A 51,547-nucleotide genomic window follows, 5' to 3' on the forward strand; every position below is an offset into this window, starting at 1 on the left:
GCTCGAAAGCTACAACCGGCTGCTCGGCGAAACCACCGAACGCATAACCTCCAGAAGCAACAACAGCGCTGACCTGCTGCGCAACGCCATCGATATGCTCACGGTCGCGACCGGTGACACCATGGCTCAGGGCGAAAAAACCGTTGAGAACGTCGCGCAGCGCAGCCAGGAAATGGATGAGGTTCGCAAGGAACTGGACGAATACAAGCGCATCGCCAATACCGACGCGCTGACGCGGCTTTCCAACCGCCGCGCCTTCGAGGATCGCCTGGCCTCCGTCTTCGGCAACCGGCTGACCCGTCCGACGACGGCGCTCGTGCTGGCCGACATCGATCATTTCAAGAAGATCAACGATACCCACGGCCACCCGGTCGGCGACAAGATCCTTGCCACCGTCGCCTCTATTCTCCGCGCCAATGTCCAGCGTGATGTCTTCGTGGCTCGCGTCGGCGGCGAGGAGTTCGCACTGATTCTGGAAGGCACCACGGTGGAAGAGGTCACGGCGATTTCCGAGCGGATCCGCCGCGCCCTGGGAACGACGCCGTTCAAGAATTCACGAACGAAGATCGACTACGGTCCGATCACCATATCGCTCGGCATCTGCATGGGTTCCGAAGCTTCGGAGCCCGGCGAGCTCTACAAGAAGGCCGATCTCGCACTCTATTGCGCCAAGAATGCCGGCCGCAACTGCAGCAATGTCTACCAGGAAAGCATGCAGAAGGATTTCACCAAAAGTTGGCTCATCTACAAGAACTAGAAATGAAGCCAGCCAACCGCCGGCGCTGCCTTCCCAGGCACGCCGGCGGTTTTGTTTGCCGAAGCGGCTCGGCGGCGCGAATCCGGCGCGGCGCATCCCGTTGCTACGATAAGCGCCGTACTGGAGTTCGGTAAAACGACAGCACCGTCCCGTCGCCGTCCTCGTGCGAATTTCCCGTTTTGACCGTCTCCGAAAGAAAGGCACTTATCGCCTCGAGCACCGGAGCGGCGCTGACGATGCGCCGATGCCCGAACCCGTTGGCCCAGAAGAGGCGAACATTCCCGCCCCCGACGGCATAGGCGCGGGCATGGTCGGCACTCACTTCCTTGTCGTCCTCGGCATGGACGACGAGAACCGGCATGCCTGGATTGAGAATGCCGCGCCGTTCGTCATAGGCGGCAAGCGCCCGCCCTGTGACACGCCCGGCCTCCGCCTCCAACGCCATCTGGGTTGCAGGGCCAAGGCCCATCAACTCACCAAAATCCCTGAACAGCCATCCCATGGCACTCGGCGCTCCGATCAATACCAATCTCTCCGTCTGGAGCGGCTCGATCCCAGGCAGAAAGCCCGCGGAGGCAAGCGCCAGCGACGCTCCGCCGAAGGAGTGCCCGATGGCGCCATCCAGGGCACCGAAGCGGGTGGAGGCAGCCGCGATAGCGGAAACCGCAAGGCGCACATTGAGAAAACGTCCGGCCGAGCGGCCGTGGCCTGGAAGGTCGAGCGAGACCACTTCCGCCCCCGTATTCGCCAGAAAAACGGTTAGCTCAGACATATATTCGCTGCTGGAACCCCAACCATGCACAACAAGGTAGCGCTTGCGTGGCCCCTTGGCTCCTCCGTTGAAACGATAGGCCATCGCCCTGCCGCCCGGAAAGGACAGCATGACCTGTTCGGCCGTAACAAGACGTTGTCTGCCCTCCATATGTGCCGCCCTGGCCTTGGAGCCGCGAGGCCGCCGCGACGGCGTCAGGCAGAAAAGCCTGAAAGCTGCCTTGCCGGCGAGCTCCGGAGAAAGCCTGCCGAGACCGGATAATCCCGACCGGGTGACCTTGAGCGCAAAGGATGGCATAGTGGGAATCCAGAAATGTTCAACTATGAACAATAAAGTACAACGATGAACAAAAATCAATCCCTTCCCTGGGACCATCCGCGTTTTCGAAGCTGGATCGCCGTGGCGCGCGCCTGCCAGCTGATGCAGCAATCGCTCGGTCGCGCGCTCGCGCATCTCGACATCAAGCCGCCGCACCTCGACATTCTCATCAATCTGTTTCGCTTCGAGGGCATCTCCCAGCAGGAGCTAGCGCGCAAGCTGCTGGTCGGCCGCTCCAACATGAGCATGCTGCTGCCGCAGATGGAAAACCGCGGCCTGATCGAACGCCGTGGAGATAAGCAGGACAAGCGCGTTCTGCGCCTCTATCTGACAGAGGCGGGCCGACACGTCACGGAAGAGGCCATGACCATTCAAACCGCTCTCATCGACCGCATGCTGTCGCATGCACCTATCGAAGAGTGTGAGAGAATGACTGTGCATATGGAGCGTATCGTCAGCCTGCTGATGCAGGACGAGAGCAAACCTCTGGAGACGGTCGGCGATCAGTGATCGCCGGTCGAGCGCGCCGACGGGACGACCCTTGTTAGGGACGCAAACTCCCAGATCGCCACGACGACGAGCACGGCTGTTGCGAGAATGCCGAGTTGGTAGACCACGACCTCCGGCAAGGTGAAAAGCAACAATCCCAATCCGACGAGGCCTACCAGATGCGACAGTGGCGGCCGGCCGGTCGTCACCCCCTTGAACCAGAGATTTCCGATCAGGAACACGGCCGGGCCGCCGAGAATGGCAGCGGCGGTGTGCATATCGGCCTGGTCGTGCGGATGCGCGAACAGGAATTCGTCGCCAACCACGCTCAGGATGATGCCTGCAAGAATAGGGATATGCGCATAGGTAAAGGCCTGCCGCGCAAGGCTGCCGGGCGTGTCGTCATGCTCAATGCGGTGGGCCGCACGCTCATGCCCGAACTGGAAGTAAATCCACCACAAGGCAACAGTGCCGGCGAAAGCGGTGATGAACACCGCGACGATCAAAGGCGAGACCGGCTGTTCGGCAAAGGTCTTGCCGGCCTGAAGGACAGCTTCGCCGAGGCAGATGATGATGAACAGCGCGCAGCGTTCGGCGATATGCGCGCCGGATACGTCCCAATCCGCAGCCGTCGACTTGCCGAGACCCGGAACCCGGAAGCCGAGCGCAGGCGCTGAATATTCGATCACGAGCGCGGCCAGCCAGAGACCCACCCGCATCTCGCCTTCCATCAACGCGCCAACGATCCAGAAGACGCCGGACAGGACCAGCCAAGAAGTGATGCGAAGGAAATTGCGGTGATTGGCGGGGCTGACATCCCTGAGGGCATAGACCGTAAACACGGAACGGCCAACCTGCATGAAGACATAGGCGCCCGCAAAGAAAATCGCCTTCTCGCCAAAGGCATCGGGAATAGCGGAAGACAGTATAAGCCCGGCGAACATCAGAACGAACAGCATGATGCGCACAGGCATACGGTCGGGATCGAGCCAGTTCGTGACCCAAGCCGTGAAGACCCATACCCACCATACCGCAAAGATCAGTATGACGGATTCCAGGGCTCCCAGCGGCGTGAAGTGCTCCGCCAGGGAATGCGCAAGCTGGGAAATCGAGAAAACGAACACCAGATCGAAAAACAGCTCGACGAAAGAGACCTTGCTCTCGTTCTTGCCGCCCTTGGCGCGAAGCCAGCTTACCCTACCCCCAAGGACCATGCCTACCTACGTCCTTTTCCCATTGATGCGCCAATGCTAATGTGGCCTTGCAGCCGTGTCGCGGCTGAGACCTTTTTCCTTCAGTTCGGCTTCGTAGGCCGCAAAGAGCTCCGCGCCCTTCTCGCCGAGTTCGCGCAGATAGGGCCAGGTGAAAATACCGGTATCGTGCATATCGTCGAAACCGATTCGCACCGCATAATTGCCTGTTGGCGTCATCGACATGATGCCGACATTGCGCTTGCCCGGTACGGTGATCTTCTGCCCCGGTCCATGTCCCTGCACTTCGGCGGAAGGCGATAACACCCGCAGCATCTCGGCAGGCAAATCGAAGCTCCTTCCGTCGTTGAAGCTCACCACAAGGTGATGGCGGTCCTTCGTTACCCTCAATTCGGTCGGCCAGACGTCACTCATCGCTTTTTCCATGCGTTTCAATGCCTGTTCGAGAATTATGCCGCCGTTCGTTCACGCGCAAGTGCAATCAAAATGCATTTTCCTTGACGCAACAATCGCCTATGCACACATTAGCAGTGTAATGGAGGTTTGTGTGAATAGCATTGTTGGTACGATAGGCAATGGATCGCCGCTTGTGGCGGATGCGTCCCCGATGGTTGACCCTTTCGGACGGGCGGTCACCTATCTGCGCGTCTCGGTCACCGACCGCTGCGACTTCCGCTGCACTTACTGCATGGCCGAGCACATGACCTTCCTGCCGAAGAAGGATCTGTTGACGCTCGAAGAGCTCAATCGCCTCTGTTCCGCCTTCATCGCCAAGGGCGTGCGCAAGATCAGGCTCACCGGCGGCGAGCCGCTGGTGCGCAAGAACATCATGTTTCTGGTCCGCGAGCTCGGAAAGCATGTCGGTGACGGTGCGCTCGACGAATTGACCTTGACGACGAACGGTTCGCAGCTCGCCCGCCATGCCGACGAACTCTACGATTGTGGCGTGCGGCGCATCAACGTCTCGCTCGACACGCTCGACCCCGACAAATTCCGCAGCATCACCCGTTGGGGCGATTTCGCCAAGGTGATGGAGGGCATCGACGCGGCACAAAGAGCCGGCCTGAAGATCAAGCTCAATGCCGTTGCTCTCAAGGGCTTCAACGAGGCCGAAATTCCCGAGCTGCTGCGGTTCGCCCACGGCCGGGGCATGGACCTGACCGTCATCGAGACGATGCCGATGGGTGAGATCGATGAGGATCGCACCGATAAATACCTGCCGCTCTCCCAGCTGCGCGCCGACCTGGAGCAACAATTCACGCTGTCCGATATCCCCTACAATACAGGCGGCCCGGCCCGTTATGTCAAGGTGGAGGAAACCGGCGGAAGACTCGGATTCATCACGCCGATGACGCATAATTTCTGCGAGAGCTGCAACCGCGTGCGGCTCACCTGCACGGGCACGCTCTACATGTGTCTCGGACAGAACGACGCCGCCGATTTGCGTACGGCGCTGCGTGCGACGGAAGATGACGCTCTCCTTTATGCCGCGATCGACGAAGCGATCACCCGCAAGCCGAAAGGTCATGACTTCATCATCGACCGTACCCATAACCGGCCGGCTGTCGCGCGCCACATGAGCGTCACCGGCGGCTAGCCGACCTCGAGAAAATCAAAAATGCAGCTTGAGTTCATTCGCAATGCGACGCTGAAGATCAACTATGGCGGCCATCTGCTGTTAATCGACCCCTATTTCGCGCCGCGCCACAGTCTCCCGTCCTTTACCGGCCGCTCCCCCAATCCAATGACGGAATTGCCCCGCGCGATCGACGACATTCTCCAAGGGGTGGAGCTGGTGATTGTGTCGCACCTGCATACCGATCACTTCGATTCCGTGGCGAAGAAACGCGTCCCGAAGGGCCTGCCGCTCCTCTGCCAGCCTGGCGACGAAGGCTCTATCAGGGAAACCGGATTCGCTGATGTTAGACCCCAGAACGAGACTACGGTCTGGCAAGGGATAACGATCACGCCGCGGCAAGGCAGCCACGGTCTCGGCCCGGTCGTGGAGAAAATGGGACATGTTATCGGCTTCACGCTGGAGGCTGCCGGCGAACCCACCGTCTATTGGGCAGGCGATACCGTGCTCTACCCGCCGGTTGCCGAGACGATCCAGCAGGTCTCCCCCGACGTCATCATCACCCATTCCTGCGGCGCGCGCTGGGACGGCGATCTTATCGTCATGGATGCGGAGCAGACGGTCGCGCTCAGCCGCCTCGCCCCGCAAGCAATCGTCGTCGCAACCCATATGGAAGCGCTAGACCATGCGACGATAACGCGACAAGACCTTCGCCAGGCAGCGGATACAGCCGGTATCGATCCATCGCGCCTGCTGATACCTGCCGATGGTGAAACGCTCCATTTGGAGCCGGTGATCCGATCGCGCTTCGCCAAGCACGACTAGCGGGACGCAAAGCGCTTTTTCGCCGCATCGGTCGCCGGCATGTACAGCGAGACTGCGGTTCCCTCCGGGTCGCGGAACTGAAAGGTCTTATTGCCCCAGGGCATCATCTTCAGCTCGTGTACTAGAGGAACCTTGTCCTTCAGGCGCTCGTATTCGGCGTCGATGTCCGCGACCTGGAATTCGATGCAGGCGGTGCGATTGGCGCCGGGCTCGGCGCTTCCCTCTTTCCAAAGAGCAACGGTTTCGACAGCGCCGATGGCCAACGTTGCCGCTGACGTCTGGATCTCGGCAAAGACCGGGGCCAGCCATTCGGCCTGGAGCCCGGTAATCATTTCATAGAAGGCGACCATGGCCCTTATGTCAGCCGCGATGATACGGGTGGAAGCGAACTTCATAGCTGGTCCTTTTGCTTGCATACAAAGCCTTTGCGGCTCTGCAGAACCCCTTGTCGCATAACCCTGCTGCCACCATACTGTCAGCAGGAGTAAGTATGCGATGCGCCGTGCCGACCGACTGTTTCAGATCATCCAGATTCTCCGCCGATCGACCCGACCGGTGACCGCAAACGCGCTGGCTGCAGAGCTGGAGGTCTCGAAGCGCACGGTTTATCGCGACGTGGCCGATCTGATAGGCCAACGGGTTCCAATCGAAGGCGAGGCAGGGCTGGGCTATCTGCTTGCCGCAAGCTACGACATGCCGCCGCTGATGCTGGCGCCCGACGAACTGGAGGCGGTGGTGCTGGGCGCGCAGTGGGTCGCGGGCCATTCCGACAAGGTGCTCGCCAACGCGGCGCGCGATGTGGTCGCGAAGATCGCCGCTGTTGTTCCCGAGCGCCTGCGCCCCTTCATCGTCGAGCCGACCGTCGGCGCAAGACCGACCAGCGGCAAGCCGGAAGAGCGTGTCGATGGGTCGCTGCTCAGATCGGCAATCCGTCACGGCATGAAACTGCGGCTCCGCTACAGCTCCGAGGCAAGCGAGGAGACCGAGCGAACAGTGTGGCCGGTGATCCTCGGCTATGCCGAGACGAGCAGCCTGCTGGTCGCTTGGTGCGAGCTGCGACAGGGTTTCCGCCATTTCCGCACTGACCGGATTGTCGCCGCCGAGATACTTAAAGAACCTATCGGCATGCGATCGGGCGAATTGCGGCGCCGCTGGCAGCGCTGGCGTGAAGAGCAAGTCCGGCTGTCCCCGGGCTTGCTGTGATCACAGCCCTGTTTAGGTTTTAGCCCAATCGAAAAGCGCCGGCTCATTGGCCGGCGCTTTTCAAATAGTTATGATATTCTACTAATGTAATACTTCAGGCCGCACGATAGTGCGTGACCGCTGTGGGACCATGGTGTCCGTAGCCCACATCGCCGTCCCCCGTGCGGAAGCGATCGATCTTTTCGGACAGCGTGTCGACACGCTGGCGCAGACCGTGGATCTCGGCATTGTTCTCCTCGACCATCGCTGCATTCCGCTGCGTGATCAGCTCCACTTCGGCGACGGCTCGGGTCACTTCCTCGATGCTGGTCGACTGTTCGGTGGTGGCCGAAGAAATATCGGCCACCAGCCTCTGCACGCCGGTGACATGGCTGATGATCTCCGTCAATGCCGCACCAGTCTGCTCGACGAGGCGAACGCCATTCTGCACCTGGGAGGAACTGGCCGATATCAGGCCCTTGATTTCCTTTGCCGCATTGGCGCAGCGTTGTGCCAGCTCGCGCACTTCCTGAGCCACCACGGCAAAGCCGCGGCCTGCCTCGCCGGCACGCGCCGCCTCGACGCCTGCGTTCAGCGCCAGAAGATTGGTCTGGAAGGCGATTTCATCGATAACGCCGATGATGGTAGCGATCTTCTCGGACGAACGGTTGATCTCGCTCATCGCGCCGACAGCCTTGGCGACCACTTCACCGGACTGGCTCGCATAGGCCTGCGTCTCGTTGACCGACGTCGCCGTCTGCCGCGCGCGGTCCGCCGTGGAGCGCACGACATCGCTCAGGCGGTGCAGCGCCCGCGAGCTTTCCTCGAGGGCTGCCGCCTGCTGTTCGGTGCGGCGCGCCAGATCGTCGGCCGACGTGGCAAGATTGCCGGTGCCGCCCTTGATCTCTTCCGCCGTGTAACGGACATCCGTCAGGGTTTCGCGCAGGGCTTCGATGGCATGATTGTAGGTGAAGGCCATTTCGACGAAATCAGCGGAAAGGTCTTCGCGCATGCTTTCTTCCAGATTGCCGTCGGCAAGCTTGGCAAGAACATCCGCCAGCGCGTTCAAGGCCTGCTTCTGCTCGGCTTCGATGCGGGCACGCTCGGCGGCACGACGGGTAGCCTCCTCCTCCGAAAGCGCCCGGGCGCTCTCCGCTTCCCGCTCCAACCGGACGTTCTCCAATGCAGCGTCCCGGAAGACGCTGACGGAACGCACCATGTCGCCGATCTCGTCGCCGCGATTGCGTCCGTCGATCGCTACCTCCAGATCGCCGCTCGCAAGCCGTGTCATGATCTCGGTGACGCGCTTCAGCGGTCCGCGCAGGGTTTCCACCAGCATCAGGCCGCCGACGATGGCAAGCAGCGTGCCAAGGATCATCGCGATCACGGAAACATTGGCGGAGCGCTCGCTGTCTTCCTTGCCGAGTTCCTGCGCCTGGGCGACGAAACTGCGAAGCGATGTCATCGCATCGGCCAGCAGCTGGTTGGATTGGACGCGTGTCGTCTTCCAGTCGGCTGCGGTCTGCAGCAGGTCGGCCGATCCGTTCGTCAGGCTGTCGATCAAGGGCTGCATATGGGCCGCAAAATCGCGCATCGTCGCATTGGTCTGGCCGAGCGCCGAAATCTTCTCAGCCGCGACCTGGAGATCCTTGAGATCGGCCATGACAGGCTCGCGCGACGCGGCATCGCGGACATTTTCCATGCGCGATGCGTGCAATGTCAGGCGGTCGGTGATCCCAAGCGCTTCATCGACATGATCCAGAAGCTCCTTCTGACCGTCGATGATCTTGTCGAGGCTGACGAAGCGACCAGCGGCAGTGTCGCTGTTCTTGGCCGACTGCAGCGTCATGTCGCCTTCGATCTTGACGAAGCTCTGCAGGATCGGCCCCATCGCCTCGACCTTCTGATCGGGCGTGTCGGAACTCTTCAATACGGCATCGAGCTTGTCGGCGGCATCGGAGGCGTTATTGACAAGGCCGGCGCCGCGCTTGGAGACCAACGCCTTGGATACCCCCACCTGCTTCAGAATGGCGTCGGCATAGGTGCGCGCATCCGAGACCTCTTCCGTGGAGTCGGCCGCCATCTGCACCTGGATGCGCAGATTGCTCATCTTCTCCGACAACCCCTTATAGGCCGCGGCATCGTAAAGCAGCTCCTTGGCGAAGGTTTCCTTGTCGCTGAAATCCTTGCGGATGATATCGATCTGCTTGGCAGCGGCCTTGCCGGTGGCTTCCACACCCTGCACTGCCTTGCGGATTGCCTCGACATCGCTGTCCTGCTTCTGCCGGATCGCCCAGAGCGTTGCTTCCTGGGTGCGCATCTTAGCCGCAAGATCGCTGACAGGAACGATCTTGGCGCGCTGATCGTCGCTGAGCAGGCCGCTCAGCCGGTGCACGCCCTGCTCCTGCGCATCGATCTTGTCGGCGAGCGCCTGACGCGTGTCGGCGGACGGCGCTCCCGTGAACTCCTGGAGGGCAGCCTGCAAATTCTCGAAATCGCTGATGTTTTCGATCGTCGCACGCGTCACGGTCATGTGGCCGTTCAGAATATTCGCCGTGTGATAGCCGACCAGGCCGACGCCGGCGATGAGGACCACCAGCGGCACCACGAAGATGAGAACCTTGGTCACAATTCGGCGGCTTTGCAGAAGACGGTCAATGAAAAACATGCGGCGCCCCAACTGGATTATCTAAGTCGACGGCGAAGGCGGGATCGTCATTCCTGCTGCGCTGCGGTAGGTGCTTCTGCCTCATGCAAAACCGCTGCGAGCCTCGGGAAATAAGATTGAATAAGAATTAATCGCACGCCTAAAACCCTGCCGTATATGCAAAAAAATACAACCGACGCATCATTTTACGACTGCTGCGCGAAAATACCATTCCTCTCGGCGACAATTGCGCTGCAGCGCACAATCGAATTCCGCCACCATGAAAAGACAAGCGATTACAATTTGCTGAAAACGGCGCTAATCCAGACTGACAATCCGGAGACTCGTTTTTTCATGCGACTGACCAAGAATATGCAGGGCGCACTTTTCATGGCCGCATCCATGGCCGGCTTCTGCAGCAGCGACGCCCTGTCCAAAACGGTTATCGTCTCGATGAACGCCGGCGAAATCATCTTCATCCGCGGCTTGTTTACGGCCTTCCTCGTCTATCTCCTCGCCCGCAGAATGGGTGCGCTACGTTCCTGGAAAGTCATTCTGCAGCCGATGATCGCTCTGCGCATCGCCTGCGAAGCCATTGCCGCGGCAACCTACATCACCGCACTCGGGATGATGCCGATCGCCAATGCCTCGGCCATTCAGCAGGCCGTGCCTCTGGCGGTGACGCTCGGTGCGGTGGTGTTTCTGAAAGAGCCTGTGGGATGGCGGCGATGGGCGGCAATTACGGTCGGCTTCCTCGGCGTCCTGGTCATCATCCGGCCCGGCCCGGAGGGCTTTACCACGGGGGCGCTCCTCGCCATCGCCTGCATGTTTGCGACGGCCGCCCGCGACCTCTCGACACGCTGCATCAGCAAGGACGTGCCGTCGCTGATGGTCACGGTATGTACCGCAATCTCCATTTCCGTCTTCGGTGCCTTCTGCATCGTTCCGCTCGGCGGCTGGCAGCCTGTAAGCATCACGTCTCTCCTCCAGATCCTGCTCGCATCCATTCTCGTGCTGATCGGCTATCAGGCTGTCATCCTCGCGATGCGCACCGGCGAAATCTCCTTCGTCGCGCCCTTCCGCTATCTGAGCCTCATCTGGTCCGCCTTGCTGGGCCTGCTCGTCTTCGGCGAGATGCCTGACAGTTGGGCCATCATCGGTGCCGCGATTGTCATCGCCTCCGGCATCTATACATTCTATCGGGAAAACAAACGGCGGGCCGCCGAGCGCGTCGCGCAGGAATCAGAGCCCCGCGTTCCCGCCTGAGGTCGCAATCATGTCCGGCTTCATCGCCAATGCCGACGATATCCCAGTCGTCCTGCTCGCAGGGGGCCGGTCGAGCCGCATGGGTGTGAACAAGGCGTTTGTCTTATTGGGTGGAGAAAGCCTTCTCGCCCGTATCTCGACACGAATCACGCAGCGACAAAGAAAGCCCGTCGCGCTCAACGCCGATCCTGATTGGCCCGACACGCTGGGGTTGACGCTTGTCCCGGACGGGATTCCCGGCAAGCTCGGGCCGCTGGCAGGCGTGCTCACCGCCATGCGGGATACGGCGCTGCGCTATCCGCAGGTTTCGCATGTTGCCACTGTCCCCATAGACAGCCCCTTCTTCCCGCTCGATCTGATCGCGCGGCTGGCGGATGCCATTCAAGGCCGCGACGACATTGCGATCGCCACATCGTTCGACCGTGACCATCCCACTTTCGGTCTCTGGCCCGTCTCCGCCACCGCCGATCTCGAGACGTGGATCGTCTCGGACCCGAAACGGCGCGTCAGAGATTTTCTCGCACGCCATGACGTCCGAACGGTGAAATTCCCCGCGGTCGAAACGACGATCGGTCCTCTCGACCCCTTCTTCAACGTCAACACTCCAACCGATCTGATCGAAGCGGAGAAATGGCTCGCCGCACTGGAAGGCATCTCATGACAACACTCCGACCGAAGATCTTCGGCATTGCAGGCTGGAAGAATTCCGGCAAGACCGGACTTGCGGTGCGCCTGGTCACCGAATTCACCCGGCGCGGTTACAGGATCTCGACCATCAAGCATGCGCATCATGACTTCGATATCGACAAGGTGGGCGCCGACAGTTTTCGCCATCGCGAGGCCGGAGCGCACGAGGTCACCATCGTCTCAGGCACGCGTTATGCCATCATGCACGAATTGCGCGGCGCGCCTGAACCAAGCTTCGAGGAAATACTGGCGCGTCTCGCTCCCTGCGACCTCGTGCTGATCGAGGGCTACAAGCGCGAGCCCATCCCGAAGATCGAGGCACGCCGCCTCGAGGCCGTCAACCGGGAGCCGCTCGCAGCACACGACCCCCATATCGTCGCCATCGCCGCCGACCATCCTCTGGAGGATGCGGGTTCGCTCGAAGTCTTCGACCTCGACGACACGCTGGCAATCGCCGATTTCATTGCCGCAACGGTCGGCCTTGATGAGCCGGCAAAATAAAAGGCCGCCGGTTTCCCGGCGGCCTCGTAAATTGGCTCGAATCCGACTTAACGGTTGGACGCGACCGGACGCACCAGCGGCGTGATGCGGCGGATGGTGACGCGGCGGTTCTCCTGCGACGGTCCGAGCGTGTTCACCTTGAGATACTGCTCTCCGTAGCCCTGGGTGACCAGGTTCTCAGCCGGGATGCCATAGACATCGCTGAGCACATTGGCGACCGATTCCGCACGGCGGTCAGACAGGATCAGATTGCTTTCTGCCGAGCCGACAGCATCCGTATGGCCTTCGATGAGGAAGGTCTCGGTCGGATCCCGCTTGACGATCTGCGATATCCCGTCGGCAACACCCCGCAGCGAGCTGGCTTGCGACATCGGAATGTCGGCGCTGCCCGTTGCGAAGGTGATCGTGTCGAGATCGATACGACGGATCTTGTCACGGATGCGGGCCGAATACCGCACTTCGTTGACCGAATAGATCCGCTCGACCGGCTCGACCGGCGGTTCGCGCAGGAAGTCGTAGTAATCCGCGTTGCGGTTGGACGCCGTGTCGATGATGTACTGGCTCAGCGGAATGAGCAGGCGCATCGGCGGCAGGTCGTCGCCCGGATCGCGGAAATAGTTGTCGTGGTCGGGCTGCTGCTCGAGCTCAGGCGAGTAGAACAGAACATATTCCCGGCCGCTGGCATCGATGCGGGACCGCTGGATGATGTCACCATAGCGGTTGCGGATGGTGATGACGCGATCGCCGTCCGGCTGGTCGATCGTCTCGCGATAACGATCCCTGGGCAACTGCTCATAGGTGGGCCGCTCACCGCCGCGAACGAAGCGATCAGTATCGTCATGGCGAACGACGTAGTTGTTGTCGACGTTCACGATCGTGCGATTGTCCTGATTGATGATGGTTTGCACCGCCGTTCCCTGCGGCGAGGCAAAGTCCGGCCGGCGATCGATCCGGCGACCCTGCTCGCTGGTCACGGCTTCCATCTTGACGGGCGGTTGCGGCTGGCCGCCAGGAGCCGCGCGCTGCGCCTCGGCGTCAGAGGTCGGTGGCTTCGTATAGGCCTCCGGCGGCTGCTGTGCAGGGGCATTCTGCGCCTGCCCGTTCTGGCCCTGCCCCTTCTGACCCTGGGCACCCGGAGCGCCGGGATTCTGCCCACCGTTCAGATGCTCGCCGCGGCGAACCGCATCCTTCTGGCTGTCCAGAACAGCACTGCCGTTTTGAACAGGCAGGATGACGGGGCCCTTCGCAGAGGCTGGATCTTCCGCAATCTTCTTGCGGCGCTCCAGGTCCTGCGGCGAGATTTGTTCTGCCGGAGGCAGCTGGATCTCGGCACCTTGCTGTGCGCTACCATTGGCCGGCGCGGGTGCGGCATTGCCATTGGCAGGCGCAGGCGTTGCACTGCCATTCGCCGGAGCAGGTGTTGCAGTGCCCTGTGCCGGCGTCTCAGCGGCCTTATTCGGTTGCTGCTTGCCGGGCTGCGGTGCGGCCTGGTTTTGCTCCTGACCCTGCTGCCCCTGGGGCTCGGTCTTCTGAGCCGGCTGCTGCGGATTAGCCGCCGGCTGTTCGCCCTGCTGCTGATTCTGCGGCTGCTTGCCGTGCGTCTTGTCTCCGGCCGGCTTTTGCCCCTGCTCCGCGCCGGGTGCTACCTGCGTTCCGGGTTGGGTTTCAGGCTGTACCTGTGTCCCCGGCTGAGTCTTATGACCCTTCGGAGGCTGGCCGGCAGGTGCTAGCGGCTGCTCGGCCGGCTGCTGCGCCGGAGCCTCGGATTGGATCTGTTGCTTGGGAGGGGCTTTCTGTTCAGGCTGCACCTGCTTTTCGGGTTGAGCCTGCTGATTCTGCGGCTCACCAGCGGCAGGAGCGGCCTTCTGAGCCGGGGCTGGCTGCTGCGCCTTCGGCGCGGGCTGGCCCTGCGGCTGTTCGGCGGCAGGCTGCTTATGCTCTGCCTTTGGCTGCGGTGCCGCCTCAGGCGGCTTTGCTTCAGGCTGCTTTGCCGGCTGCTGGGCATTCTGCTTTTGCTGCTGTGTCGCAGGTGCCGGCTCCGGCGCTGCAGCCTTGGGCTGCGGCTTGGCTTCGGGCTGCGCCTGCGGTGCTTCGGCCGGCTGCTTGTGTTCAGCCTTGGGCTGTTCCTGCTGTGCCGGCTGCTGATGTTCCGCTTTCGGCGGCTGCGCTTCCGGCTGCTGCTTCGGCGGCTTCTGTTCCGCGCCGCCTTCATGCTTCTGGCCTTGCGGTTCGCCCTGGCCGCCCTCGCCAGGCTTCTTGTGCTTGAGCTGTTCTTCGTCCGGTTGGGCCGCAGGCGCCGCCTGCTGCGCGACCTCGATGCTCGCATTGCCACCACCCGCGACGACGCCGGCAATGTCATTGGTCAATGGCGCGACGGGCTGCTCGCGCAGTGCCGCAGCCGCCGCCGGCTCGAATGCGAGCGATAGCGAAAGCAACGGAAACGCGGCACTGGCAAATAGTCTGGATCGCTTACCCATATGGGTCTCCTCTTATGATCTTTGTTCGCCGAATTGCGAATCTCTCAGCGGGCGACGTGATGTCTCACGAAGCAGGCCGAATTTCGGTTCTCGTGAGACTGAATCGCGGCAGGCCGCTATATGTTCCGGGACTATTAGGATGCCGCAATTAACCCTGGCTGAATGCGCCGGACGGCTTCCATTCAGATTTCCCGCGCGCGCTTTCGCATTGCCTCGGGATCGCACGGCAACGATCATCCTCGTAATTCCAGTTGCAATTTTCAAAAAAAAAGTACGAATATCGCCGCAAGGCGGGTCACCCACCCGCTCCACTCGAGCCGGACGCCAATCAACAATAATGAGCTGCCGGCCGCCAACAGAGAGGATCAATATGCGCATCTCCACTCGTCTTCTTGCCGCTGCGTCCTTCGCCGCTATGTCGCTTCTCGCCGGCGCGGCGCTTGCGGACGGCGACACGATCGTCATCGGCACGGACGCCACCTACCCGCCGTTCGAATCGCTCGATGCCGGCGGCAAGTTCGTCGGCTTCGATATCGATATAGCCAATGCGCTTTGCGATCAGATGAAGGTCAAGTGCACCTTCGTGAACCAGGATTTCGACGGCATCATTCCGGCCCTCCAGGCCAAGAAGTTCGACGCAATTGTCTCCTCCATGTCGATCACGCCGGAGCGCGAGAAGATCGTCGACTTCACCAACAAGTACTACAATACGCCGCCGGCGATCGCCGTGCCGAAGGATTCGACCATCAAGGAACCGACAGACGAAGCCCTGAAGGGCAAGTCCATTGGTGCCCAGTCCTCGACGACGCACGCCAACTACGCCTCCGCCCATCTCAAGGATGCCGAACTGAAGCTCTATCCGTCGGCTGACGAATACAAGCTCGACCTCGGCAACGGCCGCATCGATGCCGCCATCGACGACGTTGTCGTGCTCTCCGAATGGGTCAAGTCGGATGCGGGCGCCTGCTGCAAGATGCTCGGCACGCTGAAGATCGATCCGGTCATCAACGGCGCCGGTGCGGGTATCGCCGTTCGCAAGGGCGATACGGCTCTCAAGGACAAGTTCAACGCCGCCATCGCGGCGATCCGTGCTGACGGCACCTACAAGAAGATTCAGGACAAATACTTCGATTTCGACGTTTACGGCGACTGATCGCCCGTCGATTCCCTTGGAAAAGACGACGGCGGAAGCTTGCTCTTCCGCCGTTTTTGTTTGACAACGAGAATAATATAAGCAGAAACGCGGCAAAAGCCGCTAGGGGAAATACGGCATGAGCGGATTGTTTTCCGCGCTGGGTTCCTTGTGGACCTGGCTGAGTACGATTTTCGACCCGTTGTGTGGTCCGGCCGGTTTGTTCACTGTGTTCGGCCAGAATACGATGCTCGCCTGCGGCGATACGGGCTGGGGCGATGAACTCGCCGGCGGTCTGAAGGTTACCATTGCCGTTGCGGTCCTGACACTGCCGCTCGGTCTGGTCATCGGCTTCTTCGTCGCGCTGGCGCAACAATCGGAGGAGAAGTCGCTACGGCTCGCGGCGGGTGTCTTCACCACGATTTTCCGCGGCCTGCCGGAGCTGCTGACGCTTTTCATCATCTACTACGGCATGCAGATCCTGCTGCAATCGGTCCTTGCCAGATTTGGCTATAACGGACCCATCGAGATCAATGCCTTTGCCGCCGGCATGTTTGCATTGGCGATCGTCTTCTCGGCCTATTGCTCGGAAGTGCTGGTATCCGCTTTCAAGGCAATTCCGAAAGGTCAATACGAGGCGGGCGACGCACTCGGCTTCCATCGCGTCCGTACCATGCGGCTGATCATTCTGCCGCAGCTTGTTCGCATCTCGCTTCCGAACCTCGGAAACCTCTGGATGAACCTGCTGAAGGACACGTCCTACGTCTCGATCATCGGTCTTGCCGACATCATCCGGCAGACGGGTATCGCCGTGCGCGCCACGAAGGCGCCCTTCACCTTCTATTCAATCGCCTGCCTGTTCTATCTGACGCTGGCCGTCACGTCCTCTATCGGCCTCTTCTATCTCGATCGATGGGCCAAACGTGCGGAGGTTCGTCGATGAGCCATGCCGAAATCCTGATCGCGGCGCAACCGGCACCGCCCAAGACAATCAGAAAGCTATCGAAGTCCCGCATCGCCGGCTATTTCTTCCTGACGCTCTGGAGCCTTCTCGGCATTTCGCTGCTGGCGATGATCGTGACCAACTGGGACGTCGAGAAGCTTGATACCTATGGACCGCGGCTTCTCCACGGCCTCTGGATCACCGTCAAGCTGGTCGGCATGTCCTTCATACTCGGGGCGATCCTGTCGATACCGCTGGCATTCGCCCGCATGTCGAAAAACAAGATCCTGAGCACCCTCACCTACTGCTATGTCTATCTTTTCCGCGGCACGCCGCTGCTGGCGCAGATATTCATGGTCTATTACGGCTTCCCGAGCTTTCGCTGGCTCTTCGAGGATATCGGCCTCTGGTGGTTCTTCAAGGATCCATTCTATTGCGGCGTCTTCGCCATGACGCTGAATACGGCCGCCTATCAGACGGAAATCGTCCGCGGCGCCGTCCAGAGCGTACCGAGCGGCCAGCGGGAGGCTGCAAACTCTCTAGGCATCCATACGTGGATCGCCTTCCGCAAGATCATCATTCCCCAGGCGCTTATCGTCGCTCTGCGTCCCTACGGCAACGAGATCATCCTGCTGATCAAGAGCTCGGCTACGGTGTCGATCATCACCGTCTACGATCTGATGGGCGAAACGCGCTACGCTTTCTCGCGCACCTATGATTACCAGACCTATCTCTGGGCGGCGATCTTCTATCTGGCGATCGTTGAGCTCATGCGTAACGGTTGGGCCCGGATGGAAGGGCAACTGACACGGCACCTCAAGCGCTGATGCAGCAGCGGCGTCTTAAGCGCCGCCTGCTCACTTGGCAGCACTCGCCCGCATGCGCTGCTAACACATTGATTTTCATGATGAAAATTTCTTTTACGACACTTTTGTAAAGCTTGGGTTTACTATGAGCTGTTTCCATATCCTTGTGACCCTGAGTCACGAACAAAAAATGGGAACGGAAAGTGAGACCTCATGCACGAAGACATGCAAAAGCAGCTGCAAGGCTATGGGTTGACGACGGCGCAGATCTTGTACCGCCTGCCCGATCATCCTCAATTTCTCCAGACCTATATCTGGCAGGACTATGACCTCGCCCCGAACTTCCCGGAAATGCGCGGCTTCCTGAAGTTCTGGCAGGAGAAGTTGGACGGACCGCTCCATTCGGTGCGATATGTTCATCGCAAGCTGATATCCGCAACCGAGTGGCGGGCATTGAAGGGCGAATTCATTCTGCACTAGGCCGGCTGCGCCGATCGTTCAGACATGCGCCTCGCCACGGGTGAAATCACTGTCGTCCGGCCCGCGACGCAGCACGCCATAGAGAATGGCAGCATAAAAGACAGCAACTATCGCAATCACCGGCCAGCCGGGGATTGGTCCGAGCGCCGCGTTGTCGGCAACATAGCTCCACGAATGCGCAAACTCCTGCGGCGCGCCTTCGCTTTGCAATTTCGGCGTCGAGATTTTCAGGATCCATGCAAGCAGAAGAATGACATACATCCAGCAATAATTCCGCCGCAACCGCCGCCCCATCGCATCGAAATAGCCGAGCAGAAACCGCGGCGCCCGCAAGCTCTTGGCGATGGACAGTGCCCAATCGGGATTGAACTCTGCTTCCGGGGCGAGGATCTGCGCAAAATAGCTGCGTTCCAACTGCCGCACGCGTGCGCGATAGATATCGAAGAAGCGATAGCGCCGCGCCTCGATCATCAGCAGCAGCGAGATCAGCATCATGCCGAAAAGCAAGACGCCGTGATGCGAGGTCGGCGAGGACAGCGATACGGACAATAGCGCGGCAACGACGGTGATCGCCCAGTTCGACGTCCGGTCAATGCGGTCCCGCCAACTGGTCATCCGGCCAAGCTCGCCGCGATAATAGTGACTCAAGGTGCTGGTGATCTCCCCCGGTGTCGAAGGCATCGGCGGCCGTTTCTGATCCGTCGCGCCGTCGATGAGATGGGATGTGGTGAGTTCCGTAGCCATCGTCTCTTCCTCCCTTTTCTTTTTTTGAGCGACAGCCGCATGGCCCGCCGTTGCGCAAGCCGTATTTTGCTCCTCCAAGGCAAGCATTGCAAAAGCCGATCAAGCGCCTTAATGCCTGCGGGACAAACGAAAGGCGGCTGATCCATGGCAAAGAAGAAGATCGACGAAGACGCGCTGGCGGAAGCCTACAATCGCGCCCTGGCGCTGGAAAAGGCCGGCGATATCGACGCCGCCGTGAGCGCCTATGAGGAGGTGCTGGCCATCGACCCCGAGGACCACGGCGGCGCGGCCGTCCGCATTGCCTCGATGGGGCGTGGCGAAACACCTGTGAAGGCGCCGGATGCCTATGTCGAAACGCTGTTCGACCAGCATGCCGAGGTTTTCGAGGACGTGCTCGTCGAGCAGCTCGGCTACCATGTCCCGGCCCTCGTCCGCCAACGCCTGCAGGCGCTCGGCCTCGGTCCCTTCAAGCGCATGCTCGACCTCGGCTGCGGCACGGGCCTGACGGGAAGCACCTTGCGCGACATCGTCGAGGACATCACCGGCATCGACCTCTCCGAAAACATGGTCGAGGTCGCCCACGAAAAGGACATTTACGAAACCCTCTTCGTTGCCGAGGTCGAGGATTTCCTCGACGACAATGACGAAGAGCCTTTCGACCTGATCACCGCCACCGACGTCCTGCCCTATCTCGGCGCACTGGAGCCCCTGTTCTTCGGCGCAGCTGACAATATGACGCCTGGCGGCCTCTTCATCTTCTCTTCCGAAACCCTGCCGGATGCGATCTTCGCCGGGCGCCCCTATATGGTCGGCGCGCACCAGCGTTTCGCCCACGCAGAGGCCTATGTGCGCGAGCGGCTGAAGGAGACGGGCTTCGAGCTGATCGAGATCAGCGACATCAATGTCCGGATGCAGGAAGGCCAGCCGACGCCGGGCCATCTGGTCATCGCACGCCGCCTTGCAGACTGACATCACCGAAGCTGGGCAGAGGCAATAGTTATCCAAATGGATAACTATTCCTTGCAAGATGACGCCCGAGCTGTTACTTGGCCATTTAGATAAGTTTCAGCTCGAACCTTGATGCGGGAAAGGTCGTCGCATGTCCCTTGTTCTCTACCAGCATCCCCTTGCCTCCTTCTGCCATAAGGTGCTGATGGCGCTTTACGAGAATGGCACGCCGTTCGAAAGCCGGATCATCGACCTTGGCAATGAGGCATCGCGCGCATCGCTGGTGCGCCTCTGGCCCATCGGCAAATTTCCCGTGCTGCGTGACGAAACGCTTGACAGCACCGTTCCCGAAACCAGCATCATCATCGAATATCTCGATCGGCATTATCCAAGTACGACACCGCTGTTGCCGCTCGATCCGACGGATGCCCTATGCGTCCGGCTCTGGGACCGCTTCTTCGATCTCTACGTTCAGGAGCCGATGCAGAAGATCGTTGCGGACATACGCCGACCGGACGACGCACGCGACCCTCAGAGCGTCGCCGAAGCACAAGCGCTGCTGCGCACCGCCTACGGCATGATCGAGCAACAACTCGGCGAGAAGACCTGGATCACCGGCGATAGCTTGACCATGGCCGATTGCGCCGCGGCACCTGCCCTCTTCTACTCCGAAACGCTCGTGCCCTTCGATGAAACACAATCCCGACTGAAGGGATACTACCAACGCCTTCTCGACCGCCCGTCCTTCGCCCGTGTACTTGAGGAAGCGATGCCCTATTTCCACTTCTATCCCTATCACGAGAAACTGCCCGCCCAATTCCGCCCGGAAAAGTCGCATGATTGAAGAGCCGCAGGCACTCGACCGGATGTTTCAGGCGCTTTCCGATCAGAGCCGGCGCGACATGATCGACCGGCTCGGCCGGGGTCCTGCTTCCGTAACGGAATTGGCGCAACCCTTCGCCATGGCGCTGCCGACCGTAATGAAGCATCTGCATGTGCTGGAGGCGAGCGGCCTGGTATTGTCGGAAAAAACCGGCCGGGTGCGGACCTATCACCTTCGCAAGGAGGCGCTGGCATCGGTTGAGCGCTGGGTTGCCGAACGCAAGGCATCGTGGAACAAGACTTTCGACCGTCTCGATCTTTTTCTCGCGGATGCTTCAACGGAGACAACGACCGAATGAGCACAAAATTAACGGAACACAGGACGCTCACCATAGAGCGTCACTTCCAGGCACCCCTGTCGCGAGTCTTCAATGCCTGGGCGATCGCCGAGCAGAAGCGGCAATGGTTTGCCTGCCACGAGGATTGGGTTCCGTTGGAATTCAGGCTCGACTTTCGCGCCGGCGGCAGCGAAAGCAGCCGCGTCGCCTCGACGGACGGCGTCGTGCATGCCTATCAGGCCCGCTACATCGACGTCGTCGAGAACGAGCGCATTATCTATGCCTTCGACATGATGCTAGACGACGTCAGAATTTCCGTATCGCTGGCAACGGTCACCTTCACGCCGGAGCCCGCGAGCACGAAAATGTCCTTCGTCGAACAGGTGGTTTTCCTCGACGGCTACGGCGACAACGGATCGCGGCTGATGGGCACTGAAATCGGCTTCGATCGCCTTCGGCTCTACATCGAGGGCGACGAGACCAGGCCGAATTAGAGCGATTAAGCGTTGCCTAATTGCTCTATTTCGCCGCTTTTGCGTAATTCAGGACGGAAAAAAATCGCTCCACACTTTTCTTGGAATTGCGCTAGCCGGCGCGCGCCTCGCCGAGGATCGCGGCCAGCAGCTGCCCCTCGAGTTCGGCCAGCGCCGGATTGCCGTGACGTCGCGGATGCGGATAGGGAACGGCAAGATCGAGCACGATCCTCCCTTCGTCCAGCACCACGACGCGATCTGCAAGGTGCACGGCTTCGCTCACATCATGCGTTACGAGCACTGCGGTAAAGCCAAGCTCACGCCAGACGCGGTTCAGCAGCTCCTGCATGCTGATGCGGGTCAGCGCATCCAGGGCGCCCAGAGGCTCGTCGAGCGCAAGCACGCCGGGCTTGCTGACGAGTGCCCGGGCGAGCGCCACGCGCTGCTTCTGGCCGCCGGAAAGCCTGGACGGCCATTCGCCTGATTTCTCCGCAAGCTGCACTTCTGAGAGAACCGAAACCGTTGCACCGCGCACTACATCGCGGGGTACACCCTCGCCCAGTCCGACAGCCACATTGTCCGCGACCGAAAGCCAGGGCAGCAAGCGCGGCTCCTGGAAGACGATGCGGGTATTGGGTTCCGTGTCGCTGCCGCCCGCCGCCTCGAAGCGCAGATGACCCCCGCTCGGCTCATCGAGCCCCATCAAGATGCGCAGCAGTGTGCTCTTGCCGCACCCGCTTTTCCCGATCACGGCGACGAACTGGCCGGCAGGAACATCGAGATCGATGCCGCGCAGGACTCGATTGTTCCCGAAGCTCTTTTCCAGCCCCCTGATATGTATGGCGGCAGCACCCGCGGCTTGCGGAGCGGCACTTACGGCTTGCGGTCGAAAACGATCCGGTGCGATCACGCTCATGGCACGCTCCTCAATTCTGATAGGCCGGGTTCCAGCGGAGCGTCTTGCGCTCGATTGTCCGTGCGACGACATCGGCAAGCTTTCCGAGGATGGCGTAGATGACCAGCGTCAGGACCACGACATCGGTCATGCCGAACTCACGGGCATTGTTGGCCATGTAGCCGATGCCCGACGATGCGGCGATCGACTCCGCAACGATCAGCGTCAGCCACATGATGCCGAGTGCGAAGCGCAGTCCGACAAGGATGGACGGCAGGGCGCCGGGAAAGATCACTTTCCTGAACAGCGTCCAGTTGCTCATGCCGTAGACCTTCCCCATCTCGATCAGGCCGCGATCCACATTGCGCACGCCGTGATAGGTGTTGAGATAGATCGGGAAAAGCACGCCGAGCGCCGTCAGGAACAGCTTCGATTCCTCGCCGATCCCGAACCAGAGGATGACAAGCGGCACCATGGCAAGGTGCGGAATGGTGCGCAGCATCTGCAGCGTTGTGTCGGTCAACTGTTCCGACAGACGCGATACGCCGTTGGCGATGCCGAGCAGGAAGCCGAGCGAGCCGCCGACCAGCAGGCCGGCAAAGGCGCGACCGGCGCTGACGAGAATGTTGTTCGGCAGCTGACCGGAAATCGTCGTCTGCCAGAAGGCGGTCACGACTGCTGCGGGTGACGGCATGATGCGCGTCGAGATCCATCCGACCGACGAGCCGAGCTGCCATGCCGCGATCACGACGATGGGCAGCAGGAAGGGCAGAAACCGCTCGATCGAGATGGTCTGCCTTGCAGCCTTGACCGGACGAACCCGGCTTTCGGCGCCGACGCGTAGGAAGGAAGTATCGAATGCCGACATGGGGATCTCCTTGGAAGGATGGCTCACGAGCCGGAAACGACTTTCAGATTGCCGCCATGGCTGCCACCGGCAAAAATCTGCTTCGCGCCGAACTCGTTGCGGAATCCGGCTCGCTGCTCCTCGCGGTTCAATCCGAGTTCGGGGAACAAGAGCTCCGCGACGCGATAGGCTTCCTCCAGATGGGGATAACCGGAGCCGATCACCGTTTCGATGCCGAGTTCCTGATATTCACGTAGCCTTGCCGCCACCGTCTTCGGTGACCCCACAAGGGCCGTGCCGGCACCAGCGCGCACCAGGCCGACGCCCGCCCAGAGGTTCGGCGAAACTTCCAGCTTGTCGCGGCGGCCGCCGTGAAGGGCGGCCATGCGCTTCTGGCCGACCGAGTCGGACTGCTTGACGAACTGCTCCTGCGCTTCGCGGATCGTCTCGTCGTCGAGCTTGGAGATCAGCCTGTCGGCCGCGGCCCATGCCTCCTCATCCGTCTCGCGGACGATGAAGTGCAGACGAATACCGAAGCTGACCTCGCGGCCCCGCTTGGCGGCAGCAGCCCGCACCTTCTCGATCTTCTCGGCCACCAGCGCTGGCGGCTCGCCCCAGGTCAGGTATTTGTCGACACGGCCGACCGAAAATTCGATGCCGGCATCCGAAGAGCCGCCGAAATAGAGCGGCGGGCGCGGCGACTGCACCGGCGGCAGGCCCAGTCTTGCGTTGGTGGCCTTGATATACTTGCCCTCGAAGGTCGAAGATCCCTTCTCCAGCAATTCCTCCCAGACATGGAAGAACTCATCGGCGTGGGCGTAACGCTCGTCATGCTCCAGATGAATGCCGTCGCCTGCCAGCTCCGCCGGGCTGCCGCCGACGACGATGTTGAGCAGCACGCGACCGTTCGAAACGCGGTCGAGCGTCGAAGCGAGACGGGCGTAATAAGCAGGCGAAGCGGTGCCGGGACGGATCGCCACCAGGAATTTCAGCTTCTGGGTATGCGCCGAAAGGGCCGCCGCCGTAACGAAGGACTCCTCGCAGGAGACGCCCGTCGGCAGCAGCACGCCGGTATAACCCAGCCGATCGACCGCCTGTGCGATCTGCTGGAGATAGCCGATCTCCGGGCCGCGATTGAGGTCGGTCGTACCGAGATAAGTGCCGTCGCCGGAAGTGGGAATGAACCACAGGAAGTCGATGGGTTTTGCAGTCGCGGTCATGAAGTGTTCCTGCCTTCTGGATGCGCGTGGTCGGGAGCCACTTCCCGATGCTTCGATCGGATAGTGACATAGACTATCAATTATATCGACAATACAGATTTTCTATTGCCGGGCGTTCGGCGGAATATTTTTCCCCATGCGGCCCCGTCCGCGATGTTTGAGACGCGGGCCGCACGGGCATCTGCAAGCAGGCCGCCAGTGCTCAGCTCGCCTTCGGCCGCCAGACGATATCAGTGACGGTCAGCTTCTTCGGAACAATCCCGAGATTGTAGAATTCGTCGGCCAGCCCCTGCTGATAGGCGACCGCCGCATCGGTAATGGTCGAAACACTGCCAAGATCCGAGCCGGGGCGCGTCAATGTTACCCGCGTCACGTCGGCCGGAACGCCGGTGATCTGAGACAGGGCCGTAACTGTGTCGTCGAGATTGGACTGCGCCGCTGCCCCCACCTTGGCGAGTTCGGCGATCACGTCGGTAATGACCTGCGGATTGCCCTTGGTGAAATCGCCGTTCGCCAGGAAATAGCTGAAGGAGTCGACGATGCCACGGGCAGTCGCGAGGATGCGGGTATCAGGATCCGCTTCGGCAATGGCAAGATAGGGATCCCAGATCGACCAGGCATCGATGGCGCCTGTCTTGAAAGCGGCCGAGGCATCCGGCGGCGCGAGATCGAGCGCCTGGACGTCGTTGACCGTCAGTCTGCCCTTGCGCAAGGCCTTGACGGTCACGTTGTGAGCGCTGGAGCCGCGCTTGAAGGCGACCTTCTTCCCCTTGAGGTCGGCTAGCGTCTGGATCGGCGAATCCTTGCGGACCAGAATGGCCGAGCTTTCGGGGCTGCCCGTGTAAAGGCCGACATAGAGCAGGTTGCCGTTGGCGGCCTGCGCAAAGAGCGGCGGCACATCGCCGGTGGCGCCGAAATCAAGGGCGCCCGCACCGAGCGCTTCGAGCAGCGGCGGGCCGGACGTGAATTCCGACCATTCGACGGAGATGCCACGACCGGAGAGCAGTTTTTCCAGCGCTCCCTTACGCTTGGCGAGCGCCAGAACACCGTTCTTCTGCCAGCCAATGCGAAGGCTCGTCGCCGCAGCGGCACGCGCCGGCCGGAGGGAGGGCAACGCGAAGGCAGCTGCCGTGGCGCCAAGGAGGCCGAGTGTCTGTCTGCGCGAAATCATCGAAGATCCTTTTCATGGCGCCTTGGCGCTTCCTGCGGCCGCCGGCTTGTTTATCGATGCTTGAGCATCGCAAATCCATAGAATATATCGACAAAGGATATATTGAAGTTTCTCACCCGAGACGAAATTTAGTTTCGAAAAACATCGGAAATGAGAAATGAAATTTCAAATCCTGTGGCACCGTGACAAGTTAGCCGATAAATCGGTCTTCCGTCCCTCTAGCCTTTCCGCTAAGCCTTCAGTCAAAATCGGTCAGGGAGTAACGAAAATGGCAAAGGTCGCATTCATCGGCATGGGCGTCATGGGATATCCCATGGCGGGGCATCTGAAGGTCAAGGGCGGGCATGACGTCACCGTCTACAACCGGACCATTGCCAAGGCCGAGGCATGGGCCAAGCAGTTCGAGGGCAAATTCGCCCCCACCCCGGCTGAGGCCGCCGAAGGCGCCGACTTCGTTTTCACCTGCGTCGGTAATGACGACGACCTGCGCTCGGTCACGATCGGCGAAAACGGTATCCTTTCAGGCATAAAAGCCGGCGCGATACTCGTCGACAACACCACCGCCAGCGCCGAAGTGGCACGCGAACTCTACGCTGCCGCCAGGGAGAAAGGCGCCGACTTCATCGATGCCCCCGTCTCCGGCGGGCAGGCCGGCGCGGAAAACGGTGTGCTGACAGTCATGTGCGGCGGCGATGAAGCCGTGTTCGAGAAGGCACGACCTGTTATCGACGCCTATGCTCGCATGGTCGGCCTGATGGGAGCGGTCGGTGCTGGCCAATTGACCAAGATGATCAACCAGATCTGCATCGCCGGCATCGTTCAGGGTCTTGCCGAAGGCATCCACTTCGGCAAGCAAGCCGGCCTCGATATCGAAAAGGTGGTGGAGGTCATTTCCAAGGGCGCCGCCGGCTCCTGGCAGATGGAAAACCGCCACAAGACCATGAATGCCGGCAAATATGATTTCGGCTTTGCCGTCGACTGGATGCGCAAGGATCTTGGCATCGTGCTCGCCGAAGCCCGCCAGAACCAGGCCAAGCTGCCGCTGACCGCACTCGTCGACCAATTCTACGGCGATGTTCAGGCCATGGGCGGCAACCGCTGGGATACGTCATCCCTGCTCGCACGGCTGGACCGGAAGTAACGAAAGTCTATCAGCTGAAATAACGATTCGGCTGAGCGCCCTTGCGAAGCGGCGCTCAGTCCTCGTTCGACTTCGCATTCTCCAGCAGCATGTAATCCAGCGGCAGCTCCGTCGAATACTTGATCTGCTCCATCGCAAAAACCGACGATACGTCGCGGATTTCTATCTTGGCGATCATGCGCTTGTAGAAAGCGTCATAGGCGGCGATGTCGGGAACGACGACCCGCAGCAAATAGTCGACATCGCCGCTCATGCGATAGAATTCCACCACTTCCGGGAAATCGGCAATCACCTCGGAGAAACGCTTCAGCCATTCGATGGAGTGGCTGTTGGTGCGGATGGAAACGAAAACGGTGACCTTGGTGTTGACCTTTTCAGGATCGAGAAGCGCCACGCGGCGGCGAATGACGCCGTCCTCTTCCATCTTCTGGATGCGGCGCCAGCATGGTGTCGTCGACAGCCCGACCTTCTTGGCGAGATCGGCCACGGCCAGAGTGGAATCCTCCTGCAGAAGACGCAGGATTTTGCGGTCAAGACGGTCCATTTAAGCATCCCTTCGAATTATATTCTCTCTATAGCCTACTCTAAGCGGGAGAAAAGAAACTTTTTTCAAGAAATCAGGATTTTCACACGTTCTTGTAACGCGGGGAGCAACTCCGCCTCAAACCAGGGATGACGCTTCAGCCAGCCGCTGTTGCGCCAACTCGGATGCGGCAACGGCAGAACGGCCGGCGATCGGCGCGAGAGTAAATAGTGCCGCCATTCCGCGACTGTTTCCGTCATCGACGCCATGCGCTCAGCGCCGAGATGCCATGCCTGGGCATACTGACCGATCGTCAGGATCAGCTCGATCTGCGGCATCGCATCCACAGCCTTCTGCCGCCATAAAGGCGCGCATTCCCTGCGCGGCGGCAGGTCGCTACCGGCTGCATCATAGCCGGGAAAACAGAAGCCCATCGGCAACATGGCGAAATGGTCGGGGTTATAGAAGCTCTCGCGATCGACACTCAACCATTGCCGCAGCCGATCGCCGGAAGCATCGTTGAACGGCAGGCCGCTCTCGTGAACGCGCAGGCCAGGCGCCTGCCCCGCAATCAGGATACGCGCCGTCGATGAGAGCGTCGCGACCGGCCGTGGCTCATGCGGCAGCCGATCCGCCTCGCCTTTCGCCGGCGCGTCCCGACAGAGTCGACATGCGGCAATCGCCGAATGCAGGACCTGCAATTCACTTTCCCGCTTCACTGCGTCCTCCATCCGACGAGTTGCTGCAGATAGTCGATCAGGCCTGTGAGCGGATTGCTTCGATTGGATTGCGCCACATTCTCCTCGCGCCGATAGTCCTTCGGCCGCTCGAAATCACCGGCCCAAACTCCAGCCTTCGCCTGCCGCGCCGCGTGCTCCTCTGCGGCATAGCCGCCGTAGGACAGCGCCATGCCGCTGCGAACCATTTCACCATTGATATCGAGTTCGCCCGCCATGCACGTTACGAGCAGTCGGCCATAGCGATCATGGTCGCGTCCACGGCATTCCGGTGTGCCGGCGTTAATAAGTGTGTTGAGGGTTCGGCGCGCTTCTTCGCCGCAAGCCCAGTCTATGCCGTTGCGTCGACATTGTTGACGATACTCAGGCGCATCGATGCCAAGCAGTCGGAAGCGCTGGCCATCGGATGAGAGCGTATCACCATCGATAACGAAAAAGCTGCCGGTTTGAATGAGTTCCGGGCGATTATTCATCTTCAACGCCAGCAAACCGAGCACCGCGAGCAGAGCAAATGTGGTCACGCCGTCACGAAACAGGCGGCTGGACCGCGTCACGCTGCTGCCTCCTTTAAGAATAAATCCTTGGCAAAGATGGCAAACAAATCATTTCGTCGCAGCATCTTCTTAAGATTTGACCGCTAGTCTGTAATCTCACGCAGGCCAAGTTTCAATGTGTCCATGAGAACCGGCGTCAGCACATCGACAGATAAAAACATCGTCGACCGATCGCGCAGTCACCGCAACCGGGCTGTGTCGAAGGCCGTGCGGCAGACGCGCGAGCGCCTGCAAACCGGCCACAGCCGCAACTTCGATCGCGAACTTATGGTCATGCATATCGACACGTTGCTGCAAGGTGCGGCAATTGTGCCGATCTTCGCCATCGTCGTCGCGGCGCTCGGCGTCTATCTGACGCGTGACGTCCAAATCTTCTTCTGGACCATTCCCATTCTGACGGCGCATGCCATCAACATGCTGCTCGGCAGACGCGCAAAGAAGCAGGACATAACCGCCGAGAGCGCCAGGAAATGGCGTCAGATCCTGTTGCTGGGACAGCTGCTTGTCGGCCTCTGTTGGGCAATCTTCGCCATGCAAGGCTGCGCGACCTGCGGCGGCGACAGCTTCAGCCTCTATAAGGGCGCGACATTGCTGGTGGCCATCTGCATCACGGCGATGGCCAACTTCATGCTGCCGCGCGCCGTCCCCTTTTCCTTTGCACCGGCCACGGTAGCTCTTGCCGTAACCGCGATTCTGACACGAAAGCCCTCCGACATCGCGCTGACTGCGGCGATCTCCGTCGCCGTGATTTTCTTCACCCTCATCACCAATCGGATGTTTCAATCCAATCTGAAGATCCTTTCCTTCCAATCTGAAAAGGATGATCTGATCGTCGAATTGGAAGTCGCAAAGTCCATGTCCGACGAGGCGCGCCGGCGCGCCGAGGAGGCAAACCTCGCCAAATCACGCTTCCTCGCCTCCATGTCGCATGAACTCAGAACGCCGCTGAACGCCATTCTCGGCTTTTCCGAAGTCATGTCGGCTGAGGTCATGGGGCCGTTGAACAATGCGACCTATCGCGAATACACCACCGATATTCATCGCTCCGGGCAGCACCTGCTCAACCTGATCAACGAGATCCTCGATCTGTCGCGCATCGAAGCCGGCAAATACGAGCTGAACGAGGAAGCAATCTCGCTGCTCGATGTGGCGGAGGATTGCATCGGCATGGTGCAACTGCGTGCCCGCGGCAAGAACATATCCATCTCGTCTCAATTCGAGCCGCAGCTTCCCTCGATATGGGCAGACGAAAAGTCCTTGCGTCAGGTGATCCTCAACCTTCTGTCGAACGCCGTGAAATTCACGCCACAAGGCGGCGAAATCAGCGTCAAGGTCGGCTGGACGGCCGGAGGCGGACAATATGTGGCAATCAAGGACAATGGGCCTGGTATTCCCGAAGAGGAGATCCCGGTGGTCCTCTCTGCCTTCGGCCAGGGCTCGATCGCCATCAAGAGCGCGGAGCAAGGGACCGGCCTGGGGCTGCCGATCGTACAGGCCATCCTCGCCAAGCATGACGGTCAGTTCATGTTGAAATCAAAGCTGCGTGAAGGCACCGAGGTCATCGCCATCCTACCGGCCAGACGCGTGCTGCAAAGCCTGCCGGCCGTCGAGGACGCACCGCTCATCGAACGGCGCAAGAAAAGCTTCGCCTGAGGTTCGGTTTCCGGCGCCTAGCGGAAAAGCAAATGGCTGCCGATAACGTAAAGCATATAGATGCCGGCAGCGACCAGCATGCAAAACACGGCGAAGGAGCCAAGATCCTTGGCATATTTACCGACATTGGAAATCTCCGGCGAAATCCGGTCTATGACCTCTTCTACGGCCGTATTCATTGCTTCGATCGCAAAAACGCCGAGGAAAAGCACCATGCCGATGACGATCTCACCGAGGCTTGCACCGACTACGATCAGCAGGATCAGTGAAACCGCTGCAAACAGCAGCTCCTGGCGAAAAGCAGCCTCCTGAAGCAGCCGTTGAAAACCACCCCAGGAATAACCGGCAGCGGCAAAGAAATGCCTGAAACCCGTTTCCTTGGTGACTGCTGGTTTCGAAAACTCGGCCATGCCCGCTCCGCCCGCAATGTTCCGATTGCAAATTAGACGCTTCGCGAATACCGCCTCAGCATCGATGAAGCAAGACGACACTTTCGAACGCCCTCGAAATTCACTACAGATTTATGACGTGAAGCGATCGCTCCACAGGAAATTCAGTAGCGAAATACCTCTCCGGCATCTCGCCACCATATTCGATCAGTGCTTGTTGGCGACACCGGCGCTTTCGAACGTCGCCATCCCGGAATGGCAGGCCGCAGCGGCCTTGACGATCCCTGCCGCAAGCGCCGCGCCGGTGCCCTCACCGAGCCGCATGCCGAGCGCCAGGAGCGGTGTCTTGCCGAGCTTCTCGATGGACCTCAAATGCCCCGGCTCCGCCGAAACGTGACCGATCAGGCAATGATCGAGCGCGGATGGATTGGCCGCCTTGAGGATGGAGGCGGCAGCGGTTGCGACATAGCCGTCGATGATAACCGGGATGCGCTCCATGCGTGCCGCAAGAATGGCGCCAGCCATTGCGGCGATCTCACGACCGCCGAGACGACGCAGGACCTCCAGCGGATCGGAAAGATGAGCGCGGTGCAACGCGACCGCCTTCTCGACGGCAGCGATCTTGCGCCTCAGCATCTCGCCCTCGGAGCCCGTTCCCGGACCCACCCAGTCCTCCGCCTTGCCGCCGTAAAGCGCATAGTGGATGGCGGCGGCGATGGTGGTGTTGCCGATGCCCATCTCGCCGATGCAGAGCAAGTCCGTACCGCCGGCGATCGCCTCCATGCCGAAGGCCATGGTCGCGGCACAGTCGCGCTCGCTCAGCGCCGGCTCCTCGGTGATGTCGGCCGTCGGAAAATCGAGCGCCAGATCGAAGACCTTGAGGCCGAGATCATAGGTGACGCAGATCTGGTTGATCGCCGCGCCACCGGCGGCGAAGTTCTCCACCATCTGCTGCGTGACGGAAGGCGGGAATGGCGTAATTCCCTGCTTGGTGACACCGTGATTACCGGCGAATATCGCGACCAGCGGCCGGGTCACCGCCGGCGGCCGGCCGGTCCAGGCCGCCAGCCAGAAGGCGATCTCCTCGAGCCGACCGAGCGCGCCGGGCGGCTTGGTGAGCTGCGCGTCGCGCTCGCGCGCCGCCACGAGCGCCTGCGCATCCGGCCCAGGCAGGTCGCGCAGCAGGGTGCGGAAATCGTCGAATGGCAAGCCGGTTACGCTCATGAATGCCGTTCCTTGTCTTTTGGTCTCAAATCAGGTTCTTTGCGTGCGACTCTATTAGTCTTCGGAATCGGCGCGAACAACTCCAAAAGCGCCCGATGCTGTCGCGCCGGTAGCGGGGAGAGGAAGAAATGCGGGAATACATGCGCGACATCGCGCGCGCGGTCGCCTTTTTAAGTCGCATTCCCGTGCCGACCTCGTTTTTCACAGGCTATGACGGCAAGCTCGCGCGGGTTTCCCGCGCCTTCCCCTTTGCCGGATTGCTGATCGCCCTGCCCACCGCCTTTGTCTTCGGTGTGCTGCTTGCCCTTCACATCGATCCGTTGATGGCAGCGCTGCTGGCTCTCACGCTGCAAACGGTCATGACAGGTGCGCTGCACGAGGACGGTCTCAGCGACACCGCTGACGGATTGGGTGGCGGCAAGGACCGCGAGCGCGCACTTGCCATCATGAAGGACAGCCGCATCGGCACCTATGGCGCTTGCGCGCTGATCCTCTCCTTCGGGCTGCGCGCCGCGGTATTGGCGGCCATCGGCCGTGGCACCCTGCCATTCGATGCAGCAGCCGCTCTTCTGGCAACCGCCGCCCTCAGCCGCGGCGCGATGGTGTGGCACTGGTATGCGCTCCCTCCCGCCAAACCGGATGGAATCGCGGCTTCCGCCGGCAGGCCGGATGGCGATGCCATGCAGCTGGCGCTGATCGTGGCACTCGGCCTTGCGACGCTCCTCATTTGGCCGAGCCTGGGTATTCCCGCGCTTGTTCCCTGCCTTCTCGTAACCGCCGCCGCGACGTTTCTCGTCACCCGACGCGTGCGCCAAAGACTGTCCGGCCACACCGGCGACACCATCGGCGCGACGCAGCAGATTTGCGAGATCGCATCCCTGTGCACTCTTGCTATGTGCATTTGAAGCATCGATATATGATCTCATGCTGACACCCTGCATCCTTGTCTGTTCCATCGATACGAACACCGGCTATTGCTTCGGCTGCGGACGCACGACCGAGGAAATCGGTGCTTGGATGACGTATAGCGACGACGAACGCCGCGAGATCATGCAGATCCTGCCCGAGCGCCTGACGAAGGTCGAACGCAAGCCTCGCAGGGAAACCCGCCGCCAACGGCTGGCGCGGGAGCGCAGTACCGCATGAACCGCCTGAACATCGTTCTCGCCATTCTCGGGATCGGCCTTGCACTGCTCATCTTCAACAACAGCGGCGGCACGACCTTCGGCATGCACAATGACGACTTCGCCCGCATCGTCTATCTATTGCCGATCGCCCTGATGATGAGCGCCGCAGTCTGGGCGAGCCGACAGACCGTCAGCCAGTCGCTGCGCAATCTCCTGATCTGGCTGGTCGTCATCATGGCGCTGGCGACCGTCTATATCTATCGCCACGACGCCGAGCAGGTCGGAAACCGCGTCTTCGCAGGATTGATGCCGGGACATGCGGTCGTGGTTACCACAAGCGAAGGCGGACAGGAGATCATCCTCCACAAGCGCTCGAACGGGCATTTCGAAGCGGAAGTGCTGATTAACGGACAGCCGATCGATATGCTCATCGACACCGGCGCCAGCACCATCGCGCTTTCGCAGGAAGACGCCGAACGCGTCGGCATCATCCCGGAAAACCTCACCTATTCCATGACCGTGCTGACCGCCAATGGTCGCGCCAAAGCCGCTCCCGTCGAGCTCGGCTCGGTCGCCATCGGCCCGATCAAGCGCCGTGACGTCGAGGCGACCGTCGCCGAGGCAGGCAGGCTCGACCAGAGCCTGCTCGGCATGAGCTTCCTTGAGACTTTGGGCTCGTTGCAGATGCAGACCGACGAGCTTCGACTCAGGGATTGAGCGAGGCGAACGACGGCAATCGATAGTTCGGCCGGGATCGAAGCATTCCTCGGTCCCGTCACTCTAAAAGACGGCAGATCTGAACCGTACAAAGAGTGAAATGCGCATGGCGCCCGCAAAGACCAACATAACGACAGAGTTGCTGCTTCTCTTGATCCTCGCGACGTGCTGGGGCGCGTCCTACAGCTTTATCCGCGTCGGCGTGGCGACCATCCCGCCAATCACGCTGATTGCCGCCCGCACCTTGATCGCCGGCCTCGTTCTCCTTGCGATCATTCGCTGGCGCGGCCTCCACCTGCCGAGAGATGCGGCGACCTGGCGGCGCTTTCTCATTCAATCCTGCCTCAACAGCGCGGTTCCCTTCACGCTGATCGCCTGGGCCGAACAGACGCTCGACGCCGGCCTGGCAACGATCCTGAATTCCACGACACCGATCTTTGCATTCCTGCTCTCAGCAATCCTTCTTCGCAGCGAGCGTTTGACGGGACGCAAGCTGTTCGGCGTCGTGGCCGGCATGGCAGGAATTTGTCTCATCATCGGCCTTGATGCATTGCATGGAGTAGGCCGGCAACTGCCCGCGCAGCTCGCCGTCATCGCCGCATCGGTCTGTTATGCCAGCGCCGCACTGTTCGGGCGCAATTTCAAGGGACTGGATCCGATGATGCCCGCCGCCGGCTCGTTGCTATGCGGCGCCACTCTCCTTATCCCCGCCAGTTTGTTTTTCGAGCATCCTTGGCAGCTCACGCCATCAACGGCCTCGATCCTGTCCCTGCTCGGCCTGTCGATCGTTTCGACCGCCCTCGCCTTCAGTATCTATTTCCGGCTCATTCAAACTCTGGGTTCGGTCGGCACCACCGCGCAGGCCTACTTGCGCGTTCCCATCGGCGTCGGAATAGGCGTGATCTTCCTCGGCGAACCCGTATCCTCGACGGCAGCCGCGGGTCTTGCCTGCGTCGTAGCGGGTGTCATGGCCATGACGATCGCACCGCGCAAAAAGATGGCAGCCGGTTGAACGCGGCGTGGGGGCTGAAGAGACATCAGGTCAGCAGCGATAGATCGCCCCGGACGAAAATGAGATTGTCGGAGCGCCGGACCGCGTCATCCGCAATTGCCTGCCATATTGAGATGTCCGACGATAGCGGCGTGCTTAGTTTCTCAATCGGTACCCCGTCCTGAAAATCCATCCGAGAACACCCAGACAGATGACCAGGAAAAGCGTGATCATGGCAAGGCTCAGCACCGGATTGACGTCGGCGATACCGTAGAAGCTCCAGCGGAAGCCGCTAACGAGATAGAGAACCGGGTTGAGGTGGCTGACGGCCTGCCAAAAGGGTGGCAGCATGTTGATGGAATAGAAGCTGCCGCCGAGGAAGGTCAGCGGCGGCACGACGAGCATGGGAATAAGGTTCAATTGCTCGAAATTCCCGGCCCATATGCCGATCATGAAGCCAAACAGGCTGAAGGTCACCGCCGTCAGCACGAAGAAAAGGATCATCATGAACGGATGCTGGATGGTGATGTCAACGAAGAAGTTCGCCGTCAGCAGGATGATCAGGCCGATCATCATGCCCTTGGTCGCCGCCGCGCCGACATAGCCGAGAACGATCTCGGTCATGGCGACCGGAGCGGACAGGACTTCATAAATCGTGCCCGTGAATTTCGGGAAGTAGATGCCGAAGGAGCCGTTGCTGATGCACTGACCGAGCAGCGTCAGCATGATCAGGCCCGGCGTGATGAAGGCGCCGTAGGAAATGCCGTCGACCATGTGGATGCGCGAGCCGATGGCGGCGCCGAAGACGATGAAGTAGAGCGAGGTGGAAATGACCGGCGAAACGACGCTCTGCAGCAGCGTGCGGCGCGTGCGGGCCATCTCGAAGGAATAAATGGATTTGATCGCCTCGAAGTTCATTTGCCTTCTCCCACCAGCGATACGAAGATGTCCTCGAGCGAACTCTGGCGCGTCGAGAGGTCCTTGAAGTGGATCCCTTCGGCTGCCAACCGCGACAGAAGCACTGCGATGCTCGACTGTTCGTGCTGGGCATCGAAATCGTAGATCAGAGTCAGACCGTTCGATCCGAGCGAAAGCCCGTTACCTTCGAGGCAGTGCGGTATGGCATCCAGCGGCTCGCTGAGATCAAGGATCAGCTGCTTGCGGCCGAGCTTGGCCATAAGCGCCTTCTTCTCCTCAACGAGCAGCAATTGGCCACCATTGATGACGCCGACACGATCGGCGATCTCTTCGGCTTCCTCGATATAATGCGTCGTCAGGATGATCGTGACGCCGGAGCCTCGCAAGCGCTCGACCACGTGCCACATGTCCTTGCGCAGCGTGACATCGACGCCGGCGGTCGGCTCGTCGAGGAAAAGGATCTGCGGTTCGTGCGACAGCGCCTTGGCGATCAGGACGCGCCGCTTCATGCCGCCGGACAGCTGGCGAAGCGTGTTGTCCTTTCTGTCCCACAGCGAGAGGTCACGCAGCACCTTCTCTATGTGTGCGGGGTTCGGTTTCTTGCCATGCAGTCCGCGCGAAAAGCTCACCGTATTCCACACGGTCTCGAACTGGTCGGTGGTCAGCTCCTGCGGCACGAGGCCGATCATGCTGCGCGTGGCGCGAAAATCGCGCACGACGTCATGGCCGCCGACCATCACCGAGCCACCGCTCGGATTGGCGATCCCGCAGACAATCGAAATCAATGTCGTCTTGCCGGCACCATTCGGCCCGAGCAAGGCAAGGATTTCTCCCTGCTCGATATCGAGATCGATACCTTTCAGCGCCTGGAATCCGTTGGCATATGTTTTCGTAAGACTGCGGATGGAAATGATCGGAGCCATGATGCAAGTAAAGTCCGGTCTATATGATTAATTTCGCGGCGTTTGCCCGCTATATAGCCCGTCTTGTGCTTTTACCATCCCGCGGAGCTGAAACACAGCGTTCGCTTATGCCAAATAAGCTGTCATCAAATCGTGACCTTCGTCGGGCATATAAGCCCTTAGGTGAGCAACGTTTGTCGCAACTCCGCCCAACGCCTCTTGGCGACTTCGTCAGCGCCGACAATACTCCATAGTTTATTGCCGCCACATTGATATTGCATCGCATCATTGCAACATGAAATTGTTTTTTGGAGCAGGCAAGGATCCCCGTCGTTGCCATGCGCCGCTCAAGCCGGCCCTCGCCGGCTTTTCTTTTTTCGCCAGCTTATGACCGACGACGCGCCGATTACCAACTGCCGTTTACACCGCAACCGGCTGGCGGCAGCGTCTTGTGCTCAAAACGGGCTTTCAACATCTCGCAGCCCTTGTCGCGTATGGGTCCGGGCATCATCGTATTGAGACCGATGCCGACTTCATCGAAAGGGTCGTCCGTATAGGCGACATAGGCGTACCAGCGCCCGCCGATCACGACGACAATGGCGACCAGGGCAGCGAATAGCGCGCGTCCCAGGCTTCTTTTTCTTCTCGGTGCTTCTTCCATGAAACCCTCACTCGCCCCGGTCGTCGCAATTAACAGCGATTCCCCTCTCAGATAAATCAGCTTTCGTCGCCGGCAAGGGTGTATGCGTCTCCGGCGAACCGCCAATCAAAGGCTGCAATAACGCCGGCCGCCGTTGCGTTCCCTGAGGTCGAAGTGGAAATGATTCCAATGTTCAGGGTTGCTGCCCGGCCCGAGTACGGTATCGAAATAACGGCAGCTATCGATGCGAACAGCCTTGAGCAGCCGACCCTCTCGGAAGGAGAACAGGCCCTTCTTGCGCACGTCGATCACATGGCCGTTCTTCAGGATGAAAGTGCCGACATCGATGGCATTGCCATGAGCGTGCTCCGACATCGGATTATAACGTTGCCGGCTATTGTTCATCCGGCGGCAGGAATAGCCGCCGAGCGGCACGATAGTGCCGATGCCGGTCCAGTAGCGGGTGCGTGCTGCCGGCGCCAGTTCGTTCTTCACCCATTTGGCGAAGGCCAGGGTGACCTGACAATTCAGCGTGACGGCCGGCCTGACGGCGATATTGCCGGAAAGCCCGCTCAGCGAAATCGGATAGGGAACCTGGCAGGCAGGGCCGTTCGAAATCGCCGGCTTATCGACATAGACGACGCCCATGCGCCTTAATTCCTGCCGGCAGGCGATTTCGGAAGGCGGCATCATACCTGGAGGCGATTGGGGCGCCTCGAACTGATCGATGCGCGGCATCGGATTGTCAACGCGTGGCAGCATGGCCAGTTGCGTGCCCGGCTGCCGCCGCGGTACGGGTGATTGATTGAGCTCGGCCTGGGCTGCCGGCCGCTGAAGGATCGAACGATTGGTCTGCACCGGCGCGTCCGAGCCGATACCGTCGACAACAGGCTGGTCGGTTTCGCCCTCGGCAATGTTCTGCTCTTCCTCCTGCGCCAGTCCGACGACAGATGCTGATCGAGCCTCTTCGCTCGGTCCGACGCCAAGTTCCGCATCCATATTGACGCCCTGAGACGGAACATCCGATTGCTGAGCCAGGCCCGCCTCGACATCGGTCGTGGTCACGGCCTCTCCGGTTCCGGCAGAACGGCCATTACCATTGTTATAATTGCCGGAGGCTGAAACGACGGGGTCCTGCGCCCCTGGATAGGCAAATTGCCGCTGCGCCACGCTGCGATGCGGCTTGATCGAGCCGACGCGCGCGGTGCTGTCGACATTCGACGGCGGCACGAGGCTATCGGCCGTGCATGCGACCAGCGCCGACGACAACATCAGCGGCAGCAGAGCCCGCCGTAGAATGGGTAAATAGGCCATAATCCTGATCCGTTGCCCCAGCCACGGTCGGTAACGATGACAAATCCTAAACGGGAACGGTGAACGAATGCTTACCGCGGCAAATCGCGGTGTATCGGGACAACACCAGGAGCGGGCAGAAGGCTCGAATAAGGCCGAGCACCCTGCGAGTTCCCAGGAGGAAACACGGACAAAGTCTTTCCCATCGCGGTCGGATTGCATAGGTTGGTCACGGGAATCGGTGTGCTGGCAATAGGAGCAAATGGATGAATGACAACGTCAAACCGAAAGGCGAGCTGACATTGCGCACGCTGGCCATGCCTGCAGACGCCAATCCCGCCGGCGACATTTTCGGCGGCTGGGTCATGGCGCAGATGGATTTGGCAAGCGGCATCCGCGCGGCTGAGCGGGCTCGTGGCCGCGTGGTCACCGCCGCCGTGAAGGAGATGGCTTTCGAGCTGCCGGTCAAGATCGGCGATACGCTGAGCGTCTTCACCGACATCGAACGCGTCGGCCGCACGTCGATCACGCTAAGGGTCGAAGCCTGGGCACACCGTTCGCGCTACAATGCGATGGAGAAGGTGACGGCTGGGACATTCATCATGGTCGCCCTCGACGAGAACGGGGCGCCGAAGGCGGTGCCAGCGGAGACCTGATGTGATGGAAGCCGCGCATTCGCCGGAAGTTTACGGCTATATCAGGACGGTCATGAGCATGGTCATCGGCCTTTCTCTTGCGCAGCTTCTGACGCGCCTTGCCGGCTTCGTCCAATCGCCCGGGAAGAACCGCGTTTATTTCGTCCACATCGGCTGGGTGCTGTCGATGTTCCTCTACATCATCCATTTCTGGTGGTGGGAATATCGGCTGCAGTCGCTGCAGGTGATCACCTTCGCGGTCTATCTTTTCCTGATCTGCTTCTGTTGCCTCTTCTACTTCCTCTGCGTACTCCTTAATCCACCGTCGATCGACGAATATGGCGGTTTCGAGGAATATTTCATTTCCCGCCGGCGTTGGTTCTTCGGCCTGCTTGCTGTCACCTACGCCGTCGATCTCATCGACACATGGCTGAAGGGAGGAGCCTATTTCCACTCGCTCGGCTGGGAGTATCCGACGCGCAACGTCGTCTACATCGTCCTTTGCATTGTCGCGGCCATGACGGCCAATCGGCGGTTCCAGGCGGCATTCGTGACGGTCGGGCTGATCTACCAGATCACATGGATCTTCCGCCTCTATGACGTGATGCCGGGATAGGGATTGAGATCCAGTCGCCTTAAAACCACTGCCATTTCCATGCTCTACAATTCTTGACCAAGACATCGCCATATTGTTCAGATCGATTGACCTCTGGAATATGGGTGGGAGACTCAAGCCTTGAAAACAAAGAGCTATGCATTGGGATTGGCGCTCGCTCTTTCGTTGCCCTGCCTTGCCTATGCCGAAGATCCCGCACCGGGCCCGGCAAATACTACCATCGACCTGAAATACTGGATGGAGTTCGCGAAGCAAGGAAACGCCGCAGCGCAATATGGCCTCGGCTATCGCTACGCCAACGGCCAGGGCGTGGAGCGTGACGATGCACAGGCGGTCGAGTGGTATGAGAAAGCCGCCGCCCAGGGGAATGCCCAGGCCCAATACGCCCTCGCCTACATGTATTCGAACGGCCGCGGTATAGATGCCGACCAGAAACAGGCGAACGATTGGTATCTGAGGGCCGCGCAACGCGGCAACGCCGACGCGCAATATGCCATAGGCTATTCGTTGGCGAATGGCCGAGGCATGGATGCCGACAACGAACAGGCCGTCAACTGGTACCAGAAATCCGCAGCCCAGGGCCAGGCGCAGGCGCAATATGCCCTCGGCTACATGTATGCCAACGGTCTCGGCGTTCAGCAGGATTACGCCATCGCCCTCGGCTGGTATCGCAAGTCTGCCGACCAGGGCCGTACCGATGCTCAATACGCGCTTGGCCATCTGTACGACAACGGCCAGGGCACGGCAGAAGATCAGGCAGGAGCCATAGACTGGTATAGAAAGGCTGCCGATCAGGGATACGCGCAGGCCCAATATGCTCTCGGCTACGCCTATGCCAATGGTAGGGGCGTCGAACGGAGCGATGCCGATGCTTATTCCTGGTACAGGAAAGCTGCGGACAAAGGTCGCGCCGACGCACAATACGCGGTTGGCTACAGCCTCGCGAACGGACTGGGTGTCTCGCGGGATTATAGACAAGCGCTCCAGTGGTATCGAAAGTCAGCCGATCAAGGGCGCTCCGACGCGCAATATGCTCTCGGCTACCTCTATGCCAACGGTCAGGGCGTCAAGGCCGACGAAGGCGCGGCGGTGAAATGGTATCGAAAATCGGCTGATCAGGGCGACGCACAGGGCGAATACGCCCTCGCCTTCATGTATTCAGATGGTCGCGGCGTTGCGAAGGACTACGGCAAGGCGCTCGAATGGTATGGCAAATCCGCCGATCAAGGCCAGGCGGACGCGCAATATGCCCTTGGCTACATCTATCAGAACGGCCAGGGAACCGCACCGGACAAAACGGCCGCGGCAAGCTGGTATCGCAAGGCAGCCGACCAGAACAATTCCCAGGGTCAGTATGCGCTCGCCTATCTCTATTACCAGGGTGAAGGCGTTGCGAAAGACTATGGACAGGCCGCCGATCTGTTTCGAAAGGCCGCCGAGCAAGGCGATGCCCGCGCTGAATACGGTCTGGGATATATGTATTATAACGGCTATGGGGTGCAGAAGGATTGCGGAATCGCCGCCGACTGGTTCAACAAGGCGGCCGCCAAGGGGTTGCCCGAAGCGCAACACGGTCTCGGCTACATGGAAGCCAACGGTGAAGGCCCGATCAAGGATCTTGGACCGCTGGGTCAAGGGCGCTCCGCCGACGGCGGCACCGGCGATTCCCTTGGCTGGATCACCCTTCGCCTGCTGATGGCGCTTGTGCCGTAGCATTCGCAAAAAGTTCGGCATTGATAATTTAATGGATCGTCGATTGAGGGGTAGATCGTGAATTGGAAGAAGGGGGCCGTCGGATTGCTCTTCGCGCTGGCATCCATGGGCGTGGCACATGCCGATATCGGCCAGAACGCCCACGACCGCGGAGACTTCAAATCGGCATTGGACTATTGGCGCCCACTGGCAAGCAAGGGGGATGTCGCGGCCCAGATCAAGCTCGGCCAGATGTATGAGGAAGGTGACGGCGTCCCGAAAAATCTCACGCAAGCCCTTAGCTGGTACAAAAAAGCAGCCGACCAGGGCAATGCCGAGGCGCAATTCAATGTCGGCACCATGTATGACCAGGGTGAAGGCATCGCCACCGATAAGAGCCAGGCGGTCCTGTGGTACCGAAAGGCTGCGGCACAGGGAAATGCCAATGCGCAATACAATCTCGGTGTGATGTACGACACTGGCGAAGGCCTGCCGCAGGACAAGTCGCAAGCTTTCGCCTGGTATAGCAAAGCCGCCGAACAGGGTGATGCGGATGCAGAGTACAATGTCGGGGTCATGTACGATCAGGGAGACGGCACGGGCAAGGATAAGAGCCAAGCCGTCGCTTGGTATCGAAAGGCCGCCGACCAGGGCAAGGTCGAGGCAGAATATAACCTGGGCATCATGTATCGCGATGGCGAAGGTGTCGCCAAGGATGGTGCCGAAGCCCTGTCCTGGTTCCGCAAGGCGGCCGATCAGGGAGATGCCGACGCCCAGTACAATATCGGCGCCATGTATGCCGATGGTGACGGGATCACGCAGGACGATACCCAGGCGATCGCATGGTTCCTGAAAGCCGCGGCACAAAATGACGTCGAAGCGGAATACAATCTCGGCGTCATGTTCCGCGACGGAGAAGGCGTTGCCAAGAACGCGGTTCAGGCCGTCTTCTGGTTCGAAAGAGCGGCCTCGCATCGCTATGCCGACGCGGCCTATAACCTCGGCATCATGTACCGAGATGGCGATGGCGTTCCGGCCGATCCGGCCAAGGCTCTCGAATGGCTTCGCAAGGCCAAGAGCCTTGGGTATGATGGCGGCTCGGATGACGAGCAGGACGAGCCGTCGGACGGGAAGACCATCCCAATATGAGACGACCGTACAGGTCAGCCGGCGCCGCTCCATTTTGTCGACGGCGTCTCATCCCTCTCCAGCGAATCGCCGCAAACCATGCTACCTCCTGCAACTCGAAGTACGTCATGCTGCGCCTGACGGCTGCAACGCCGACTGAAAAGCGGGGGAACACATGAGTTTTGCAGCCTCGGATCGCCAAATGGCTTCCTTGCCGCCGCGCCATTTCTGGCGGCGGCTCGGTGCCTATCTGATCGACATCATTATTTTCCAGATCGTTTTCACGTTTCTGTTTCTCGCCGCGTCGAAGGTGACCCCGTGGGACGTGACGCTGCCGTTTCTCCAGAACCAGCAGTGCACCGAAACGACCTCGGGACCGCTCATTCCGAAGATAGAAGCCGAATGGCCGCTGCAGCCGGGCGAAACGAGAAGCAACCAGCTGTGCCACATATCCTGGCTCGGCAGCAAAGGATACACCGTCTTCGTTTCGAAAGTCGTTTCGCAGCAGGGAACGAGGACGTCCATACGTGCCGTCTCCGTACCGGTGGACGACAATGGAAATCCGATCGATCCAAGCGTTACGATGCGGCCATCATCCAGCATCGTTCTCCTCCTCCTGCCCCTTGCGTTCGCCTACGCCTCAGCCAGCGGGAAACGAACGCCAGGCAAGCGATTGCTCTCGTTGCGCGTGACGACCGTCGAAGACGGTCCGCTGGCCCTCGGTTTGGCGGCAAAGCGCGAGATATTCAAGTTTCTGCCGTTTGTGCTGATCGCGATCTTCAATCTCGTCAGCCTGCTTCTCCTGCCGTCGTCCTTGCCGCCCTTCGAACAATTGATCCAGCAGGCCCGCGATCCCAACCTTTTCACCGCCGGCGGCCTCTTTGCCCTGACCGGCGCGCTGGCACCGATGCTGTTCGTCTTCACGCTCATCTGGTGGCTCTACCCGCTGATCGTATGGCGTGGCCAGACCTTCTACGACCGCTTCTGTGATACCAAGGTCGTCAAGGGCTGAGCCACTTACCCGCACAGTGTCTCGACGATGGGGGATTGCCTTGGCGGCGGAAGACATGAAAGACTGCCGCAGGCCGGGACATGTTTTGCTGCTTCTTCTCATCAGAGGATAGATCGCCGTGAATCTGAAATATGCCGTACTTCCCTCCTCGTTTTTGCCATCCGTTCGCATGGCATTGCTCGCCTCAGCCATCATCCTGCCGCTGCCGATCGCAGCGACGCCCGCCGAGGCCGCGCCTGGCTCATGCTGGTCGCTGCTGCAGAGCAAGTTCGGTCCGCAGATCGAGAAGTCGGTGAACGAAGCCGATCCCTGCAAGAAGCTGCCGGGTGTCGATCACAAGGAAAAATTCGAGGTCAAATCGCTCGATGTCTGCGATGGCCCGACCGGCGACGTGCAGATCAACGCGCACGCCGAAATGGAATGCAAGTCGCATGGCCTGTTGAAGACGACGATCAAGGGTCAGCTAGACGCATCCATGACCGTCGATGTCGGCGCCTGCCACATCACCGATCTGCGCCTCGGTATCAACGGCCCGATCGGCGAGCTGATATCCTCCGTCGGAGGATTGCAGGACCTCGCCCGCGGTTTCGCACAGGCGAAGATTTCCGAGATCTGCGGCAAGTAGACCAGAGGCCGGCGAAAACCGCCGGCCTTGCTTAAACGGGATGGCGAGCCGGTTCAGCTTTGCACGGCACCATCTGCGTCGGCGGCAGCCTTATCGCCAAAACGAACCCCCTTCTTTTCGAAGCCGAAGCCGGCAAACAAGGCCACCACGACGGCAACGACGCAGGCGACGATCAGCAGCGCCGTGGCGTAGTCACCATTCCATCGCTTTGCCAGCCCCGCCTGGATCGAGGCGTTGCCCGACGCCAGTAGGTTGCCGAGCTGATAGGCAAATCCGGGGAATGTGCCGCGCACTTCATCCGGCGACAATTCGTTGAGATGCACGGGCACGATGCCCCACGCGCCCTGCACGAAGAGCTGCATCAGGAAAGCGCCGATCGCGAGCATCACCGGCCCTTGCCCGTAGACCCAGAGCGGCGCGACGGGGATCGCCAGAAGCGCGGCGATGATGATCGCGCGTCGCCTGCCGATGCGCTGCGACAGCACACCGAAAGACAGACCGCCGACGATCGCGCCGATATTATAGACGATGGCGATGGCGCCGACCGTGTAGGAATCATATTGCCGCTGGGCTTCCAGGAAGGTCGGGTAGAGATCCTGCGTGCCATGACTGAAGAAATTGAACGCGGTCATGAGAAGCACCGCCCAAATGAACAACGGAATATTCTCACGCAACACGGTGAGGAATGGCCGTTGCGGCTTGGATTGCCGCTGCACAAAGGCCGGCGATTCCTGCACGCTGCGGCGGATATAGAGCACCAGCAGCGCCGGCAGTGCTCCCACGACGAACATGCCGCGCCAGCCGATGATCGGAAACAGCAGGAAGAAAACGATCGAGGCGATCAGATAGCCTGAGGGGTAACCCGCCTGCAGGATGCCCGAAACAAGGCCGCGCGAATCCTCCGGTATGGTCTCCATGACAAGCGATGCGCCGACCCCCCATTCGCCGCCCATGGCGACCCCGAAGAGGGCGCGAAGGACGAGGAACATCGTCAATCCCGTCGAAAAACCCGTCAGGAATTCGAAGACCGAATAAAGCAGCACATCCACCATGAGCGTAACGCGCCGGCCGTAACGGTCGGCCGCGAGGCCGAAGATGAGCGCACCGATCGGTCGCATTGCCAGGGTGAGGAAGATGGCGACGGCGACCGCCGGAACATCCGTGTGAAACTCCTCGGCTATGTGCTTGAGAACGAAAACCAATATGAAGAAATCGAAAGCATCCAGCGTCCAGCCCAGATAGGCTGCGATGACGGTGTTTCGTTGCTGGGGGGACAAGGAACGTAAGCTATCCAATGCGGTCATCATGATCCTCCGACCGGATGGCGGCGGCGAGGCGGGCAATTCCGGATGCCGTCGAAGCTGGGGGAACCCGGCGCTGGCCGGGCATGTCGACGTTGCGGTGGTTCCTCCTTCGGCGCCTGTGAGGATTGCGCTATGCGGACTTTCTGATCGGCGATAACGCACCAGCCGCCTCTGGGTTGTAACACATTCGACATCATCGACGAATGGAAAAAACCGCTGTTCTGTTTCCCTTTTGTACTCTTTACCCCTTCACATCGGCGCGTTCTGTCGCCATATTCGCCGCATGGCCAGATCACCGAAAAAATCCCCCGCCCCGTCCGGTTTCGAAGAGGCGCCGCAGGCATCGTTTGAAGGTGCGCCGCTCAGCGGCGGCGTCGCCGATTGGGTGAAGCAGCTGGAAGCCGATGCCGAGATGTCTGGCGTCGAGACGCAGCGGCAGATCGCCTCGAAGGCTGGCAAGCACCGCAAGAAGGTGGAAATCGCCGCCTCCAAATCGGCGCGCGGTACCTCCATGGGCGGCTCGACCGATCCGAAGACGCGCGCGGCCGCGGGCCTCAACCCGGTCTCCGGCATGGATACATCGCTGGAAAACGCCGCCAATGCCGGCACCGCGGTCACGGCAACAGTCGAGGCTTTGTCGGCACTGATCGAAAGCGGCAATCCCCTCTTCAAGGATGGTAAGCTCTGGGCGCCACACCGCCCTGCCCGGCCGAACAAATCCGAAGGCGGTATCCCGATCCGCATGGCGTCGGACTACGAGCCTGCCGGCGACCAGCCGACCGCCATTCGCGATCTCGTCGAGGGCCTGGACAATGGCGAACGCAGCCAGGTGCTGCTCGGCGTCACCGGCTCGGGCAAGACCTTCACCATGGCCAAGGTGATCGAGGCAACGCAACGCCCTGCCGTGATTCTCGCGCCGAACAAGACGCTGGCAGCCCAGCTCTATTCCGAGTTCAAGAATTTCTTCCCCGACAACGCGGTCGAGTATTTCGTCTCCTACTACGACTACTACCAGCCGGAAGCCTACGTGCCGCGTTCGGACACTTTCATCGAGAAAGAATCCTCGATCAACGAACAGATCGACCGCATGCGTCACTCGGCGACGCGCTCGCTTCTGGAGCGCGACGACTGCATCATCGTCGCCTCGGTCTCCTGCATCTACGGTATCGGTTCGGTCGAGACCTATACGGCAATGACCTTCCAGATGAATGTCGGCGACCGGCTGGACCAGCGCCAGCTCCTCGCCGACCTCGTGGCCCAGCAATACAAGCGCCGCGACATGGATTTCATTCGCGGCTCCTTCCGCGTGCGCGGCGACACCATCGAGATCTTCCCGGCCCACTTGGAGGATGCCGCCTGGCGCATCTCCATGTTCGGCGACGAGATCGACGCCATCACCGAATTCGACCCGCTGACCGGCCAGAAAACCGGCGACCTGAAATCGGTGAAGATCTACGCCAATTCGCACTATGTCACCCCACGCCCGACGTTGAACGGCGCCATCAAGGCGATCAAGGAAGAGCTGCGAATCCGGCTCGCCGAGCTGGAGAAGGCCGGCCGCCTGCTCGAGGCGCAGCGCCTGGAGCAGCGCACCCGCTATGACATCGAAATGCTCGAAGCCACCGGCTCCTGCGCCGGCATCGAGAATTATTCGCGCTATCTCACCGGCCGCAATCCCGGCGAGCCGCCGCCGACGCTGTTCGAATATATCCCCGACAACGCGCTGCTGTTCATCGACGAAAGCCACGTCTCGGTCAGCCAGATCGGCGGCATGTATCGCGGCGACTTCCGGCGCAAGGCGACGCTGGCCGAATACGGCTTCCGCCTGCCCTCCTGCATGGACAACCGGCCGCTGCGCTTCGAGGAATGGGACGCCATGCGCCCGGATACGATCGCGGTATCGGCAACGCCGGGCAGCTGGGAGATGGAACAGTCCGGCGGCGTCTTTGCCGAACAGGTCATCCGTCCGACCGGCCTGATCGACCCGCCGGTCGAGGTCCGCTCGGCCCGCAGCCAGGTGGACGACGTGCTCGGCGAGATCCGCGAGACAGCCGCCAAGGGCTATCGTACGCTCTGCACCGTGCTGACGAAGCGCATGGCCGAGGACCTGACGGAATATCTGCACGAACAGGGCGTGCGCGTGCGCTACATGCACTCCGACATCGACACGCTGGAGCGCATCGAGATCATCCGCGACCTGCGCCTGGGTGCGTTCGACGTGCTCGTCGGCATCAACCTCTTGCGCGAAGGTCTCGACATCCCTGAATGCGCCTTGGTCGCCATTCTCGACGCCGACAAAGAAGGCTTCCTGCGCTCGGAAACCTCGCTCGTCCAGACCATCGGCCGCGCCGCGCGTAACGTCGACGGCAAGGTTATCCTCTATGCCGACACCATCACCGGCTCGATGCAGCGGGCGATGGACGAGACCAGCCGCCGCCGCGAGAAGCAGATGGCCTACAACCTCGAACACGGCATTACGCCGGAATCGGTAAAGGCGAAGATTTCCGACATTCTCGACAGCGTCTACGAGAGGGACCATGTCCGCGCCGATATCGGCGGCGCCTCCGGCAAGGGCTTTGCCGATGGCGGCCACCTCGTCGGCAACAACCTGCAGACCCATCTCAACGCGCTGGAAAAGGCCATGCGCGATGCCGCCGCCGACCTGGACTTCGAAAAGGCCGCACGCCTGCGCGACGAGATCAAGCGCCTCAAGGCGGCGGAACTGGCCGTCATGGACGATCCGATGGCAAGAGAAGAGGCGAAGAGTCTCGAAAGCGGCAAGGGTGGCCCGCCCAATCCTTCGAAGCCCCGCCCTTCCGGCTCCGCACCTCAGGGCGAGGAGGCTGCCAGTGCGGTCTCGAACAAAGAGAGCGGAACGCAGGGCTCCTATTTCGCCAAACCCAGCCTCGATGAAATGGGACCGGGCGGCGATGCCGGCACGCCGCTTTTCCGGAAGAATACGCTCGACGAGATGACCGTCGGCCGCACCGAAAAGCCGATAATCGGCAAGGTGCCCGACAAGCCGGTCATCCGTGCGAAGCCGGGCGTCGGCTCCTATGAAGATTCGGTGGACGAAAAGCAGCGCAAGGGACGAACGAAGGGCAAGACGGGACGACCCGGACGATAGAGGCATCGGCCTCAACGGAAACCCGTTGCCCGAGGCCGCCGTTTTATGAGGAGTGGCGCACGCGAGCATCGAGCCATGTCTTGCTGGCAAGGCGCCTGCTCCTACATGACATCATGTGAGGAGGACCGCTGAGGGATGTAAGGCGCTCGGCCGCAGCTCGTTTTGGCGGGGAAACGATAGACCACGGGAGAGACCGATGTCAGAGCCTCTAGTCGTCCGCCGCGAGACTCATGTCTCGGCGCCACCCGCCGCATTATTTGCACTGCTGACCGACCCCGAAAAGATCCTGCGCTGGATGGGCACGGAAGCGCAGATCGAGCCGCAGCCCGGCGGCCTCTATCTGGTCAACGTCACCAGCACCCGCTTCGCGCGCGGCTCGTTCCGCGAGGTCGTGCCGGTTCATCGCCTGGCCTACAGCTTCGGCTGGGACGGCAGCGAGGAGGTTCCGCCAGGATCTAGCCTGGTCGAGATCGATCTGATCGAGGAACCACCGAACGGAACGCTGCTTCGCCTCACCCATACCGGCCTGCCGACAGCGGAGCAATGCGAAGGCCATGCGAAGGGCTGGGCTCATTATCTCGATCGTCTCGCCGAAGTCGCGGCCGGACGCGACCCCGGCCCGGACTGGTGGCACGGCCAAGACAGTCAGCGCTGACGGCGCTCGAGACACAGTGCCGGTAGGCCCAGCGGGCTGATATACCGGAGTTGTAACCTCGAAAGCGCTCACCAGTGCATCGAGCTATTGCGCCTGCACCAAACAATCGCGGTAGCAGCGAGGCGGATGACAGCCTGCAACCGCCGTGGCATGATCGCGGCATGGATTTGCCCGCCCCCCTTGCCTGGCTGGTAGACGAAGCCGGCACCTCGCCCAGCCCCGAACGCTTCCTGGCCGATCTGGGCAGTCGGCTGCTGTCGACCGGCCTGCCACTTGCCGGCGGCGCCCTGACGCTCGCTGTCCCGCATCCGATCGTCACGCAACGCACGTGGCTGTGGCAGGCTGAGACGGGTGCCGTGATCGAGGCCCTGGGCTTTGCCGGCACGTCCCTTGGCCAAGCCGGACACGACTGGCTTGGCGGGCTCGGCCCGATATACGAGGAGACGATCGGCACGGCGCCGGACAGCCCTGTGCTGGGCTGGGCCGGTGCACAGCCGTTCGATCCCTCCGCGGTCGACCGACTGCGCCAGGTCGCGCGCTTTGCCGCGGCCCCTCTCGCGGGCCTCGCCGCGCGCGCGGCGCTATCCGCCCTGCTCGAAGCCTATCTCGGACGAAGGAGTGCCGCCCGCGTGCAGGACGGCGCGCTGCGCCGCAGCACCGGTGAGACCATCCGCGCCGCCCTCCTCTGCGCCGATCTCAGGGATTTCACCGCCCTTTCCGAGGCGACCGAGCCGACTGTGGTGATCGCCGCCCTCGACGCCTGGTTCGACCGCGTCGCCGGCGCCGTGCATGCCTTCGGCGGCGAGGTGCTCAAATTCATCGGCGATGGCGTCCTGGCGATCTTCCCGGTCACGGGAACGCCGGCTGAGGCCTGCGAAGCCGCGCTGCGCGCCGTCGCCGCCATCCGCGCCGGCATGGCCCATCTCGACGCGACCCGCCTGACGCAAGGGCTGCCGCCGCTCCCCTTCGGCGCGGCCCTGCATTTCGGCGACATGCTCTGGGGCAATATCGGCGCCGCCGACCGTCTGGACTTCACCGCCATCGGCCCCGCCGTCAATCTCGTCAGCCGGCTCGAAGGCCTGTGCAAACCGCTCGGCCGCAACGTCCTCATCTCGGGCGCGGTGGCGGCGGAGACGAACATGGGGCTGCTTCCGCTGGGAGAGCATGAGTTGCGTGGGATTGTTGAGCCTTGCGCCGTGTTTACCTTGGTGGAGAACGGCGAAGAGAAGAAGACAGCCGGATTGACCACGGTCCCGATTTCGGGAAGCCCTTCGTGAGGTGCGTAAGCAGCGGCACGATTGGCGAGAATCTACGGCCAACCAGATCGGGCTAACGCGTAGCAAAACGGTAAAAGGCAAGTCCGCATTGACTCATAATACTTAAAGGAACCACCGATCGAGAATAGGATGAAGCACCCAAGGCCTTCGAACCCATTGATTCCTTGCCCATTTCAGCCACCAAATAAAACACCCCTTGCCTTTTTCCAAAAACCCTGTCACCCATATGCATGCTCGGGCATTTGCATGCCGGTGACTGGACTGATTTGGTGATCCGCTTGCGGCAGGCAGCGGTTGGGTTCCGACCCGCGCAGACGTTCTTTCCCCGTACGTGACTTCTCGACTGGCTTTCGCATGTCGCGGAGGCAAAGCCGTCTGGGTTTCCCCGGATAAACTAAGACTGATGGGTAAAGGACTATCCCCCATGGCCACCAAGGGCACCGTAAAATTTTTCAACCAGGACAAGGGTTTTGGTTTCATCACTCCTGATGGCGGCGCGAAGGACGTTTTCGTCCACATCTCCGCTCTCCAGGCTTCCGGCATCCAGTCGCTGCGCGAAGGCCAGCAGGTCACGTTCGACACCGAGCCGGATCGCATGGGCAAGGGCCCGAAGGCCGTCAACATCCAGGCTTCCTAAGCCTCTGGTGACAGCCTGATTAAGGTTTCTGACGGCGTGGTGCAAACCGCGCCGTTTTTCGTTTGTGAGGCCTTGGCGTTTGCCCGGCTGGAGCAACCCTCGTCCCTCGAGGCTGCAGCCCCTTCGACAAGCTCAGGGCCTTCCGCACCCCAGGATAAGGGTGGAGTTAGCCCCACGGCGTTGTTCAAAGCCAATTTTCGATCAGATCAGGTCGCGGTCGATTAGAGCATTTCCAGGAAAAGTGCGAAGCGGTTTTCCGTCTGGAATGCGTAAAGAAACAAAAAGATAGAGCGTTTTCGCGATTCGAAGAAAAGCGAGAACGCTCTAGGGTGGAGACTCAATCAAACCCACCATATGATGGTGGCAGCGATATAGCATGTAGCTGCGAAGTTGATGGCGAGCTTGTCATATCGTGTTGCGACGCGGCGCCAGTCCTTGAGACGGCAGAACATGCGTTCGATGATATTTCTTCGCTTATAGGCCTGCGGATCGAAAGGCTGGAT

54 protein-coding genes (1 of these 54 running past the window's edge) are annotated in these 51,547 nt (G+C 60.6%); 32 read left to right on the plus strand and 22 right to left on the minus strand.

Annotated elements, in window-relative coordinates; all coding sequences use genetic code 11:
- A protein-coding gene (locus tag FHT29_RS13960; RefSeq protein ID WP_037202454.1) for a GGDEF domain-containing protein crosses the window boundary here: on the plus strand, nt 1-757 show its 3' portion. Its footprint begins 311 nt before the window's first position; only the last 757 of its 1,068 coding nucleotides appear in the window; its start codon lies off the left edge, out of view; its stop codon occupies nt 755-757.
- A gap of 103 nt (nt 758-860) precedes the next feature.
- On the opposite strand, the gene FHT29_RS13965 is transcribed toward FHT29_RS13960, so the two are convergent.
- A complete protein-coding gene (locus FHT29_RS13965; RefSeq protein ID WP_047556546.1) occupies nt 861-1,826 on the minus strand; it encodes an alpha/beta fold hydrolase in 966 nt (321 codons plus the stop codon).
- A gap of 45 nt (nt 1,827-1,871) precedes the next feature.
- On the opposite strand from FHT29_RS13965, the gene FHT29_RS13970 reads away from it, so the two are divergent.
- A complete protein-coding gene (locus FHT29_RS13970; RefSeq protein WP_168599757.1) occupies nt 1,872-2,357 on the plus strand; it encodes a MarR family winged helix-turn-helix transcriptional regulator in 486 nt (161 codons plus the stop codon).
- Here the strand turns inward: FHT29_RS13970 and FHT29_RS13975 are convergent.
- Both FHT29_RS13975 and FHT29_RS13980 read right to left on the minus strand, forming a co-directional pair.
- Nucleotides 2,351-3,550 (minus strand): low temperature requirement protein A, encoded by a 1,200-nt coding sequence (locus FHT29_RS13975; protein ID WP_168599758.1) that lies wholly within the window; start codon nt 3,548-3,550, stop codon nt 2,351-2,353. The two genes, FHT29_RS13970 and FHT29_RS13975, sit on opposite strands and share 7 nt — an antisense overlap.
- A gap of 36 nt (nt 3,551-3,586) precedes the next feature.
- Entirely contained in the window at nt 3,587-3,961 is a 375-nt protein-coding gene (locus tag FHT29_RS13980; protein ID WP_047638336.1) for a DUF971 domain-containing protein, read from the minus strand.
- Between the two features lie 133 nt (nt 3,962-4,094).
- Here FHT29_RS13980 and moaA point away from each other — a divergent pair, with 133 nt between their 5' ends.
- Together moaA and FHT29_RS13990 are read left to right on the plus strand one after the other, a co-directional pair.
- Complete coding sequence (gene moaA, locus FHT29_RS13985) at nt 4,095-5,144, plus strand: GTP 3',8-cyclase MoaA (protein WP_047638337.1); 1,050 nt, start codon at nt 4,095-4,097, stop codon at nt 5,142-5,144.
- Between the two features lie 21 nt (nt 5,145-5,165).
- Entirely contained in the window at nt 5,166-5,948 is a 783-nt protein-coding gene (locus FHT29_RS13990; protein ID WP_047638275.1) for an MBL fold metallo-hydrolase, read from the plus strand.
- Here the strand turns inward: FHT29_RS13990 and FHT29_RS13995 are convergent.
- Nucleotides 5,945-6,343, minus strand: a complete 399-nt coding sequence (locus tag FHT29_RS13995) for a VOC family protein (RefSeq protein ID WP_168599759.1) — start codon at nt 6,341-6,343, stop codon at nt 5,945-5,947. The two genes, FHT29_RS13990 and FHT29_RS13995, sit on opposite strands and share 4 nt — an antisense overlap.
- Nucleotides 6,344-6,443: 100 nt before the next feature.
- Between FHT29_RS13995 and FHT29_RS14000 the strand changes: the two genes are divergently transcribed.
- The gene (locus FHT29_RS14000) at nt 6,444-7,151 is read left to right on the plus strand and encodes a YafY family protein (RefSeq protein WP_047556538.1); all 708 of its coding nucleotides are present in this window, start codon (nt 6,444-6,446) and stop codon (nt 7,149-7,151) included.
- A gap of 94 nt (nt 7,152-7,245) precedes the next feature.
- Here FHT29_RS14000 and FHT29_RS14005 read toward each other — a convergent pair whose 3' ends face one another.
- Nucleotides 7,246-9,798, minus strand: a complete 2,553-nt coding sequence (locus tag FHT29_RS14005; protein WP_168599760.1) for a methyl-accepting chemotaxis protein — start codon at nt 9,796-9,798, stop codon at nt 7,246-7,248.
- Nucleotides 9,799-10,131: 333 nt separating this feature from the next.
- On the opposite strand from FHT29_RS14005, the gene FHT29_RS14010 reads away from it, so the two are divergent.
- Genes FHT29_RS14010 through mobB form a run of 3 tightly spaced genes read left to right on the plus strand, consistent with a single transcriptional unit; the run spans nt 10,132 to nt 12,231 of the window.
- Complete coding sequence (locus tag FHT29_RS14010) at nt 10,132-11,043, plus strand: DMT family transporter (RefSeq protein WP_168599761.1); 912 nt, start codon at nt 10,132-10,134, stop codon at nt 11,041-11,043.
- 10 nt (nt 11,044-11,053) lie between these two features.
- Nucleotides 11,054-11,704, plus strand: coding sequence for a molybdenum cofactor guanylyltransferase MobA (gene mobA / locus FHT29_RS14015; protein ID WP_168599762.1), 651 nt, complete (start codon nt 11,054-11,056; stop codon nt 11,702-11,704).
- Nucleotides 11,701-12,231 (plus strand): molybdopterin-guanine dinucleotide biosynthesis protein B, encoded by a 531-nt coding sequence (mobB, locus tag FHT29_RS14020; RefSeq protein ID WP_168599763.1) that lies wholly within the window; start codon nt 11,701-11,703, stop codon nt 12,229-12,231. The genes mobA and mobB overlap by 4 nt, the downstream gene beginning before the upstream one ends.
- 47 nt (nt 12,232-12,278) lie before the next feature.
- Here mobB and FHT29_RS14025 read toward each other — a convergent pair whose 3' ends face one another.
- A complete protein-coding gene (locus FHT29_RS14025; RefSeq protein WP_168599764.1) occupies nt 12,279-14,708 on the minus strand; it encodes an OmpA family protein in 2,430 nt (809 codons plus the stop codon).
- 370 nt (nt 14,709-15,078) lie between these two features.
- Here FHT29_RS14025 and FHT29_RS14030 point away from each other — a divergent pair, with 370 nt between their 5' ends.
- From FHT29_RS14030 to FHT29_RS14045, 4 genes are all read left to right on the plus strand, one after another.
- The gene (locus FHT29_RS14030) at nt 15,079-15,861 is read left to right on the plus strand and encodes an ABC transporter substrate-binding protein (RefSeq protein WP_037202481.1); all 783 of its coding nucleotides are present in this window, start codon (nt 15,079-15,081) and stop codon (nt 15,859-15,861) included.
- Nucleotides 15,862-15,979: 118 nt separating this feature from the next.
- Nucleotides 15,980-16,783, plus strand: a complete 804-nt coding sequence (locus FHT29_RS14035) for an ABC transporter permease (protein ID WP_037202482.1) — start codon at nt 15,980-15,982, stop codon at nt 16,781-16,783.
- Entirely contained in the window at nt 16,780-17,610 is an 831-nt protein-coding gene (locus tag FHT29_RS14040; protein ID WP_037202483.1) for an ABC transporter permease, read from the plus strand. Before FHT29_RS14035 ends, FHT29_RS14040 begins: the two co-directional genes overlap by 4 nt.
- A 192-nt stretch (nt 17,611-17,802) precedes the next feature.
- Entirely contained in the window at nt 17,803-18,069 is a 267-nt protein-coding gene (locus FHT29_RS14045) for an aspartate-semialdehyde dehydrogenase (protein WP_034504707.1), read from the plus strand.
- Between the two features lie 18 nt (nt 18,070-18,087).
- Here FHT29_RS14045 and FHT29_RS14050 read toward each other — a convergent pair whose 3' ends face one another.
- Nucleotides 18,088-18,750 carry a DUF2270 domain-containing protein gene (locus tag FHT29_RS14050; protein WP_244655158.1) on the minus strand — a complete coding sequence of 221 codons (663 nt, stop codon included), beginning with the start codon at nt 18,748-18,750 and terminating at the stop codon, nt 18,088-18,090.
- Between the two features lie 207 nt (nt 18,751-18,957).
- Here FHT29_RS14050 and FHT29_RS14055 point away from each other — a divergent pair, with 207 nt between their 5' ends.
- The 4 genes from FHT29_RS14055 to FHT29_RS14070 all read left to right on the plus strand — a co-directional run bounded on the left by FHT29_RS14055 (nt 18,958) and on the right by FHT29_RS14070 (nt 21,415).
- Nucleotides 18,958-19,782, plus strand: coding sequence for a class I SAM-dependent methyltransferase (locus FHT29_RS14055; RefSeq protein ID WP_037202485.1), 825 nt, complete (start codon nt 18,958-18,960; stop codon nt 19,780-19,782).
- Nucleotides 19,783-19,912: 130 nt separating this feature from the next.
- Nucleotides 19,913-20,605, plus strand: a complete 693-nt coding sequence (locus tag FHT29_RS14060) for a glutathione S-transferase family protein (protein WP_092573828.1) — start codon at nt 19,913-19,915, stop codon at nt 20,603-20,605.
- Nucleotides 20,598-20,942 carry a metalloregulator ArsR/SmtB family transcription factor gene (locus FHT29_RS14065; RefSeq protein ID WP_037202487.1) on the plus strand — a complete coding sequence of 115 codons (345 nt, stop codon included), beginning with the start codon at nt 20,598-20,600 and terminating at the stop codon, nt 20,940-20,942. The genes FHT29_RS14060 and FHT29_RS14065 overlap by 8 nt, the downstream gene beginning before the upstream one ends.
- Nucleotides 20,939-21,415 (plus strand): SRPBCC family protein, encoded by a 477-nt coding sequence (locus FHT29_RS14070; protein ID WP_047556529.1) that lies wholly within the window; start codon nt 20,939-20,941, stop codon nt 21,413-21,415. Before FHT29_RS14065 ends, FHT29_RS14070 begins: the two co-directional genes overlap by 4 nt.
- 91 nt (nt 21,416-21,506) lie before the next feature.
- Here FHT29_RS14070 and FHT29_RS14075 read toward each other — a convergent pair whose 3' ends face one another.
- The 4 genes from FHT29_RS14075 to FHT29_RS14090 form a co-directional block, all read right to left on the minus strand.
- Nucleotides 21,507-22,310, minus strand: a complete 804-nt coding sequence (locus tag FHT29_RS14075) for an ATP-binding cassette domain-containing protein (RefSeq protein ID WP_037202489.1) — start codon at nt 22,308-22,310, stop codon at nt 21,507-21,509.
- Nucleotides 22,311-22,320: 10 nt separating this feature from the next.
- Entirely contained in the window at nt 22,321-23,157 is an 837-nt protein-coding gene (ssuC, locus tag FHT29_RS14080; protein ID WP_037202490.1) for an aliphatic sulfonate ABC transporter permease SsuC, read from the minus strand.
- Between the two features lie 23 nt (nt 23,158-23,180).
- Nucleotides 23,181-24,356: an FMNH2-dependent alkanesulfonate monooxygenase gene (gene ssuD / locus FHT29_RS14085; RefSeq protein ID WP_168597442.1), complete on the minus strand. Its 1,176-nt coding sequence runs from the start codon at nt 24,354-24,356 to the stop codon at nt 23,181-23,183.
- 202 nt (nt 24,357-24,558) lie between these two features.
- Nucleotides 24,559-25,527: an aliphatic sulfonate ABC transporter substrate-binding protein gene (locus FHT29_RS14090; RefSeq protein ID WP_168599765.1), complete on the minus strand. Its 969-nt coding sequence runs from the start codon at nt 25,525-25,527 to the stop codon at nt 24,559-24,561.
- A gap of 268 nt (nt 25,528-25,795) precedes the next feature.
- Here FHT29_RS14090 and FHT29_RS14095 point away from each other — a divergent pair, with 268 nt between their 5' ends.
- The gene (locus tag FHT29_RS14095; protein WP_047556520.1) at nt 25,796-26,668 is read left to right on the plus strand and encodes an NAD(P)-dependent oxidoreductase; all 873 of its coding nucleotides are present in this window, start codon (nt 25,796-25,798) and stop codon (nt 26,666-26,668) included.
- A 55-nt stretch (nt 26,669-26,723) separates the two neighbouring features.
- Here FHT29_RS14095 and FHT29_RS14100 read toward each other — a convergent pair whose 3' ends face one another.
- The 3 genes from FHT29_RS14100 to FHT29_RS14110 all read right to left on the minus strand — a co-directional run bounded on the left by FHT29_RS14100 (nt 26,724) and on the right by FHT29_RS14110 (nt 28,482).
- On the minus strand, nt 26,724-27,212 hold the full coding sequence (locus FHT29_RS14100; protein WP_037202496.1) for an Lrp/AsnC family transcriptional regulator: 489 nt from the start codon (nt 27,210-27,212) through the stop codon (nt 26,724-26,726).
- Between the two features lie 65 nt (nt 27,213-27,277).
- Nucleotides 27,278-27,910: a uracil-DNA glycosylase family protein gene (locus tag FHT29_RS14105; RefSeq protein ID WP_092573830.1), complete on the minus strand. Its 633-nt coding sequence runs from the start codon at nt 27,908-27,910 to the stop codon at nt 27,278-27,280.
- Nucleotides 27,907-28,482: a thermonuclease family protein gene (locus FHT29_RS14110; protein ID WP_168599766.1), complete on the minus strand. Its 576-nt coding sequence runs from the start codon at nt 28,480-28,482 to the stop codon at nt 27,907-27,909. Before FHT29_RS14110 ends, FHT29_RS14105 begins: the two co-directional genes overlap by 4 nt.
- Before the next feature lie 123 nt (nt 28,483-28,605).
- Here FHT29_RS14110 and FHT29_RS14115 point away from each other — a divergent pair, with 123 nt between their 5' ends.
- On the plus strand, nt 28,606-30,135 hold the full coding sequence (locus tag FHT29_RS14115; protein WP_037202501.1) for a HAMP domain-containing sensor histidine kinase: 1,530 nt from the start codon (nt 28,606-28,608) through the stop codon (nt 30,133-30,135).
- Between the two features lie 17 nt (nt 30,136-30,152).
- On the opposite strand, the gene FHT29_RS14120 is transcribed toward FHT29_RS14115, so the two are convergent.
- Both FHT29_RS14120 and cobT read right to left on the minus strand, forming a co-directional pair.
- Nucleotides 30,153-30,545 carry a diacylglycerol kinase gene (locus FHT29_RS14120; RefSeq protein ID WP_037202502.1) on the minus strand — a complete coding sequence of 131 codons (393 nt, stop codon included), beginning with the start codon at nt 30,543-30,545 and terminating at the stop codon, nt 30,153-30,155.
- 186 nt (nt 30,546-30,731) lie between these two features.
- The gene (gene cobT / locus FHT29_RS14125) at nt 30,732-31,748 is read right to left on the minus strand and encodes a nicotinate-nucleotide--dimethylbenzimidazole phosphoribosyltransferase (RefSeq protein ID WP_037202503.1); all 1,017 of its coding nucleotides are present in this window, start codon (nt 31,746-31,748) and stop codon (nt 30,732-30,734) included.
- Between the two features lie 128 nt (nt 31,749-31,876).
- On the opposite strand from cobT, the gene FHT29_RS14130 reads away from it, so the two are divergent.
- The 4 genes from FHT29_RS14130 (at nt 31,877) to FHT29_RS14145 (ending at nt 34,604) form a co-directional block, all read left to right on the plus strand.
- Nucleotides 31,877-32,653 (plus strand): adenosylcobinamide-GDP ribazoletransferase, encoded by a 777-nt coding sequence (locus tag FHT29_RS14130; RefSeq protein WP_168599767.1) that lies wholly within the window; start codon nt 31,877-31,879, stop codon nt 32,651-32,653.
- A gap of 19 nt (nt 32,654-32,672) precedes the next feature.
- Nucleotides 32,673-32,894, plus strand: a complete 222-nt coding sequence (locus FHT29_RS14135; RefSeq protein ID WP_047556516.1) for a DUF1289 domain-containing protein — start codon at nt 32,673-32,675, stop codon at nt 32,892-32,894.
- Complete coding sequence (locus tag FHT29_RS14140; RefSeq protein WP_092573835.1) at nt 32,891-33,592, plus strand: TIGR02281 family clan AA aspartic protease; 702 nt, start codon at nt 32,891-32,893, stop codon at nt 33,590-33,592. The genes FHT29_RS14135 and FHT29_RS14140 overlap by 4 nt, the downstream gene beginning before the upstream one ends.
- Before the next feature lie 106 nt (nt 33,593-33,698).
- Complete coding sequence (locus tag FHT29_RS14145) at nt 33,699-34,604, plus strand: EamA family transporter (RefSeq protein WP_168599768.1); 906 nt, start codon at nt 33,699-33,701, stop codon at nt 34,602-34,604.
- A gap of 135 nt (nt 34,605-34,739) precedes the next feature.
- Here FHT29_RS14145 and FHT29_RS14150 read toward each other — a convergent pair whose 3' ends face one another.
- From FHT29_RS14150 to FHT29_RS14165, 4 genes are all read right to left on the minus strand, one after another.
- Entirely contained in the window at nt 34,740-35,501 is a 762-nt protein-coding gene (locus tag FHT29_RS14150; protein WP_037202510.1) for an ABC transporter permease, read from the minus strand.
- Nucleotides 35,498-36,424: an ABC transporter ATP-binding protein gene (locus tag FHT29_RS14155; protein WP_047556510.1), complete on the minus strand. Its 927-nt coding sequence runs from the start codon at nt 36,422-36,424 to the stop codon at nt 35,498-35,500. Before FHT29_RS14155 ends, FHT29_RS14150 begins: the two co-directional genes overlap by 4 nt.
- Nucleotides 36,425-36,809: 385 nt before the next feature.
- Nucleotides 36,810-37,064 (minus strand): hypothetical protein, encoded by a 255-nt coding sequence (locus FHT29_RS14160; RefSeq protein ID WP_047556508.1) that lies wholly within the window; start codon nt 37,062-37,064, stop codon nt 36,810-36,812.
- 105 nt (nt 37,065-37,169) lie between these two features.
- Nucleotides 37,170-38,357 (minus strand): extensin family protein, encoded by a 1,188-nt coding sequence (locus FHT29_RS14165; RefSeq protein ID WP_047556506.1) that lies wholly within the window; start codon nt 38,355-38,357, stop codon nt 37,170-37,172.
- 245 nt (nt 38,358-38,602) lie between these two features.
- Between FHT29_RS14165 and FHT29_RS14170 the strand changes: the two genes are divergently transcribed.
- The 6 genes from FHT29_RS14170 (at nt 38,603) to FHT29_RS14195 (ending at nt 44,044) form a co-directional block, all read left to right on the plus strand.
- The gene (locus FHT29_RS14170; protein ID WP_037202516.1) at nt 38,603-38,992 is read left to right on the plus strand and encodes an acyl-CoA thioesterase; all 390 of its coding nucleotides are present in this window, start codon (nt 38,603-38,605) and stop codon (nt 38,990-38,992) included.
- A gap of 4 nt (nt 38,993-38,996) precedes the next feature.
- Nucleotides 38,997-39,587, plus strand: a complete 591-nt coding sequence (locus FHT29_RS14175) for a hypothetical protein (RefSeq protein WP_037202517.1) — start codon at nt 38,997-38,999, stop codon at nt 39,585-39,587.
- A gap of 120 nt (nt 39,588-39,707) precedes the next feature.
- Nucleotides 39,708-41,300, plus strand: a complete 1,593-nt coding sequence (locus tag FHT29_RS14180) for an SEL1-like repeat protein (RefSeq protein ID WP_047556504.1) — start codon at nt 39,708-39,710, stop codon at nt 41,298-41,300.
- A 57-nt stretch (nt 41,301-41,357) separates the two neighbouring features.
- Nucleotides 41,358-42,428, plus strand: a complete 1,071-nt coding sequence (locus tag FHT29_RS14185; RefSeq protein ID WP_037202519.1) for an SEL1-like repeat protein — start codon at nt 41,358-41,360, stop codon at nt 42,426-42,428.
- Nucleotides 42,429-42,609: 181 nt separating this feature from the next.
- Nucleotides 42,610-43,419 (plus strand): RDD family protein, encoded by an 810-nt coding sequence (locus FHT29_RS14190; RefSeq protein ID WP_052212137.1) that lies wholly within the window; start codon nt 42,610-42,612, stop codon nt 43,417-43,419.
- A 118-nt stretch (nt 43,420-43,537) separates the two neighbouring features.
- Entirely contained in the window at nt 43,538-44,044 is a 507-nt protein-coding gene (locus FHT29_RS14195) for a hypothetical protein (RefSeq protein ID WP_168599769.1), read from the plus strand.
- A gap of 53 nt (nt 44,045-44,097) precedes the next feature.
- On the opposite strand, the gene FHT29_RS14200 is transcribed toward FHT29_RS14195, so the two are convergent.
- Nucleotides 44,098-45,348: an MFS transporter gene (locus FHT29_RS14200; protein WP_092573843.1), complete on the minus strand. Its 1,251-nt coding sequence runs from the start codon at nt 45,346-45,348 to the stop codon at nt 44,098-44,100.
- 283 nt (nt 45,349-45,631) lie between these two features.
- Here FHT29_RS14200 and uvrB point away from each other — a divergent pair, with 283 nt between their 5' ends.
- From uvrB to FHT29_RS14220, 4 genes are all read left to right on the plus strand, one after another.
- Entirely contained in the window at nt 45,632-48,475 is a 2,844-nt protein-coding gene (gene uvrB, locus FHT29_RS14205; RefSeq protein ID WP_168599770.1) for an excinuclease ABC subunit UvrB, read from the plus strand.
- A gap of 196 nt (nt 48,476-48,671) precedes the next feature.
- Complete coding sequence (locus tag FHT29_RS14210) at nt 48,672-49,130, plus strand: SRPBCC family protein (protein WP_168599771.1); 459 nt, start codon at nt 48,672-48,674, stop codon at nt 49,128-49,130.
- A gap of 161 nt (nt 49,131-49,291) precedes the next feature.
- Nucleotides 49,292-50,407 carry an adenylate/guanylate cyclase domain-containing protein gene (locus tag FHT29_RS14215; protein WP_168599772.1) on the plus strand — a complete coding sequence of 372 codons (1,116 nt, stop codon included), beginning with the start codon at nt 49,292-49,294 and terminating at the stop codon, nt 50,405-50,407.
- A gap of 424 nt (nt 50,408-50,831) precedes the next feature.
- Entirely contained in the window at nt 50,832-51,044 is a 213-nt protein-coding gene (locus FHT29_RS14220) for a cold-shock protein (protein ID WP_034504664.1), read from the plus strand.
- Between the two features lie 341 nt (nt 51,045-51,385).
- Here FHT29_RS14220 and FHT29_RS14225 read toward each other — a convergent pair.
- On the minus strand, nt 51,386-51,547 hold a 162-nt coding region (locus FHT29_RS14225; protein ID WP_168599773.1), incomplete at its 5' end, for a transposase.

The organism is Rhizobium sp. SG741, from assembly GCF_012275435.1.
Taxonomy (GTDB): Bacteria; Pseudomonadota; Alphaproteobacteria; order Rhizobiales; family Rhizobiaceae; genus Rhizobium; species Rhizobium lusitanum.

Coding starts and splice junctions, on each gene's coding strand:
- FHT29_RS14090 (WP_168599765.1), bottom strand. CDS start 25,527: ATGATTTCGCGCAGACAGACACTCGGCCTCCTTGGCGCCACGGCAGCT.
- uvrB (WP_168599770.1), top strand. CDS start 45,632: ATGGCCAGATCACCGAAAAAATCCCCCGCCCCGTCCGGTTTCGAAGAG.
- FHT29_RS14155 (WP_047556510.1), bottom strand. CDS start 36,424: ATGGCTCCGATCATTTCCATCCGCAGTCTTACGAAAACATATGCCAAC.
- FHT29_RS14030 (WP_037202481.1), top strand. CDS start 15,079: ATGCGCATCTCCACTCGTCTTCTTGCCGCTGCGTCCTTCGCCGCTATG.
- FHT29_RS14055 (WP_037202485.1), top strand. CDS start 18,958: ATGGCAAAGAAGAAGATCGACGAAGACGCGCTGGCGGAAGCCTACAAT.
- FHT29_RS14140 (WP_092573835.1), top strand. CDS start 32,891: ATGAACCGCCTGAACATCGTTCTCGCCATTCTCGGGATCGGCCTTGCA.
- FHT29_RS14220 (WP_034504664.1), top strand. CDS start 50,832: ATGGCCACCAAGGGCACCGTAAAATTTTTCAACCAGGACAAGGGTTTT.
- FHT29_RS14130 (WP_168599767.1), top strand. CDS start 31,877: ATGCGGGAATACATGCGCGACATCGCGCGCGCGGTCGCCTTTTTAAGT.
- FHT29_RS14200 (WP_092573843.1), bottom strand. CDS start 45,348: ATGACCGCATTGGATAGCTTACGTTCCTTGTCCCCCCAGCAACGAAAC.
- cobT (WP_037202503.1), bottom strand. CDS start 31,748: ATGAGCGTAACCGGCTTGCCATTCGACGATTTCCGCACCCTGCTGCGC.
- FHT29_RS13980 (WP_047638336.1), bottom strand. CDS start 3,961: ATGAGTGACGTCTGGCCGACCGAATTGAGGGTAACGAAGGACCGCCAT.
- FHT29_RS14000 (WP_047556538.1), top strand. CDS start 6,444: ATGCGCCGTGCCGACCGACTGTTTCAGATCATCCAGATTCTCCGCCGA.
- FHT29_RS14100 (WP_037202496.1), bottom strand. CDS start 27,212: ATGGACCGTCTTGACCGCAAAATCCTGCGTCTTCTGCAGGAGGATTCC.
- FHT29_RS14065 (WP_037202487.1), top strand. CDS start 20,598: ATGATTGAAGAGCCGCAGGCACTCGACCGGATGTTTCAGGCGCTTTCC.
- ssuC (WP_037202490.1), bottom strand. CDS start 23,157: ATGTCGGCATTCGATACTTCCTTCCTACGCGTCGGCGCCGAAAGCCGG.
- FHT29_RS13975 (WP_168599758.1), bottom strand. CDS start 3,550: ATGGTCCTTGGGGGTAGGGTAAGCTGGCTTCGCGCCAAGGGCGGCAAG.
- FHT29_RS14115 (WP_037202501.1), top strand. CDS start 28,606: ATGAGAACCGGCGTCAGCACATCGACAGATAAAAACATCGTCGACCGA.
- FHT29_RS14120 (WP_037202502.1), bottom strand. CDS start 30,545: ATGGCCGAGTTTTCGAAACCAGCAGTCACCAAGGAAACGGGTTTCAGG.
- FHT29_RS14145 (WP_168599768.1), top strand. CDS start 33,699: ATGGCGCCCGCAAAGACCAACATAACGACAGAGTTGCTGCTTCTCTTG.
- FHT29_RS14215 (WP_168599772.1), top strand. CDS start 49,292: ATGGATTTGCCCGCCCCCCTTGCCTGGCTGGTAGACGAAGCCGGCACC.
- ssuD (WP_168597442.1), bottom strand. CDS start 24,356: ATGACCGCGACTGCAAAACCCATCGACTTCCTGTGGTTCATTCCCACT.
- FHT29_RS14025 (WP_168599764.1), bottom strand. CDS start 14,708: ATGGGTAAGCGATCCAGACTATTTGCCAGTGCCGCGTTTCCGTTGCTT.
- FHT29_RS13965 (WP_047556546.1), bottom strand. CDS start 1,826: ATGCCATCCTTTGCGCTCAAGGTCACCCGGTCGGGATTATCCGGTCTC.
- FHT29_RS14190 (WP_052212137.1), top strand. CDS start 42,610: ATGGCTTCCTTGCCGCCGCGCCATTTCTGGCGGCGGCTCGGTGCCTAT.
- FHT29_RS14005 (WP_168599760.1), bottom strand. CDS start 9,798: ATGTTTTTCATTGACCGTCTTCTGCAAAGCCGCCGAATTGTGACCAAG.
- FHT29_RS14010 (WP_168599761.1), top strand. CDS start 10,132: ATGCGACTGACCAAGAATATGCAGGGCGCACTTTTCATGGCCGCATCC.
- mobA (WP_168599762.1), top strand. CDS start 11,054: ATGTCCGGCTTCATCGCCAATGCCGACGATATCCCAGTCGTCCTGCTC.
- FHT29_RS14040 (WP_037202483.1), top strand. CDS start 16,780: ATGAGCCATGCCGAAATCCTGATCGCGGCGCAACCGGCACCGCCCAAG.
- mobB (WP_168599763.1), top strand. CDS start 11,701: ATGACAACACTCCGACCGAAGATCTTCGGCATTGCAGGCTGGAAGAAT.
- FHT29_RS14210 (WP_168599771.1), top strand. CDS start 48,672: ATGTCAGAGCCTCTAGTCGTCCGCCGCGAGACTCATGTCTCGGCGCCA.
- FHT29_RS13995 (WP_168599759.1), bottom strand. CDS start 6,343: ATGAAGTTCGCTTCCACCCGTATCATCGCGGCTGACATAAGGGCCATG.
- FHT29_RS14050 (WP_244655158.1), bottom strand. CDS start 18,750: ATGCCTTCGACACCGGGGGAGATCACCAGCACCTTGAGTCACTATTAT.
- FHT29_RS14175 (WP_037202517.1), top strand. CDS start 38,997: ATGGAAGCCGCGCATTCGCCGGAAGTTTACGGCTATATCAGGACGGTC.
- FHT29_RS14060 (WP_092573828.1), top strand. CDS start 19,913: ATGTCCCTTGTTCTCTACCAGCATCCCCTTGCCTCCTTCTGCCATAAG.
- FHT29_RS13970 (WP_168599757.1), top strand. CDS start 1,872: ATGAACAAAAATCAATCCCTTCCCTGGGACCATCCGCGTTTTCGAAGC.
- FHT29_RS14070 (WP_047556529.1), top strand. CDS start 20,939: ATGAGCACAAAATTAACGGAACACAGGACGCTCACCATAGAGCGTCAC.
- FHT29_RS14045 (WP_034504707.1), top strand. CDS start 17,803: ATGCACGAAGACATGCAAAAGCAGCTGCAAGGCTATGGGTTGACGACG.
- FHT29_RS14150 (WP_037202510.1), bottom strand. CDS start 35,501: ATGAACTTCGAGGCGATCAAATCCATTTATTCCTTCGAGATGGCCCGC.
- FHT29_RS14035 (WP_037202482.1), top strand. CDS start 15,980: ATGAGCGGATTGTTTTCCGCGCTGGGTTCCTTGTGGACCTGGCTGAGT.
- FHT29_RS14170 (WP_037202516.1), top strand. CDS start 38,603: ATGAATGACAACGTCAAACCGAAAGGCGAGCTGACATTGCGCACGCTG.
- FHT29_RS14165 (WP_047556506.1), bottom strand. CDS start 38,357: ATGGCCTATTTACCCATTCTACGGCGGGCTCTGCTGCCGCTGATGTTG.
- FHT29_RS13990 (WP_047638275.1), top strand. CDS start 5,166: ATGCAGCTTGAGTTCATTCGCAATGCGACGCTGAAGATCAACTATGGC.
- FHT29_RS14135 (WP_047556516.1), top strand. CDS start 32,673: ATGCTGACACCCTGCATCCTTGTCTGTTCCATCGATACGAACACCGGC.
- FHT29_RS14160 (WP_047556508.1), bottom strand. CDS start 37,064: ATGGAAGAAGCACCGAGAAGAAAAAGAAGCCTGGGACGCGCGCTATTC.
- FHT29_RS14075 (WP_037202489.1), bottom strand. CDS start 22,310: ATGAGCGTGATCGCACCGGATCGTTTTCGACCGCAAGCCGTAAGTGCC.
- FHT29_RS14095 (WP_047556520.1), top strand. CDS start 25,796: ATGGCAAAGGTCGCATTCATCGGCATGGGCGTCATGGGATATCCCATG.